Annotated in this window: 53 protein-coding genes and 2 pseudogenes (1 of these 55 cut by a window edge); 31 read left to right on the top strand and 24 right to left on the bottom strand. The window is 52.4% G+C overall.

Annotation, left to right across the window (positions count from 1 at the left end):
* From ADICEAN_RS00270 to ADICEAN_RS00260, 3 genes are all read left to right on the top strand, one after another.
* On the top strand, window positions 1-1,517 hold the 3' end of the coding sequence (locus tag ADICEAN_RS00270; protein WP_009193473.1) for a methylmalonyl-CoA mutase family protein. The gene continues 1,879 nt to the left of window position 1, outside the view; only the last 1,517 of its 3,396 coding nucleotides appear in the window; its start codon lies off the left edge, out of view; the stop codon is at window positions 1,515-1,517.
* A gap of 125 nt (window positions 1,518-1,642) precedes the next feature.
* On the top strand, window positions 1,643-2,305 hold the full coding sequence (locus ADICEAN_RS00265) for a hypothetical protein (RefSeq protein WP_009193472.1): 663 nt from the start codon (window positions 1,643-1,645) through the stop codon (window positions 2,303-2,305).
* 177 nt (window positions 2,306-2,482) lie between these two features.
* Window positions 2,483-2,665, top strand: a complete 183-nt coding sequence (locus ADICEAN_RS00260; RefSeq protein ID WP_009193471.1) for a hypothetical protein — start codon at window positions 2,483-2,485, stop codon at window positions 2,663-2,665.
* Window positions 2,666-2,702: 37 nt separating this feature from the next.
* Here ADICEAN_RS00260 and ADICEAN_RS00255 read toward each other — a convergent pair whose 3' ends face one another.
* Complete coding sequence (locus ADICEAN_RS00255) at window positions 2,703-4,523, bottom strand: serine hydrolase domain-containing protein (RefSeq protein ID WP_009193470.1); 1,821 nt, start codon at window positions 4,521-4,523, stop codon at window positions 2,703-2,705.
* Window positions 4,524-4,801: 278 nt separating this feature from the next.
* On the opposite strand from ADICEAN_RS00255, the gene ADICEAN_RS00250 reads away from it, so the two are divergent.
* Window positions 4,802-5,569 carry a hypothetical protein gene (locus ADICEAN_RS00250; protein ID WP_009193469.1) on the top strand — a complete coding sequence of 256 codons (768 nt, stop codon included), beginning with the start codon at window positions 4,802-4,804 and terminating at the stop codon, window positions 5,567-5,569.
* Between the two features lie 654 nt (window positions 5,570-6,223).
* Here ADICEAN_RS00250 and ADICEAN_RS00245 read toward each other — a convergent pair.
* Window positions 6,224-6,991, bottom strand: coding sequence for a TMEM175 family protein (locus ADICEAN_RS00245; protein ID WP_009193468.1), 768 nt, complete (start codon window positions 6,989-6,991; stop codon window positions 6,224-6,226).
* Window positions 6,992-7,289: 298 nt separating this feature from the next.
* On the opposite strand from ADICEAN_RS00245, the gene ADICEAN_RS00240 reads away from it, so the two are divergent.
* Window positions 7,290-7,664 (top strand): hypothetical protein, encoded by a 375-nt coding sequence (locus ADICEAN_RS00240; protein WP_009193467.1) that lies wholly within the window; start codon window positions 7,290-7,292, stop codon window positions 7,662-7,664.
* 82 nt (window positions 7,665-7,746) lie between these two features.
* Here the strand turns inward: ADICEAN_RS00240 and ADICEAN_RS00235 are convergent, their stop codons facing one another.
* Together ADICEAN_RS00235 and ADICEAN_RS00230 are read right to left on the bottom strand one after the other, a co-directional pair.
* Window positions 7,747-8,283 (bottom strand): pyridoxamine 5'-phosphate oxidase family protein, encoded by a 537-nt coding sequence (locus ADICEAN_RS00235; protein WP_009193466.1) that lies wholly within the window; start codon window positions 8,281-8,283, stop codon window positions 7,747-7,749.
* A 171-nt stretch (window positions 8,284-8,454) separates the two neighbouring features.
* A complete protein-coding gene (locus tag ADICEAN_RS00230; RefSeq protein WP_009193465.1) occupies window positions 8,455-9,255 on the bottom strand; it encodes a LuxR C-terminal-related transcriptional regulator in 801 nt (266 codons plus the stop codon).
* A gap of 322 nt (window positions 9,256-9,577) precedes the next feature.
* On the opposite strand from ADICEAN_RS00230, the gene ADICEAN_RS00225 reads away from it, so the two are divergent.
* Window positions 9,578-10,504 (top strand): hypothetical protein, encoded by a 927-nt coding sequence (locus tag ADICEAN_RS00225; RefSeq protein ID WP_009193464.1) that lies wholly within the window; start codon window positions 9,578-9,580, stop codon window positions 10,502-10,504.
* Between the two features lie 381 nt (window positions 10,505-10,885).
* Window positions 10,886-11,359 carry a thermonuclease family protein gene (locus ADICEAN_RS00220; protein ID WP_009193463.1) on the top strand — a complete coding sequence of 158 codons (474 nt, stop codon included), beginning with the start codon at window positions 10,886-10,888 and terminating at the stop codon, window positions 11,357-11,359.
* Between the two features lie 135 nt (window positions 11,360-11,494).
* Here the strand turns inward: ADICEAN_RS00220 and ADICEAN_RS00215 are convergent, their stop codons facing one another.
* Window positions 11,495-11,845, bottom strand: a complete 351-nt coding sequence (locus ADICEAN_RS00215; protein WP_009193462.1) for a hypothetical protein — start codon at window positions 11,843-11,845, stop codon at window positions 11,495-11,497.
* A 371-nt stretch (window positions 11,846-12,216) separates the two neighbouring features.
* Here ADICEAN_RS00215 and ADICEAN_RS00210 point away from each other — a divergent pair, with 371 nt between their 5' ends.
* From ADICEAN_RS00210 to ADICEAN_RS23650, 4 genes are all read left to right on the top strand, one after another.
* Window positions 12,217-13,851 (top strand): DUF7133 domain-containing protein, encoded by a 1,635-nt coding sequence (locus ADICEAN_RS00210; RefSeq protein WP_009193461.1) that lies wholly within the window; start codon window positions 12,217-12,219, stop codon window positions 13,849-13,851.
* Window positions 13,852-13,998: 147 nt separating this feature from the next.
* The gene (locus ADICEAN_RS00205) at window positions 13,999-14,571 is read left to right on the top strand and encodes a pentapeptide repeat-containing protein (protein WP_009193460.1); all 573 of its coding nucleotides are present in this window, start codon (window positions 13,999-14,001) and stop codon (window positions 14,569-14,571) included.
* A 156-nt stretch (window positions 14,572-14,727) separates the two neighbouring features.
* Window positions 14,728-14,871, top strand: coding sequence for a hypothetical protein (locus ADICEAN_RS22480; RefSeq protein WP_009193459.1), 144 nt, complete (start codon window positions 14,728-14,730; stop codon window positions 14,869-14,871).
* Between the two features lie 100 nt (window positions 14,872-14,971).
* Window positions 14,972-15,850 (top strand): SRPBCC family protein, encoded by an 879-nt coding sequence (locus tag ADICEAN_RS23650; RefSeq protein WP_009193458.1) that lies wholly within the window; start codon window positions 14,972-14,974, stop codon window positions 15,848-15,850.
* 131 nt (window positions 15,851-15,981) lie between these two features.
* Here ADICEAN_RS23650 and ADICEAN_RS00195 read toward each other — a convergent pair whose 3' ends face one another.
* On the bottom strand, window positions 15,982-16,542 hold the full coding sequence (locus ADICEAN_RS00195; RefSeq protein ID WP_009193457.1) for a hypothetical protein: 561 nt from the start codon (window positions 16,540-16,542) through the stop codon (window positions 15,982-15,984).
* 255 nt (window positions 16,543-16,797) lie between these two features.
* Between ADICEAN_RS00195 and ADICEAN_RS23070 the strand changes: the two genes are divergently transcribed.
* The 3 genes from ADICEAN_RS23070 (at window position 16,798) to ADICEAN_RS00185 (ending at window position 20,374) form a co-directional block, all read left to right on the top strand.
* A complete protein-coding gene (locus ADICEAN_RS23070; RefSeq protein WP_009193456.1) occupies window positions 16,798-17,613 on the top strand; it encodes a gluzincin family metallopeptidase in 816 nt (271 codons plus the stop codon).
* Window positions 17,598-18,995 (top strand): M3 family metallopeptidase, encoded by a 1,398-nt coding sequence (locus tag ADICEAN_RS23065; RefSeq protein WP_009193455.1) that lies wholly within the window; start codon window positions 17,598-17,600, stop codon window positions 18,993-18,995. The genes ADICEAN_RS23070 and ADICEAN_RS23065 overlap by 16 nt, the downstream gene beginning before the upstream one ends.
* A gap of 851 nt (window positions 18,996-19,846) precedes the next feature.
* The gene (locus ADICEAN_RS00185) at window positions 19,847-20,374 is read left to right on the top strand and encodes a hypothetical protein (RefSeq protein WP_009193454.1); all 528 of its coding nucleotides are present in this window, start codon (window positions 19,847-19,849) and stop codon (window positions 20,372-20,374) included.
* A gap of 376 nt (window positions 20,375-20,750) precedes the next feature.
* Here ADICEAN_RS00185 and ADICEAN_RS00180 read toward each other — a convergent pair whose 3' ends face one another.
* Complete coding sequence (locus tag ADICEAN_RS00180; RefSeq protein ID WP_009193452.1) at window positions 20,751-21,221, bottom strand: VOC family protein; 471 nt, start codon at window positions 21,219-21,221, stop codon at window positions 20,751-20,753.
* 41 nt (window positions 21,222-21,262) lie between these two features.
* Window positions 21,263-21,478, bottom strand: a complete 216-nt coding sequence (locus ADICEAN_RS00175; protein WP_009193451.1) for a hypothetical protein — start codon at window positions 21,476-21,478, stop codon at window positions 21,263-21,265.
* 146 nt (window positions 21,479-21,624) lie between these two features.
* Between ADICEAN_RS00175 and ADICEAN_RS00170 the strand changes: the two genes are divergently transcribed.
* Window positions 21,625-22,605 carry a GlxA family transcriptional regulator gene (locus tag ADICEAN_RS00170; RefSeq protein ID WP_009193450.1) on the top strand — a complete coding sequence of 327 codons (981 nt, stop codon included), beginning with the start codon at window positions 21,625-21,627 and terminating at the stop codon, window positions 22,603-22,605.
* 92 nt (window positions 22,606-22,697) lie between these two features.
* Here ADICEAN_RS00170 and ADICEAN_RS00165 read toward each other — a convergent pair whose 3' ends face one another.
* Window positions 22,698-23,171 (bottom strand): CHRD domain-containing protein, encoded by a 474-nt coding sequence (locus ADICEAN_RS00165; RefSeq protein WP_009193449.1) that lies wholly within the window; start codon window positions 23,169-23,171, stop codon window positions 22,698-22,700.
* 420 nt (window positions 23,172-23,591) lie between these two features.
* Between ADICEAN_RS00165 and ADICEAN_RS00160 the strand changes: the two genes are divergently transcribed.
* Entirely contained in the window at window positions 23,592-24,281 is a 690-nt protein-coding gene (locus ADICEAN_RS00160; RefSeq protein WP_009193448.1) for a hypothetical protein, read from the top strand.
* 48 nt (window positions 24,282-24,329) lie between these two features.
* On the opposite strand, the gene ADICEAN_RS00155 is transcribed toward ADICEAN_RS00160, so the two are convergent.
* Together ADICEAN_RS00155 and ADICEAN_RS00150 are read right to left on the bottom strand one after the other, a co-directional pair.
* The gene (locus ADICEAN_RS00155; protein ID WP_009193447.1) at window positions 24,330-24,968 is read right to left on the bottom strand and encodes a hypothetical protein; all 639 of its coding nucleotides are present in this window, start codon (window positions 24,966-24,968) and stop codon (window positions 24,330-24,332) included.
* Between the two features lie 264 nt (window positions 24,969-25,232).
* Window positions 25,233-26,246, bottom strand: coding sequence for a fasciclin domain-containing protein (locus ADICEAN_RS00150; RefSeq protein WP_009193446.1), 1,014 nt, complete (start codon window positions 26,244-26,246; stop codon window positions 25,233-25,235).
* Between the two features lie 444 nt (window positions 26,247-26,690).
* Between ADICEAN_RS00150 and cfa the strand changes: the two genes are divergently transcribed.
* The 4 genes from cfa (at window position 26,691) to ADICEAN_RS00130 (ending at window position 30,996) form a co-directional block, all read left to right on the top strand.
* The gene (gene cfa, locus ADICEAN_RS00145) at window positions 26,691-27,812 is read left to right on the top strand and encodes a cyclopropane fatty acyl phospholipid synthase (protein ID WP_009193445.1); all 1,122 of its coding nucleotides are present in this window, start codon (window positions 26,691-26,693) and stop codon (window positions 27,810-27,812) included.
* 99 nt (window positions 27,813-27,911) lie between these two features.
* Window positions 27,912-28,391, top strand: a complete 480-nt coding sequence (locus tag ADICEAN_RS00140; RefSeq protein WP_009193444.1) for a DUF4199 domain-containing protein — start codon at window positions 27,912-27,914, stop codon at window positions 28,389-28,391.
* 152 nt (window positions 28,392-28,543) lie between these two features.
* Window positions 28,544-29,464 carry a DUF6340 family protein gene (locus ADICEAN_RS00135; protein ID WP_009193443.1) on the top strand — a complete coding sequence of 307 codons (921 nt, stop codon included), beginning with the start codon at window positions 28,544-28,546 and terminating at the stop codon, window positions 29,462-29,464.
* Window positions 29,465-29,835: 371 nt separating this feature from the next.
* Complete coding sequence (locus ADICEAN_RS00130) at window positions 29,836-30,996, top strand: acyltransferase (RefSeq protein ID WP_009193441.1); 1,161 nt, start codon at window positions 29,836-29,838, stop codon at window positions 30,994-30,996.
* A gap of 270 nt (window positions 30,997-31,266) precedes the next feature.
* Here ADICEAN_RS00130 and ADICEAN_RS20740 read toward each other — a convergent pair whose 3' ends face one another.
* Window positions 31,267-32,058, bottom strand: coding sequence for a fasciclin domain-containing protein (locus ADICEAN_RS20740; RefSeq protein ID WP_009193440.1), 792 nt, complete (start codon window positions 32,056-32,058; stop codon window positions 31,267-31,269).
* A gap of 308 nt (window positions 32,059-32,366) precedes the next feature.
* Entirely contained in the window at window positions 32,367-32,639 is a 273-nt protein-coding gene (locus tag ADICEAN_RS00120) for a hypothetical protein (RefSeq protein WP_040395862.1), read from the bottom strand.
* Window positions 32,640-32,951: 312 nt separating this feature from the next.
* Between ADICEAN_RS00120 and ADICEAN_RS00115 the strand changes: the two genes are divergently transcribed.
* The 3 genes from ADICEAN_RS00115 (at window position 32,952) to ADICEAN_RS00105 (ending at window position 35,725) form a co-directional block, all read left to right on the top strand.
* Entirely contained in the window at window positions 32,952-33,848 is an 897-nt protein-coding gene (locus ADICEAN_RS00115) for an outer membrane protein assembly factor BamB family protein (protein WP_009193438.1), read from the top strand.
* Between the two features lie 202 nt (window positions 33,849-34,050).
* On the top strand, window positions 34,051-34,242 hold the full coding sequence (locus ADICEAN_RS00110; protein WP_009193437.1) for a CsbD family protein: 192 nt from the start codon (window positions 34,051-34,053) through the stop codon (window positions 34,240-34,242).
* A gap of 169 nt (window positions 34,243-34,411) precedes the next feature.
* On the top strand, window positions 34,412-35,725 hold the full coding sequence (locus ADICEAN_RS00105) for a peptidoglycan DD-metalloendopeptidase family protein (RefSeq protein ID WP_009193436.1): 1,314 nt from the start codon (window positions 34,412-34,414) through the stop codon (window positions 35,723-35,725).
* Window positions 35,726-35,827: 102 nt separating this feature from the next.
* Here ADICEAN_RS00105 and ADICEAN_RS00100 read toward each other — a convergent pair whose 3' ends face one another.
* Window positions 35,828-36,190: a hypothetical protein gene (locus ADICEAN_RS00100; RefSeq protein ID WP_009193435.1), complete on the bottom strand. Its 363-nt coding sequence runs from the start codon at window positions 36,188-36,190 to the stop codon at window positions 35,828-35,830.
* Window positions 36,191-36,200: 10 nt separating this feature from the next.
* Entirely contained in the window at window positions 36,201-36,410 is a 210-nt protein-coding gene (locus tag ADICEAN_RS00095; RefSeq protein WP_009193434.1) for a hypothetical protein, read from the bottom strand.
* A gap of 229 nt (window positions 36,411-36,639) precedes the next feature.
* Between ADICEAN_RS00095 and ADICEAN_RS00090 the strand changes: the two genes are divergently transcribed.
* Both ADICEAN_RS00090 and ADICEAN_RS00085 read left to right on the top strand, forming a co-directional pair.
* On the top strand, window positions 36,640-37,473 hold the full coding sequence (locus ADICEAN_RS00090; protein ID WP_236612837.1) for a ChaN family lipoprotein: 834 nt from the start codon (window positions 36,640-36,642) through the stop codon (window positions 37,471-37,473).
* Between the two features lie 119 nt (window positions 37,474-37,592).
* Window positions 37,593-38,831, top strand: coding sequence for an MFS transporter (locus ADICEAN_RS00085; protein WP_009193432.1), 1,239 nt, complete (start codon window positions 37,593-37,595; stop codon window positions 38,829-38,831).
* A 55-nt stretch (window positions 38,832-38,886) separates the two neighbouring features.
* Here ADICEAN_RS00085 and ADICEAN_RS00080 read toward each other — a convergent pair whose 3' ends face one another.
* From ADICEAN_RS00080 to ADICEAN_RS00070, 3 genes are all read right to left on the bottom strand, one after another.
* On the bottom strand, window positions 38,887-39,354 hold the full coding sequence (locus tag ADICEAN_RS00080; RefSeq protein ID WP_040395851.1) for an Hsp20/alpha crystallin family protein: 468 nt from the start codon (window positions 39,352-39,354) through the stop codon (window positions 38,887-38,889).
* A 275-nt stretch (window positions 39,355-39,629) separates the two neighbouring features.
* Window positions 39,630-40,022: a hypothetical protein gene (locus ADICEAN_RS00075; protein WP_009193430.1), complete on the bottom strand. Its 393-nt coding sequence runs from the start codon at window positions 40,020-40,022 to the stop codon at window positions 39,630-39,632.
* Between the two features lie 201 nt (window positions 40,023-40,223).
* The gene (locus tag ADICEAN_RS00070; RefSeq protein ID WP_009193429.1) at window positions 40,224-41,843 is read right to left on the bottom strand and encodes a hypothetical protein; all 1,620 of its coding nucleotides are present in this window, start codon (window positions 41,841-41,843) and stop codon (window positions 40,224-40,226) included.
* A 581-nt stretch (window positions 41,844-42,424) separates the two neighbouring features.
* Here ADICEAN_RS00070 and ADICEAN_RS00065 point away from each other — a divergent pair.
* Together ADICEAN_RS00065 and ADICEAN_RS00060 are read left to right on the top strand one after the other, a co-directional pair.
* Window positions 42,425-43,519 (top strand): GAF domain-containing protein, encoded by a 1,095-nt coding sequence (locus tag ADICEAN_RS00065; RefSeq protein ID WP_009193428.1) that lies wholly within the window; start codon window positions 42,425-42,427, stop codon window positions 43,517-43,519.
* The gene (locus ADICEAN_RS00060) at window positions 43,516-43,920 is read left to right on the top strand and encodes a hypothetical protein (RefSeq protein WP_009193427.1); all 405 of its coding nucleotides are present in this window, start codon (window positions 43,516-43,518) and stop codon (window positions 43,918-43,920) included. The genes ADICEAN_RS00065 and ADICEAN_RS00060 overlap by 4 nt, the downstream gene beginning before the upstream one ends.
* A gap of 76 nt (window positions 43,921-43,996) precedes the next feature.
* Here ADICEAN_RS00060 and ADICEAN_RS00055 read toward each other — a convergent pair whose 3' ends face one another.
* A complete protein-coding gene (locus ADICEAN_RS00055) occupies window positions 43,997-44,554 on the bottom strand; it encodes a PepSY-like domain-containing protein (RefSeq protein WP_009193426.1) in 558 nt (185 codons plus the stop codon).
* A gap of 95 nt (window positions 44,555-44,649) precedes the next feature.
* On the opposite strand from ADICEAN_RS00055, the pseudogene ADICEAN_RS00050 reads away from it, so the two are divergent.
* Window positions 44,650-45,101, top strand: a pseudogene (locus ADICEAN_RS00050) (peptidylprolyl isomerase).
* 109 nt (window positions 45,102-45,210) lie between these two features.
* Here the strand turns inward: ADICEAN_RS00050 and ADICEAN_RS00045 are convergent.
* A complete protein-coding gene (locus ADICEAN_RS00045; RefSeq protein ID WP_009193423.1) occupies window positions 45,211-46,929 on the bottom strand; it encodes a glycosyltransferase family 39 protein in 1,719 nt (572 codons plus the stop codon).
* A gap of 420 nt (window positions 46,930-47,349) precedes the next feature.
* On the opposite strand from ADICEAN_RS00045, the gene ADICEAN_RS00035 reads away from it, so the two are divergent.
* Window positions 47,350-47,847, top strand: coding sequence for an FKBP-type peptidyl-prolyl cis-trans isomerase (locus ADICEAN_RS00035; RefSeq protein ID WP_009193422.1), 498 nt, complete (start codon window positions 47,350-47,352; stop codon window positions 47,845-47,847).
* Window positions 47,848-47,951: 104 nt separating this feature from the next.
* Here the strand turns inward: ADICEAN_RS00035 and ADICEAN_RS00030 are convergent, their stop codons facing one another.
* Window positions 47,952-48,881, bottom strand: coding sequence for an AraC family transcriptional regulator (locus tag ADICEAN_RS00030; protein ID WP_009193421.1), 930 nt, complete (start codon window positions 48,879-48,881; stop codon window positions 47,952-47,954).
* Between the two features lie 129 nt (window positions 48,882-49,010).
* Between ADICEAN_RS00030 and ADICEAN_RS00025 the strand changes: the two are divergent.
* Together ADICEAN_RS00025 and ADICEAN_RS00020 are read left to right on the top strand one after the other, a co-directional pair.
* Window positions 49,011-50,537 (top strand): annotated as a pseudogene (locus ADICEAN_RS00025) (aldehyde dehydrogenase family protein).
* Window positions 50,538-50,609: 72 nt separating this feature from the next.
* The gene (locus ADICEAN_RS00020; RefSeq protein ID WP_009193418.1) at window positions 50,610-50,987 is read left to right on the top strand and encodes a DUF779 domain-containing protein; all 378 of its coding nucleotides are present in this window, start codon (window positions 50,610-50,612) and stop codon (window positions 50,985-50,987) included.
* Between the two features lie 273 nt (window positions 50,988-51,260).
* Here the strand turns inward: ADICEAN_RS00020 and ADICEAN_RS00015 are convergent, their stop codons facing one another.
* The 3 genes from ADICEAN_RS00015 to ADICEAN_RS00005 all read right to left on the bottom strand — a co-directional run bounded on the left by ADICEAN_RS00015 (window position 51,261) and on the right by ADICEAN_RS00005 (window position 54,951).
* Complete coding sequence (locus tag ADICEAN_RS00015; protein WP_009193417.1) at window positions 51,261-52,829, bottom strand: M16 family metallopeptidase; 1,569 nt, start codon at window positions 52,827-52,829, stop codon at window positions 51,261-51,263.
* A gap of 30 nt (window positions 52,830-52,859) precedes the next feature.
* A complete protein-coding gene (locus ADICEAN_RS00010) occupies window positions 52,860-54,215 on the bottom strand; it encodes a M16 family metallopeptidase (RefSeq protein WP_009193416.1) in 1,356 nt (451 codons plus the stop codon).
* Between the two features lie 202 nt (window positions 54,216-54,417).
* A complete protein-coding gene (locus ADICEAN_RS00005; protein ID WP_009193415.1) occupies window positions 54,418-54,951 on the bottom strand; it encodes a YceI family protein in 534 nt (177 codons plus the stop codon).
* Window positions 54,952-55,339 lie beyond the last annotated feature (388 nt).

Genomic DNA, 55,339 nt, shown 5'->3' with positions numbered 1-55,339 from the left:
ATGGCAACGACCCCGACCGCCGGCCCGACATCTGGGGCAAGATCGGCAACTCGGGCGTTAGCATCTGCTGCCTGGACGATGCCAAGAAGCTCTACAGCGGCTTTAACCTGGCCGACCCCACCACCTCGGTGTCCATGACCATCAACGGTCCGGCCGCCATGCTCACCGGCTTCTTCATGAATGCCGCCATTGACCAGCAATGCGAGCTCTACATCAAGGAAAACGGGCTGGAGGAAGAAGTGAACCGGAAGATCGAGGCGATCTATAAGGACAAGGGGGTAGCCCGCCCACAGTACCGTGGCGAGCTGCCTGAAGGCAACAACGGCCTGGGCCTGATGCTGCTGGGCGTAACCGGCGATATGGTGCTCCCTCAGGACGTGTACCAGCAGATCAAAGCCAGAACCGTAGCCGCCGTGCGGGGTACGGTGCAGGCCGATATCCTGAAGGAAGACCAGGCGCAGAATACCTGTATCTTCTCCACGGAGTTCTCGCTGCGCCTGATGGGCGACATGCAGCAGTACTTCATTGAGCATAACATTCGCAACTTCTACTCGGTCTCCATCAGCGGCTACCACATCGCCGAAGCGGGCGCCAACCCCATCTCACAGCTGGCCTTTACGCTGGCCAACGGCTTTACCTACATCGAGTACTACCTGAGCCGGGGCATGGACATCAACAAGTTTGCCCCCAACCTGAGCTTCTTCTTCAGCAACGGTACCGATGCCGAGTACTCGGTCATTGGCCGGGTGGCCCGTCGCCTCTGGGCCAAGGCGCTGCGCAACAAATACGGCGCCGACGAGCGCAGCCAGATGCTGAAGTACCACATCCAGACCAGCGGCCGTTCGTTGCACGCGCAGGAGATCGACTTTAACGATATCCGCACCACGCTGCAGGCCCTCTTTGCCATCTACGATAACTGCAACTCGCTGCACACCAACGCCTACGACGAGGCCATCACCACCCCTACCGAGGATTCGGTGCGCCGCGCCATGGCCATCCAGCTGATCATCAACCGGGAGCTGGGCCTGGCCCGGAACGAGAACCCCCTGCAGGGTGCCTTTATCATTGAAGAGCTCACCGAGCTGGTAGAAGAGGCCGTGCTTCAGGAGTTTGACCGCATTACCGAGCGGGGCGGCGTGCTGGGTGCCATGGAAACCATGTACCAGCGCAGCAAGATCCAGGAAGAAAGCCTTTACTACGAGACCCTGAAACATACGGGTGAGCTGCCGATCATTGGGGTAAACACCTTCCTGAGCTCAAAAGGCAGCCCCACCATCATCCCAAGTGAGGTGATCCGCGCTACCGAAGAAGAAAAGACCGCCCAGATCGAAACCGTCCAGAACCTGCAGCAGCGCAACGCCGAACAGGCAAAGGAGCAGCTTCGCAAGCTGCAGCTCCTGGCCATCCAGAACCGCAACGTCTTTGAAGGCATCATGGAAGCCGCCAAATACTGCAGCCTGGGCCAGATTACGAATGCCTTGTTTGAGGTGGGCGGGCAGTACCGGAGGAATATGTAGAAACAAAGCAATTGCTGATATTGACTTCCTGCTGATTAAGATTACATCCCCTCGTAACCTTAGAAAGAGTTTCATAATATTGCAGTCCCTACGGATTCCTAAGACTGTAAAAGCAGCGCTGCTCCATGAAGAAAATACTCCACCTATCCCTGCTCCTTCTGATCGCTCAGGGTGCCCAGGCTGGAAAAGCCCCAGGCTTTTTTGTTCGCCCTGAAGGCGATACCGTATGGGTAGAATTTCAGGTTCATGCGACTCGAAAAAAAGCCAGTTTTGTCAAAAATCAGGAGGCTCTGATCTATTTTGATCAGCTGGGGAAGAAGCATTTTCTGATGCCAGCACAGGCTACCGTAGCCTGTGTTGCTTTTGGCAGAGACACCATTGAAATGCACGCTTTTCCCAACACCGTTGGTATCCAGCCGCTTTCATTGGACGATGACGGCTACCAGTTTTTCAGCCTGGAAGAAAAGGGAAAGGTAAAGCTGTTTAGCTTTGTAGATCCTTCCAAGGCCTATGCAGGGGGTGGTGCAGTCGGGGGTGTTGCTGTGGCGCTGGTCCATACCCCAACCTCTTACTTTCTGCAATATGAGAACCAGTCGCTCCATCGGGTTAAACCCTTATCTTTTAGGGTAGACATGGCCGACTTTTTTCGGGAACACACCGAGCTGGCTGATAGAATCTATAGAGGAGACTATAGTATTGGTCAGCTATCGAAGATCGTTCAGGAATTCAATGCCTATCGGGCACAGGATAGCTATGAAGCACATGACCAAAGCCTGGAAGGATTTTGAATGAGAATAACATTTTAGCAAAAGAACTTACCATGTAGCAGACAAGTCAGAAGTACAGCTTTTGCGCTGCAGTTTGGCTGTACCTTTGGGGACACGTGCTGATTGCCCATGACTGCTGCCAGAATACACCCCCTCGCCCTGCTGCTCCTGCTTTTTGTTCTTTCCTCTCTTTCTGGCATGGGCCATCCAAGTACCCAGGTGCTAACCCCTCACTTTACCGAAACAACCATTCCCTGCTCCCTGCACCACCACAGCCAGCAAGACCCCATAAAAGAGAAAAAAACACAAAAGCCTAAAAAGCCGCAAGTGAGCAAGAAAACCTCCAAGCGGAAAGCCCAGAAGGCAAAAACCAACGGTTAAGTCCCCTTCCTCCCTCTACATTCAAAAGCAACTCCACTTAGGCCCACAGCCTAAGTGGCAACAAGCCATTCACCAGTAAAAGCAGCAGGCACTGCAGCAGACAGCAAAGGGCCACCACATCCGCTTTCTGGTAGAATGTGCTGCGCGGGTGGAGGATATACTGAAAGAGGGAAACGGACGATAACAGCAGCAGGAGCCCGCTGCCCAGGGCCAGCAGCAGGCTGCCAATGGTTTTATCACCCAGGGCCATGAAGGGCTGTGCCAGCAGGGCACCCAGCGCTGCCAACACCATGAGTAGAGCCCCTGACACCCAGACGATGGGCTGCGTTCTAAACCTGCCCCCGAAGCGGAATGCTTGATACAATGCCGAAAACAGTATGTACATTAAGCCGAGCGTTCCAAGCATCAGGCTGGCTGTTACCAGCAGAATTTTTATTCCACTTACTTTTTGAAGGGTTGAAATGCCATCGGTGATGAAATACTCCCCCGCTTCGCTTGTGTAAAACGCATGGGAAGGAGCCGTTCTGCCTTCGGCCACAAAAAGGTGAGCACCCGCATAGCGCAGCTCCCGTGCCTGCTTTTGAAAAGGTGCCAGCGAGGCGCCTGAATCGGTCAGCACAAGGCGGGCATGGGATAGCGCATAATCCAGTAGCCGGAATGGTTCTACTTTGGTAAGTTGGGGCAGGTAAAAGCCCTGCCAGGGCTCCAGCCCTGCTACCGGCTGGGCCTTTGCTACAAACGCTTTTTGGGAAATCTTCAGCTGGCGGATCATCAGGCTGTTAAACTGCTCATAATCGGCCGTTTCACTATCCATGTTGTGGGCGATGAAAAAAGCCTTCCCTTCATCGGGAAATAAGCACATAAAGGCCCGGTAGCCCAGCACATTTCCTGAGTGCGCAACGCCCACCACCCCATGCCGGTCCCTCCTGTAGGCGCCTAGTGAGTAACCATAGGCCACTCCTTTTTGAGCGGCCAGCGTAGCGGTGGCGCTGCCCATCTGCTTCAGCAGGCTTTCCTCTATGAATGGGACTCCCTCCAGCTGTCCATTGCCAAGCAAAAAGCGCATGAACAGGCCCATGTCGTGGGCGGTGGTGGTAAACTGCCCGGCCGGACGCAGGTAAATGGCTACGGCCGGATGCGGCACCGCCCCGTCGAGATGGCCCATGGCCAGGGCCGGATCGGCCCCCTCTCCTTCCTGGCTCACAAAGCGAAAGGTGCTCTGGTGCATGCCCAGGGGTTTCAGCAGATGTTCATCCAGATACGCCTCATAGGGCTGCTGCACAACGGCCTCTACCACCATGCCCAGGAGCGTATAGCCCATGTTGGAGTAGGAAAAAACAGTACCGGGTTGGGCCTGCACCCGCAAAAGTGCCGGATCGTTTTCATAAAAGGCCTTTAGGGGTTCGGTAGGGCTTGGCGTGGTGCTGAAAAAGTGCCAAAGGCGTAAATCGCTAAGGCCCGACGTATGGTCCAGCAGGTGCCGGATGCGCAGCGGATGCCGGGCTTCCCAGGGATTGATAATGGGTATATGGGGAAGATACATGCTGAGGGGATCTTCCAGGGAGAGCTTTCCTTCGCTGGCCAGGCGCAGAATGCCCGTTGCCAGCACCGTTTTGGTAATAGAGCCAATATGTACTTTATCGGTTGGCCGGAGGGCTTCTCCAGTGGCCGCATTTTTCACTCCCGCACTGCCTGTCTTAATAGAGCTATCGGCTTCCCGCACCGTCCAGACCGCTCCGGTGAGTTCCTGCTCCTGTAATAGGGCATGCATGGGTTGCTGTACCGGATCCGGTACCTGCGCTACAACTCCCGGCAAGGGGGTGCTGGTTAAGAGCAGGGCAATTAAACGATAGTTCATGGAAAAAAACCTGTGCATAGGCGCTGGAGAGCTGGGATAAGACAGGTTTTGCACCTTCGCCCAACCCTATCAGCAAGCTAGGCCTTTGCCAATACGATGGCAAGAACTTTCAGGGGAACGGCTTCAACCTTATGTATATGGCAAGCTCATACAGAGGTACATCTTAAAATATCTTTGACAAAGCTTCCCTCCACAAAATCAGCCTGCGCAGTGAATAGGCCCTGTTGTTATATAAGAAGTTCTTTGTACCTTTCGGATCGTGTAAGTTTCCCATCCGCATGCGAACACCCCTCCTCCCCCTATTCTTACTTCTGCTGAGCTATACTGTTCTTGGTCAGCATACCCCATTTGAACAGCAGTATGTGGTGCTGGCGGATGGCAGCGAAGCGCTGCTGTGGATCAGCCTGGATGAGCAGTCGGAGCTCTTGCATTATAAAGTAAATGAAAGGGATGCAGCAGCTGTTTATGCACCTGAAGCAGTCGTCAGCTTTCACTATGGGGGGCAGCCCTATTATTCCCTGCCCCTAAGGGATGGGTATTTTACCTTCTTTAAGGTGTACCATGAAGGAAGCGAGTTTGCCGTGCTGGAAAAAGCACCGAGTTATAAAGCGCTACAGGTAATTACCGATGAATCGGGAGGCCAGCTGTCTCTTTGCCAGGGAAGCAGAAGCAAAGCATTTACGCTCTGCTTTACAGATACGCGCCAAAGCACCCATGCTGTAATGGGCACTCCTGTCGTCTCCTCAGTTCGGAAATTCGTCGTACACAAGCTGATCTACCTTGCCATAGAAGGCCAATTAAAACTCTTCTACCTGGATTCTGATGAGGGTTTTAGCCTTTGGAATGATTGGGCACTGCTGAATGCAAATAAGCGAAGTGCCTTGAATACCCTGGAGGCCGGCCGAAAAAGTACCCTGCGCACCTTAAGTGACATGATCGATGATCCTCAAAAAATGAGTGTGATCGAACAGAAAGTGAAGCAGGACAAACTCGATGTTCGCAATCCGCAGCAGCTGATTCTGGCGCTGGAAGCAGTATATCGCTAAGGCCTGTCGATAAAGCTCTCCTACTCCCCGCCCGAAATGGAGCTAGACAGAAAGCTACTTTTCTCCCCGAGGCTTTGGGCCTGGTTCGCAAACGGTCCTGTCTACAGAGAGGCAGGCAGGCTTCGCAAGCAAGTATGTACTTCTGATCAGCCTGTGATGGCGACTGATGGGCTCCCCTTTGTAAGCTGTATACTTCCTTACCCTGAATGATGGAGTAAATTCTTAAGGAAACCACAAACCCACCCCTAGCCTCACTAGCCGTGCGCCTCCAGAGGGGACTATCGTACCATGCGTAAACCTGCCAGATTCGTTGAATGATAGTGAAGAGTGTGATCTGGTATGTCTGAAAATAGCACGGAATTCCCCTCTGGAGGCGCACGGCTAGTGGGGGTAGAGGTGGGTAGTTGAGTACATCTCGCTATCTTTCTAAGAAATGTAACCCATGATTCACGTTCCTTAAGGAGCTCCCCCGGCCAAGCGCTGTTCTATCGGGTTGGTACCCGCTCCCAGAGTCTGCTTAGGCCATGAGCGTTTTCTGAACAGCAGCCACAGCACCTGCAGCAGCAGTGCGGTAAACATCAGCCTTACCTATTCATGCAGGGGGGTATACTTTGCAAGTACCTCAGGCATTACCCTGTGCCTGCTCCAGCTTGTCTAGGCCAGCTCCTGCTGCACCGCTCCCTGGCCGGCATCCTCTGCCAGCAGCTGCCTGCGCTGTTTGCCCACCCGGTAGCCAAAATAAAACATCAGGGGGGTGTAAAGAAAATAGGCCAGCCCAGAAACCAGCCCGCTCCAGGGATACTGACGCAGGAGCAGTGCCAACACCACCGAAAAGACGGGCACTACCCCCATCAGCAGATTTTCTACAATGCTGCTACGGGTATCAAAGCGCTCCAGAGCAGTCAGCTGCAGCACCTTGGCCTGCCGGAGGGCATAGTAATACATCAGGGCAAAGAGAAAAAAGATCAGGGCAATGCCCGAGCCATAGATCACCATCAGCTGGGGAATTTCCGCATACTCGATCATTTGCCGGACAGCCTCTGAATCATTGGTGATAAACATTAGTTGCAGCAGCCGGCTCAAAAACCGCAGGGGGTAAACATAGATCAGCACCGTAGCCAGCAGTATGGTATTGAGAAAGACTATGTAAGTACTCCGAAAGCCGTAGCGCAGAAAGAACTTAAAGTGCTGATGCCAGATAAGGGTGATAAGGGCAATGCAGAACAGAAAAGAAACCAGTTCACCAAAAAATCCCATCAGCTCCTGAAACGTGCCGGGCGGCTGTGCCGAAATGATCACCAGCGTTAGGGCCAGGGCAAAAACAGCATCGCTAAAGGCCTCCAGCCGGCTGGACTGCTCCCCCCGGTTTCTGAATTCGGTGCTTAGCCCAATAGGATGTTTCTTCAGTGCCTGTCGCAGCATAGCGTATAGCAGCTTGGTGTATGGTAATATACCACTAAATAGTGTAGCAAATCAAGCCAGGCTGCCCGAAGTCCTCACCTCCCCCTGCCACAGCATCTCTTTAGGTAGCAATACCTTCTAGTATCAGGTCCAATAAGCTGCCCTCCAGCCAGTTTCAGGAGTTGGGGTGCCGCCAACAAGCAAATCAGCAGCTGATCCGAGCAGGGGGTGTAAGGTTCAGCAGAAGTATCGGTGGAGATTTGCCTTCCGGTAGTGTAGCTTTGTCAGCTGCACTTCTTTATCTACGGTGCACCCCCTCATGAAAGCAATCATTCTTCTACTGCTGCTCTTCTGTGCCACCCTGCTATCAGCCCAGGGGCAAACAGCACTTGAATTTACGCAAACCGATTGCAAGGAAGATGTGGTAGAACCCTTTGGTTATCCTGAAAAGATCATCAAGCGGGAAGTAAAAAACGGACGCCTTACCCTGGTAGTGACCATGGCCGATAATTGCTGCGCCAGCCTAAGCGGAGGGTATACGTTTAGTGAAAACACCCTAAAGCTTACCTATACGGCAAGTGAAGAAGCAGACCCATGCTTTTGCGCCTGTGCTTTTCAGCTACGCTATAGCCTGCCCGCACCGCCAGGCAAGGAGTACCAGGTTACCCTGAATGGCCGCCCTCTAAAGCCCTGAATCTATAAACCCCAGCCATGCCAGCCTACCTACTACTGCGGCAGCGTACTACCCCCCACACCTGATTGGACGTGTGTGCGTACTAAGGCTTCACTTCTCCCTCTATTGAATCATCCAGCGTTTTGCCAATGGTGGCCCCTACGGCCATTTTCAGAAAGGCAATGGTGCTGCCATGTTTGTTATCCCAGTAATACCCCTCCTGCGGAGTTACCTTAATCACCGTAATGCGGGGATCATCTTTTCCTTCGGTAAACCAGGTTTTCAGGAGCGGATTCCAGAGTTCGCTGATGCGCTCCTTATCCCGGCTAATGGTGGCTACCCCATGCAGGCTCAGATAATCCGAGTGGGAGGAGCCCTGAAACAGCAGGTGCACCCGCGGGTTTACCTCCAGCTCCTGGTTTTTATGGCTGTCATGCGCACTGAGAAACCAGAAATTGCCGGCATCGTCGGTTTTCAGCACATTCATGGGGCGAACGTGCAACCGGCTGTCCGTCAGCTGGTAGGTTCCAAAAAAGCAGGTATCGCTTTTTTCTGCCAGTTCGGTGATCTTGTTAATAGCGCTGGCGCCCTGCAGGTCTTCGTGGTTTTTTTCGGCTTGCTGCCGGTTAATGCTGTTCATGGGAATGGCGGGTTAAGGTAGGGTATACGCTCTTTTATGGCAACAGCTCCGGCGGAGCACCCTGATAAAAGAATATACTGATGAAGCCCCTGAATGTTTGCCGCACAGGAGGCTCCGCCACAGCATCTTCCTACACAGCAGAGTGCCTGCACTCCTGCTCCCTGCTATCCCTTACGACAAAAGGCCGGCATGAAAGGCCCAGCTGATCAGTTCGCTGGTATTTTTGAGCCCCAGCTTCTGCAACATATTGCGCCGATGGGTCATGATGGTAGTTTCGCTGATATGCAGGCTGGCCGCAATGGCACTGCTGGTCTTGCCGGCTGCCAGCAGCGTTAAGATCTCCAGCTCCCGGCGGGTGAGCGATTCTGCCCTTGGTTTTCTGGGGAGGTAGATCTGCGAGAAACAGGGAGTATACGCACCGCTGCTGGTGCGGTACGATATTAACAGCTTAATGGGGTAGGCCTCCCGCCCGGCGCACTCCCCTACCTGGGTACAGAAATTTTGTTCCAGCAGTATTCTGCCCTCGGCATCTACCTGAAGGGGGCTGGTCTGCTGCTCAATGGTAATATACGTACCCGCAGCACCTTTCAGCCGGTAATTGTAGTGAATGCTGTAGCGGGAAATTGCCTCTTTGGGTTGTTGGGTAATGAAGTGTACCACAGCCGGAAAGAGCCGGGTGGCAACAATCTCAAGGTCATCGGGATGCGCATAACGTGCCAGAAACGCCTGTTGCCCCATTGCCAGCACATCCTGGGGGCGTATGCCCAAAAGGGGTTCAATGTTGGCGCTGATAAATTCATAATTCCCGCTCAGGTGGCTGTAAATCGCCACCACCACCGGTCCTGTACCCAGCAGGGCATTGAGCTGGGTTGCACTTTGCCTGATGAGTGTACTGGTTTCCTCCCGCCTTTTGGTGGCCGATAATTTACGGATCTCTTCGGTTAGGGCTGCCAGGCTGCTACGGGTGCTCATAAATGGCCGCTATATACGGTACTATCTAAACATTTAATTGAAATATACTTAAAAATAGGGATGTTTTGCAAATGAATGCTGCATTACCTTTAAGCTGTTCGCAAATCGGTCAGTCGGCACTCTTCAGCCAGGGGATGCTGTTGAAATTTTCCCGGACGTTAAAATCGCCAGTTGCCTGCTGCTCGCCCATTTTTTGCTGCCGGTTTGTGAATGCTCTTCGCTGCTATTGGGCACGGGCCGCCTAAAAGGCCCAGGCGAGGGAGGGACTACACGTACAGGCTGCATCATTACCAATTTTTTATATCAACACAACCCCAGTATCATGAAACGAGTTAGCCTTTCTATTTTTATGAGCCTGCTGCTCGCCTGCATGCTCCAGCCTGCCTTTGCGCAAATGGCCTCCAAGAAACCCGTAGGCGATGCGGTATATGCCGTGTACAAGGAAAAAGGGATCGACAAGGCCCTGGAGGAGTACCAAACCCTGAAAAAGAAAAAAGCAGCGGACTATACCTTTGACGAGCAGCAGCTCAATGCTATCGGCTACAAGCTGATGAATACCGATAACGATATGGCTGCTGCCAAAAAGGTCTTCTGGCTGAACATGCAGGAATACCCCTCAGCAGTCAATCCCAAAGACTCCTATGCCGATGTGCTGGTGCGGATGGGCGAGAAGGATGAGGCCCGCACCTATTATAAAGCCGCCATAGAGGAGTTTGAAAAGAAGAACGACTTTGAGCGCAACGTAAGCCGCAATGCAAAATCAAAGCTGGCGCTGCTGGATAAAAAACACCAAACCTTTACCTTTCTGACCGGCAGCTGGGCCATGGAGGGCATTTACTGGAATGAGCAGAACAAGGAGCAAAAAGACAGCGGCGATGTTACCTTCTCCTTTGCCAATGACATGGTGATGATTGTGGAAATGAAGCAGCATGCCCGTGCCAACAGCGATATACCAGGCTCGGTGTGGGTGATCACCTACAATGCCCAGCGGGATGTATATGAAACGGCCTGGGTAGATCCCAGCCAGCGCGGCCTGCAGCCCTCCGTGCTTACCCCACAGGCGGCTGAAGGCAACAAACAGATCTACCTGGAAGAATTCACCGAAGATGATACCCGCTATGTACTGCGGCACGAGATCATTCCCCAGGGAAATACCGTACAGTGGACCATGTTTGAGTCTAAAAACGGCCAGGATTTCCGGAAAATGTACCAGATGGACATGTCCCGGCAGGAGCTGAGCAAAAACTAAGGGTTGTAAACAAGCGGGAAAAAGGCCGGGTACCCAGAGCAAGCAGCAAGCAGTGCTGAAACGCCGGTGCCCGGTCTTCCCGCTTCTGCTTAAAGCTGCCAAAGGAGTATCTGCAGTGTTACACGATGGGTAGACAGCCCCCGGTCATCAGGCTCTGGCAAGGGGGTCTTCTACAGACCGCCCCCTGCTCCTACTCACCCTGGCACTCAGCTGTACAACATTATATGCCAGCATAAATAGCACTATTTTGGTAAATAGTATTCAGTGCATATCTCAAAATAAAGAGCCATTCTACTCCTGTGTAAGGTTTTTCAAGGAATAGGACTGCTGCCTGCTGGTAATAAACCTAGCTTTGCACTATACCAATTCCAGAACACCCTTATGTCTCTTGTACGAAACAGTTTCTATCTCTCCCTCTTTTTTCTTTTGCTTTCACTGGAAGGATTTGCGCAGGTAAAGGGCACCCTTGGCCTGGTGATCGATGGCGATTCATTTTATATGGTGCAGGACAACGGACGCCGTATCCGCATTCGCCTGTCGGGGATCGATAGCCCGGAAGATGATCAGGCCTATAGCCAGGAAGCCAAGGCGTACCTGATCAGCCTGCTGGAGGGCAAGGAAATTCTGATGACTCCCAATGGATCTGACAAGTTGGGCCGCCCGGTAGCCGTCATATCCGTTGAGGGTAAAAACATTGCCGAAGAGATGGTGCGCAGCGGCTTTGCCTGGCACTATAAAAAATACTCAAACGACCCGGTTCTGGACCAGCTGGAGGCCGAGGCCAGGGCCGAAAAAAGAGGGCTCTGGAAAGATCCCGCCCCAATTGCACCCTGGATCTATAAAAAAGCAAAATAGCAGCTGCTTGCGGTAGCAGACAACCAGCGTGTGCTGCGACCCTCTTGCTGCCAGGCAGAGCTTTAACGAGCAAAAAAGGCCCGGGAATCATCATCCCGGGCCTTTTTGATTCAATTCTGTTCTGGTGTAAAGGGGTTATAATAGTAAGATCAGTAGAAGAATTATAATCAGGGCCCCACCGCCGATATAGATACCAAAACCCCCACGGCCATTGCGCTGCTCTTCCAGCTCTTTCGCTTCTTTTTTAACTTCCCTGATCTCCTTTTTTACCAGTTTCTTTTCTTCCTGGGATTGGGCGTTCTTTTTGGCCTCCACCAGTTGCTCTACCCGCTCCTGCAGCACCGCTACCGCTTCGTTATATTCCTGCTCGCTCATTTGCTGCACCTTGTTTTCTTCGCCATTGCCGTTGGTGGCAGCCGCAGCCGGCTGAACGGCAAAAGACACAAAGGTGAATACGGCTGCCAGAAAAAGTGATGTGATCTTCATGATACTATAGCGTTTGGTGAAAAATAGTAAACAATCCTATCAGACTCATTATCAGCACATAGACCAGCATTATACCCTGCTTTGGCTAACAAATCTGTAACCTGCCTGTAATGGTTTTTGTTGCTGCAGCCCCCCTGTTGCCGGCCCGGCCATCCCTTATTAGCAGACAGGAGATGAGAAGAAGCATCCCCTTTATATCCTACCTGACGCAGGTTGCTCTATCTTTTTACTACACTACTTGTAACAGGCTGTATATCAGATCTATAAAACCAAACATCGCCCTACAGATACAAGGGGCAGTTTTAAACTATTTTTAGCAGACTTATATTTTTTATTCATATATTTATATATAATCTTCCACCCCTTCTGCCATGGATGCTTCCCGAGCCCTCAGCTTTTTTAATCATATCTTAATAACTGCCGGGCTGCTGCTGAGCGCATGCGTAGTGCTCAGTAGCTGCAACACCCGGGACGCTCGCCAGGAAAATGCCCATGGCGAGCAGCCTGCACCCGATTCTACCGTTACTGTCTACGGTCCCTACCGGGCCGTGCGCCTGCCCATTCAAAAGGGGGTAAAGATTGCTAATCCCATTCAGCTGGCACTTGGCCCGCAAGGGGTACTCTATGCCACAAACAGAACCGGTGAGGTCTACAGCCTGCAGGATAGCGATGGCGACGGTCTGGAAGATACCGCCCAGCTCTACTGTAATGTAGCCGACTGGGGGCTGCGCTCACCGGCCGGCTTTGCACACCGGGGCGATACCATCTTCATTGGCACGGCCCAGCAGATCCGCGCCTTTGTAGACCTTAACCGCGACGGGCAGGCCGACAGCAGCTGGGTATTTTTTCAGGACATTCCCAACAGCGAGCACCCCTATGAGTGGACCAGCGGCCTGGCGTTTGGGCCGGATGGCTGGCTATATGCCGCCCTCACAACCGATTCCTGGAATGCAGCCCCATCGCCTGATCCAAAGGGGTACCGTGGGGCCATTTTGCGTATTTCTCCGAATGGCCGCACTGCCGAGCGGGTGGCTACCGGCATTCGCTCGGTCTATGGCATGGGCTTTGATGTACAGGGCAGGCTGTTTTTTGCCGACAATGAAGGGGGTGGCAATGCGCGGGAGGAGTTAAACCTGCTGGTGCACAACAGCTTTTATGGCCATAACCCTTCCAAGTACGGCCCCCAAACCACCACAGAGCCGGTACTGGCGCTGGAAACAGAAATGGCCCCCTCTGGCATTGAGTTTAACCGGCCGGAGAATGACTTTGGTGGCACCGGGGGCCAGCTCTTTGTGGCTTTTTATGGGCCGGGCGAGCGCTGGACCCGCGGCGGTGTAGGCCGGGTACACATACAGCAGCTGGCCGATGGCAGCTACTCCTTTACCGAACATGCGGTGGCCGATATCCCCAAGCTTTCCGACCTGGCTTTTGGGCAGGATGGTGCCCTTTACCTGGCCCAGCATGGCAAGTCAGATTACTGGTACAATGCCATTTATGAAAACGAAGGTGCCTTTTACAAACTGGTCTTTGACCCCAGCATTACACCCAAACCCCTTACCGCCCGCCTGAATGTGGGCCGACCGCTCTCCTCCAATGCCATTGAAGCAGGCCGCCAGCTCTATGCCGAACGGGCCTGCCTGGGCTGCCACTCTCTGGATGAGAACACCGAGCTGCTGGGCCCTAACCTAAAGGATGTAGGCAGGCTGCTGAGCCGGGAAGAGATTCTGGAAGAGATCATGAAGCCCTCTGAGCGCATCAAACCCAGCATGATGGGCCTGCGGATCACAAAAAAAGAGGGAGATGTATTGCTGGGCCGCCTGGTAAATGCCAGCGAAGACAGCCTGTCACTAATGCTTATTGGCAATTCCATTGTAAGCGTGCCCCGCTCCGAGATCCTGCATACCGAAGATGTGCAAAAATCACTGATGTATGAAGGCCTGCTCAATGGCCTGTCGGATGCCGAAAAACAGGCCCTGATAGATTATATCGTTAGCCTTGGCAACTAGTATGCGCTTTATGTCAAGGCGGCCTGGATGGGGAATCCCGCCTGCACCCCTCTCCCATGGTGGTGGAGGCTGCCGGCAGAGGGGTACCTCAGGGGGTTGGCATTTGCCCGGCCATCCGGTATCTTTGGCTGCCGTACCCCCACCCCTATGGAAATCAAGAGTCATCAGAAAAAGCTGTTCGAAGGGCTGAGCTATGCCGGCAAGCAGGTGCAGCACCGGGAGTTTGAACAGTGTCAGTTTAAGGGATGTGACTTTTCCAACAGCGATTTTTCCTACAACCGTTTTACCGACTGCACCTTTAGCGGCTGCAATCTGGGGCTGATGAAGCTCAACAGCACCACCCTGAACGGCTGCAGTTTTAAGGAATGCAAGCTCATCGGCATCAACTTCAGCCACTGCACCGACCTGCTGTTCTCCCTGAGCTTTGATACCTGCCTGCTGGACTATGCTTCATTTGTAGGGAAAAAGATGCCCCGGACCCCTTTCAAACACTGCTCGCTCAAAAGCACCGATTTCTCAGATGCTACCCTTATCAAAGCCCTGTTTGAAGAGTGTGATCTATCTGGAGCCGTCTTCTCCAAAACCAACCTGCAGGAAGCCAACTTGGTAAGTGCCCACCACTTTGCCATCGATCCGGAGCAGAATTTTATCAAAGGAGCCCTCTTTTCAGCACAGGGACTGCCCGGCCTGCTGGTCCGCCACAAGATACGGGTAGAGTAGGCGCACAGCAGCATTGGCATCGGGGCTCTTTTATCTCTGGAAAAACTTTTGTTTCTTCCCTGTATGAAGGCTCTCCTGCTGCTGCTGTAAGCCTTTCCGTGGCAGCATCACTATTAGCCAGTACATTCATCAGAACCCAAGACCTCTTTCAATGGTATGTCGATTATCTTGCTCATACTGGCTGGCACCGCTGCCGGCGGCGTAGTACGGGCCCTCTTTGAGATGCGCCAGCAGGCCCGGGAGCACCGGCAGAAAAAAGAAGCCCTGAAAAAGTTTGAGCAGGAGCATCCCGGCCGCTAAAGGCTGTCGCAATCTACCCCCCTGAATGCCGTTTTTACACCGGCTCTTTCAGGGCTACACCCCCTATTTTTGTACAGAACCTTCACCAACCCCTAGTACCATGGAAACCACTCAAAAAAAGCTCATTACCGTAGAAGCGCTCATCAATGCCCCTGTAGAACATGTATGGACCTGCTGGACTGCGCCCACCCACATCATGCGCTGGAACCAGGCCTCGGCCGACTGGCATACCACCCGGGCTGAGAACGACCTGCGGCCTGGCGGCAAATTTCTATCCCGCATGGAAGCCCGGGATGGCAGCTTCGGCTTTGATTTTGAAGGCACCTACCAGGAGGTGATTCCCCATGAGCAGATCACCTATGTACTGGATGACGGCAGGCAGGTATCCATTTCCTTTAAGGGTGAAGCGGGAAACACCCGGGTGGTTGAACGTTTTGAGGCAGAGAGCACCCATTCTGTGGAGATGCAGCAACAGGGCTGGCAGGCCATCCTGGATAATTTTAAACAGCATGTGGAGAACCCCTCTACGCTCGATTCACTTCATTTTGAGATTGAGATCCAGGCACCGGCCGAACGGGTGTACCGCTGCATGCTGGAGGATGAAACCTACCGGCTATGGACCGAGGCTTTTTCAGCAGGCTCGCACTATAAAGGCCGTTGGGAGAAGGGCGCCAAACTACTCTTCCTTGGCCCCGATCAGGAAGGAAACCTGGGCGGTATGGTAAGCCGCATCAAAGAATTGGTCCCCAACCGTTTTGTCTCCATCGAACACCTGGGCCTGTACCAGAACGGCCAGGAAATCACCAGCGGCCCGGAGGTGGAGAAATGGGCAGGCGCCCTTGAAAACTACACCTTTCGCCAAACCGGAGGCAGCACCCTGCTGCTGATCGACACCGACACCAATGCCGAGTACAAAGAGATGTTCTCCGGTATCTGGCCCAGGGCCCTGCAGAAGCTCAAAAGCCTGTGTGAGGCTTAAGGGTTCTTACCGTTTTTAACGCCCCCCCTCCTGGCAAAGAACGCTAGCCCCAGCTCTGCACATGATACTTTCCTGAACATCCGTTTGTAGCAGACCTTCATTCCCTAGCTGGCAGCTGTACCTGTCTGCTGTTAATAATTTCTGGTATACAGCAGCACCCCATTCAGCAGGGGGCGCTCATAGGCGTATGAGAGGCTTTTGCCCACATAGGAGCGCTGCGGATCGGTAATAAAGAAAGATGCAGAGTTGGGTACCCGAAAACCCCAGGTGCCGGAAAGCTTCAATTCGCCGGGCACAATGTAGGAGACATGGCCGATACCCTCGGCATTGAGGTAGATGGCAATCACCGCCTTGCCGGCATTGGCAAGCTCCTGCGCCTGGCTAAGGGCTTTCTGGTCATAGCCCCTGCCCAACATCCGCCAGCTGCTGGTGCTGTTGAGGTAGGCCGCTATTTCGCTCACCAGCATGTGGCGCCCCAGCGCTGCAGAATAAAAATCATTGATGTTGTAGATAGCCGGTAAAGCGCCCCCGATAAATCTATTGCAGGGATTGATGCCCGGGGCAGAGCCCTGCTCGCAGGCCATGAACTGCTCCAGATGCTTGTTGAGGTCCTGCTGCCAGTTCTTATTGGCCTGCTGGGCCTGTGCACCATAAAAACAAAACAGAAGTAGAAGAATAAAGCCTGCTTTCATAATCCAGATTAGTTGTTTTTACCGGCTAAAATCCAGCTCTCAGCCGCTACAAACCTCCAGAAATAGGGGTAGTTTAAATATCGGATGTAGAAGTATATGGTACATACGTGTGGTATGGCCTACTTTTCAGCCAAGCCCCCTCAGGCTACCGCAAAGCCGCTTCCTCATCCCCCTTATCAGCGCTATTTCGTATCTTTGCGTATGAATAATTAGCAAAACATTCTTTTGAGAGGATATTTATCTACTTTTTACCCTATGCTACCAACTCGACTACCAAGCGGCACGCTGCAGGCAGCCGTTGCGGCCCTGCTGCTGGCAGGCTGCTCCACCACCGCTCCCCAGCAAACAAACCCACAGGCAAAAGCCCCCACCGAACAAATGGAAACGCAAACGAACCCCCTGCTGGCCGAATGGACCGGCCCTTATGGCGGCGTACCAGCCTTCGATAAAATGGAGCTGGCCCACATAAAACCCGCCCTGGAACGGGGAATGGCCCTGCACCTGGCCGAGATAGAGGCCATTGCCAATAACCCTGCTCCGCCCACCTTTGCCAATACCATTGAGGCCATGGAGGCGGCCGGCGAACCCCTTAACCGTGCCTTTGTGTACTATGGCATCTGGAGCAGCAACCGCTCCACCCCCGAGTTTCGGGCCATACAAGCCGAAATGGCACCCAAGATCTCAGAGCATAACTCCCGCATTATCCAGAATGAACGCCTCTTTCAGCGGGTAAAAGCGGTCTGGGAGCAGGCGCAGCAAAACCCTCTGTCCGATGATCAGCAACGGGTGGCGCAGCTGGTATACGAAAACTTTGCCATGGAAGGCGCCGATCTGGATGCAGCCGCCAAAGAGCGCTATGCCGCCATTAACAAAGAGCTGTCGTCGCTCTACACAGCCTTCTCAAACAACATCCTGGCCGATGAAGAAAAATACGTGGTCTACCTCAGCAAGGAGCAGCTGGGCGGCCTGCCCGACTCCTTTGTAAAAGCAGCGGCCAAAGCGGCGGCAGACCGGGGCAGGAAGGGCGCTATGCCGTTACCAACACCCGCTCATCCATGGACCAGTTCCTGACCTACTCCAACGAGCGCGCCCTGCGGGAGCAGGTATGGAAAAACTATTACTCCCGTGGTGACAACGGCGATGCCAATGACAACAATGCCAACATCGCCCGCATTCTGAAGCTGAGGCGGGAACGCGTGCAACTGATGGGCTACGACAATTTTGCCGAGTGGCGCCTGCAGAACCGCATGGCCAAAACTCCCGAGCGGGCTCTAGCGCTCATGAATGCCGTATGGCCGGCTGCCATAGCCCGGGTAAAGGAAGAAGTGGCCGACATGCAGCAGGTGGCCAATGCCAGCGGCAAGACCCCCATTACCATAGAACCCTGGGATTACCGCTACTATGCCGAAAAAGTGCGCCAGCAAAAATATGATCTGGACTCTGATGAGGTAAAGCAGTACCTGGAGCTGGGCAACCTTACCCAGGCCATGTTCTATGTGGCCGGCGAACTTTTCAACTACCAGTTCAGCCCCATAACCGATGGGTCGGTACCGGTCTTTCATGAAGATGTAAAGGTATGGGAGGTAACCGATAAGACCAGCGGTGAGCACATTGGCCTCTGGTACCTGGACCCCTTTGCCCGCCAGGGCAAGCGCTCCGGCGCCTGGGCCTCGCCCTACCGCAGCCATACCACCTTCAAGGGCAAAAAAACCGTACTGGCCTCCAACAACTCCAACTTTGTAAAGCCAGCCCCCGGTGAGCCGGTGTTGGTCTCTTGGGATGATGCCACCACCTTCTTCCACGAGTTTGGCCATGCGCTGCACTTTTTGTCTTCGAACGTAAAATACCCTACCCTCAATGGGGGTGTACGGGATTATACCGAGTTTCAGTCGCAGCTGCTGGAGCGCTGGCTCTCCACCGACCAGGTGATTCAGCAGTACCTGAAGCACCACAAGACCGGTGAGGTGATCCCCGCAGAACTGGTGGCCAAGATCAAAAAGGCCGCTACCTTTAACCAGGGCTTTGCCACTACCGAATACCTGGCCTCTGCCCTTATGGACATGCACTTTCACCTGGCCGATCCCGAAGGCCTGGACCCCGACCAGTTTGAGCGCGAAACCCTGGCGAAATTAAACATGCCCCGGGAAGTGGTAATGCGCCACCGTTCGCCCCATTTCGGGCACGTATTTTCCGGTGAGGGCTACGCCACGGCCTATTACGGCTATATGTGGGCCGATGTGCTCACCGCTGATGCAGCCGAAGCCTTTGAGGAAGCCCCGGGAGGGTTCTATGACAAACCCATGGCCGCCCGTCTGGTAGAGTTTCTCTTTGCGCCCCGCAACTCCATGGATCCGGCCGAGGCTTACCGCAAGTTCCGGGGGCGTGATGCCAGCATCGATGCCCTGATGCGCGACCGTGGCTTTCCCGTACCGGAGCAGGCAAAAAAGCCCTGATCTAACCTGCAGAATCCTTTAACAAGAGGGCATTAGCCGTTCGCCAATGCCCTCTTTTTTTGCTTCGCACTAAAGGAGGGCGATGCCTGGAGCCTGACGGGGATGTTTACCTTGCCCTCAAGGATACCACACAGGCCATGGATGCTTTGGAAAATCGCTCCGGCACATGCCTGATCCGGATGTAGACGGTAAAGGGGGCATGCTCCTGCTGCATCAGAAAGAATATGCCAAAGCAGTGGAAGATTTTACTAGGCCAGGTCGTATACTAGACCAGGTCATATGATAAGAATCACCTGACTGCACAGCCTAACAAGGCGAGCTGCCAGCTTTTGCCAAAGCTTTCTGCAGATGTTTACACCGTGTTGAATACCGATACCAGAATATACCCCAAAAAAGCCTGTTGCCTACATGCTAAAAGGTTTCTGCTATTAGGGAGAATACAAGGCCCCGGATGCCCGAAAATGCTTTCTACCTGCTAAAAAGCTGGGGCAAATTGCCATGAATCCTTTTGTGACCGACTAGCTTAGAGAAGATCATTGTTGAAATTATCAGATTTTCTTACATCACAAGCTGAGAGTTAACCCCCCATCCCTCTTCTGGACTCCCAATCAACTGGCCTGCCATGCCATAAAAACATCATCACATTCCGTGCAGAGGGGGTAGCTGAAATTTTGCGCTCAAACTTACAGCCATGTTGTTGAAAGTTTCCCCACAAAAACAAGAGTCAACATTACACGGCTACAAACCTGCTTAGTCCATATTTCATGGAACATAACAAATCTAATAAGGCCTGCTGACGTATTAGAGCTATATCCTTACGGTTAGGTGTTCGTACGTTAACGGCTTTTTTTATGCGGATCTTACTATTTACCCAGGCGCTCAATGGACTTAGCCAGCGAGCTTATTCCGAACTTGTAGAGCGGGGCCATACGGTCCACATCCAAACAGCCGACTCCAATACCGCCATGGAACTGGCCGCAGCTCACTACCAGCCTCAGCTGATCATAGCTTCTTTTTTGCATGCACCCCTGCCCGATAGTCTCTTAAAAAAATATACCGTTCTGGCAGTAAGGCCCGGCAGCGGTACGGACAGAGGCCCGGCCAGACTGGATGGCACCCCTGCCCAGCGCTGGCAAAACTGGCGCATTACCGTACTGCAGGCCCCCACAGAGGCGGATGCTGGTGGGATATGGTCCTCCAAAAAATTCGGCATGAATCCTTCCCGCCAAACGCCTTATTACCAGCACCATTTCACACACCTGGCTGTACAAAGCATACTGGAATCGGTAGAAAAACTTGAAAATAAGTCCTTTAGCCCTCTGCCGCTGCTGGCCGCCCATCCCCTGCTGGCCGGACGCCTGCACCGCATGAAGCTGTAGCTCCCTGCCCCAGGCCACAAACTGGCGCTATTTGCCCTTAAAAGAATCTTTATTGTGGAAGATTTGGTTTATCTTCCTGAAGAATTGAATCTGAATCTAAACCTGCTACGGCCATGTCTAAAGAAAAATCGACCATAAAGGAAAAGAAAAAGGAGCCTGCCAAGAGCCTGAAGGAAAAAAGAGCCGAAAAACAGGCTAAGAAAAGCGCCAAAAGAGACTAAGCCCCTTACGGCACTCCTTCCCTCCGGAAGAATTTGAGTAGAGACAACGCCAGCTTTCTTTCCGGCCCAGCGGCTGATTGAGAAGGCTGGCGTTGTTTTGTTGGTGAACCCCTGCCGAAGCGGATAGAGTAAAAGAATGGGGTATAGGCTGCCTGCTAAACCACTGTACCGGCCTGTTGATCGGAAGCGGTTTGCCCGACCGCCACCGGGTATGTATAGCTGATCATCCACTGAATGCCAAATCGATCCTGCAACATTCCAAAGTAATCTCCCCAAAACGTGCTTTGCAGCGGCATATTTACCTTTCCACCCTCGGCAAGGGCAGCAAATAGCGCATCGGCCTCCTGCTCACTTTCTACCTGCAGGGAGAGATGGAAATTAGTCCCCTCCTGTACCTGATGACCTGCCGATTCCAGTGCATCTGTTGCCATTAATACGGTGTTTTTGCCTATTGCCAGCGCCGCATGCATGATCTTGTCCTGCTCATGGGCCGGCAGGCGGGCCCCTTCAGGCGTATCCTTAAAGCGCTGCATGGCTATAAATTCGCCGCCAAATACCGATTTATAAAAGGTAAAGGCTGCCTCGGTAGTGCCTTTGAAATTGAGATAAGGCTGTACTGTTACCATAGGTGTTGTGGTTAGTGAATGAAATGTACACGTACTTTTTATCAGGCCTCGTCAAGAGGCCGGCAATAGACCCCTTCTGCCTGCAACAGGTCTATTATCGTTTCAGGATGGATGGGCACCCCCTCTACCCGCAAAATCCGGTCGCAATCCTCCAGATCAAAATTTATCCTGTTTTGGGGAAAATACCGCAGCAATAGCCCTATGATCTTTTGGGCTTTTTTTCGCTGCCGGACATCTGTTTTAAAAACTTCGATCATAGCTCACCTTATCTGGGGTTACACAAACACCCTTTTTGGCCCACTGGCCATACCCAAAGGTAGAATACCGCAACCAATTAAAAGGGGTGTACATACGGCAAGCTGTGGGGTTGATTGCGACAAAGGGATTGCCTAGCTTAGGTAGCATGAAACACATTACCATACTCGTTCCCAAGGGGGCTATTCTGGGCAGTATAGAGGGACCCCGGCAGGTATTTACCGAAGTAAACAATCAGCTGAAACGCATGGGGCAGCCACCGCTCTTTAGTATACAACTGGCCGGGCTGAGCCGCGCGCTAGCCGCTGCCGGCGGCCGCTATACGGTGAATACCGATACGGTAATCGGCCAGCTGGCCAAAACAGACCTGGTCATCATTCCGGCACTGGATGGGGACATGCGCTTATTAGTGGAGCAGAACCAGGAATTTATTCCCTGGCTTGTACAGCAGCATCACCAGGGGGCCGAACTGGCCTCGCTCTGTGTAGGCGCTTTCCTGCTGGCCTCCACTGGCCTGATCGATGGCCGCAAATGCGCTACGCACTGGATGGCCGCACATGAGTTCCGCAAAATGTATCCGCAGGTGCAGCTGGTAGAAGACCGGATCATTACCGATGAACAGGGTATATACTCCAGCGGGGGCGCTTTTTCCTACCTGAACCTGATCCTTTACCTGATTGAGAAATATGCAGGGAGGGAGATGGCTGTTTTTCTTTCAAAGGCCTTTCAGATTGATCTGGAGCGCAAAAGCCAGTCGCCCTTTATGATCTTTCAGGGACAAAAAGAGCATGCGGATGAGGCCATCCGAAAAGCCCAGCTCTACATAGAAGCCAATTTTGAAGAACGTATTACGGTAGATGAACTTGCAGCTATGCTGGCCCTGAGCCGTCGCAACCTTGAGCGCCGTTTTAAAAAGGCTACCGCCAACTCTGTGGTGGAATATATGCAGCGCGTAAAAATAGAAGCGGCCAAGATGTGCCTGGAAACGGGCAGCGATACGGTAAATGAGGTCATGTACAAAGTGGGCTACACTGATACCAAGGCTTTCCGATCTACCTTTAAAAAAATAACCGGGCTTACCCCCATTGCCTACCGAAACCGCTACAAACGAGAGCAACTGGTGGCCTGAAAAGAGACCTGCCAGCAGACCGCATAAAAAAAGGGGATATTCGGACCATTTGCCAAATACCCCCTTGTAAAAAATCCCTGGCCGGCAAATGGCTACCAGGCGTTATGCGGGCTATTTCCCCAGATCTGCCCCCGGATCTCCCCGCCGGGATACTGCTGGGTATGCACATTTACATAGGTGTTGCCATTGAGCATAAGCGCAACCAGATCTGACAGATCCATGCCCGCCAGGCTGCCGACCAGATTGGCACTGGTTATGGTGCCCTGGGCCAGAATACCGTTGGTAGTGCCTGGAATAAGGTTAGGGGGTGGACCAGCAGGATACAACCAGGCCACCACGCCACCATTATCGCCTGCAGGGGCTACATGGATGTGGGCCATCAGCACATTGTCAAGGTTGGCAACAATAAGCTTGTAGTGCAGTTCTGTACCATCTTTGCTGAGCTGAAAAATGGCTTGCCCGGTGGCCTTTGACGCATTGGCCGGCACTTCCTGATCACCACTGAGGTGCGTCCGGAAATTGAGAACCTGTTGCCCGCCCTTAGCGCCGACGGCATCGTCCAGCACCGGCTCGACCTGCTGCTGCTCGCATCCGCCAAACAGGAAGCAAAGGCAGCCAGTAACAGTAAAAAGTTGTTTTTCATGTGAATTTGGGATAAAAGGTTATAAAAAAATATAAAAGTACCTGCACGACCATTTGCCTTTACTACTTCTGCCCTGTCAGGGACCCGCCATTCCTACCCTGGGGACCATTCCTACCCTGGGGAAACCGTAGTACCCCGCAGTGGGGACGCTTACCTGGTGCAGAGGGGTTGCGTGCTCTGCCCCATTTTTCTTTCCCAACCCCTGCAGGCCAGCCCGGCGGGAAAACCCCCACCCTGCCTGCTGCCTTAAGATACCGTTCACCCTGCGGCAGGCCCGGGGGAATTCCTTAAACTTTCCGGGAGCTTTTTATTTATACATACTAGTGAAGCACCAGATGAACCTATGGGAAGTCTACTCCCCTATGCGCTACTGTCTATGGGCAAGGGCATCACGCTAAGCGAACTGCCCGACCTGCTTGCCAGGCCACTGAACCTGCAGCTGGCCGACCAGCACATCAGCCTGTGGATCAAACTGGCGTACACCCTCTTTGTGCTGATCCTGATCCCCATTTACTGGAAGTACTGGGGTCCGGCTAATTTTCTGTGGTTTTCGGATGTGGCCCTGTTTGTAAGTGTGGCCGCTCTTTGGCTGGAGAGCAGCTACCTGGCCAGCATGATGGCCATAGGGGTGTTGCTGCCCGAACTCTACTGGAATCTGGAGCTGGTGGTGCGCCTGCTTACCGGCTATAAGCTTGCCGGGCTTACTGACTATATGTGGAATCCCAGGCACCCCCTTCTGTTGCGGCTGCTGTCGCTTTTTCATGTGGTATTGCCGGTCTTGCTGATCCTGATGCTGCTGAAGTGGGGCTACACGCCGGAGGCGCTCTATGCGCAGACGCTGCTGGCCTGGGGAATTCTGTTCTTGTGCTACAAGCTTACCCAGCCTTCTGCCAACATCAACTGGGTATTTGGGCCGGGCAATACCCCCCAATACCATATTCCCTCTAAGTATTACCTGATGCTGATGATGGCCGCCTACCCCCTGCTGATCTTTATCCCAACCCACTATTTACTGAACTGGTTCTTTGCCTAAACAGTGTATGCTGCACGTCTAGGGGGGCCTGACCGTCTATCTATGCTGCTACTGCAGCTGCGCCAGGAGCATCAGCAGCTTTTCCTGTGTAAAGCGCTCCAGCCTATGTTCCCGGGCATAGTGCTGGATGTGTTGCCTGTGATCGGGAAAAACCTTTTGAAGCAGCTTGGGCGTACTCACTTCTACCAGCCGATGATCTTGCCAGATCCAGAAGCGGCTGGCATCTTTCAGCTCTGCACCCGCATACACCGAGAGTGGCACCACATTCTCTTCAAACTCATAACTATTAAGGGTACTGATGGCTGCCGTTTCGGAATAGCCCCCATAGCCGGCCGGCTTTCCTTTTTTGGTTACAAGCGTCTTATGCCGCACATACACAAGCCCGGAAGGGGTAGTAAGCACTTCAAAATAAGCATTATCGACAGGGACAAACTTGCGGTGCTGAATAAAAATGGTATCCACATCGGGCATATCAAGCGCCAGCAGTTTTCCCTCCCGCACAAACACCATTTCTTCTGAAATGCAATTGTAGTTAAAGGCTATCCTGGCTGTGGTGCCGGACTTAAACAGCACGCTGGCAGGCAAAAAGTCCTCAAACAGAAATGCAGGCAGCTGCCCCCTCTGCTGCCGGGCTGCGGGCTCATACTGCCCATAGGCCTGCTGTGTTGCCAGCAAACAACCAACCATACAGGCAAAAAGGGGTACAGGAAAACGCATAATTTAAGATACACGTTTTCAGTCATTTACACAATTCGGCACCCTATTTACTTTTTGTACCCACCTGCTGCGCATTAGTTACTTCACAGCCCTTCTTGAAAGGCGCCAATATGGGCCAGCACCTGCATAACAAATGCCTAAGCAGCCCTGGAGGCATCCCTGGGGGCAGAAGCTGTGCTACAAAAAAAGGGGACCGTTTGCACGGCCCCCTCTCCACCAGTCAACAAAACACCATTACATGCTGAGATCGGGGAGTATTACTTTATCCAGTACATGAACCACCCCATTCGTAGCCTGCACATCCAGTAGGGGTGCCACAAGGCCAGCTTCCCGTCCATTGGCATCGGTGATGGTCAGGGTTTCGGTATTCACCCGAAAGGTCTGGTCGGCCAGGGTAGGCACATCGCCGCTGCTCAGATCACTGGAGTACACGCGTCCTTCTACCACATGGTAGAGCAGTACTTTTGTAAGCACGGGCAGGGGGATATCATCCAGACTGGAGGCACCCAGCTCAGCCAGCAGATCGGCAAAAGCAGCATTGGTGGGAGCAAATACGGTATAGGGGCCTCCGCTTGCCAGCACATTCACCAGACCCGCTTTCTGAACGGCTTCTACCAGAATGGAGAATTCCGGATCAAAGCTAAGGGCCAGTTCTACCAGGTTCATATCCGGGGGCAGCAGCACCTGGTCTATGGCATGCAGCACACCATTGCGTGCTTTGATATCCGCTAAAACTACTGTAGCACTGTTTACCATTACGCTGCTTCCCAGTGTTATTTCTACTGCTGCACCATTGAGTGTAGGCACAAAACCATTGCTCAGATCAGCCGCATATACCTTGCCGGCAACCGCATGGTAGAGCAGGATCTCCCGCAGATTGGGAACCGAGCCAATGTTTTGCTTATTCAGACCCAGGGCAGCAAAGGCCTCGTCGGTCGGGGCAAAAAGGGTTAGTTGCTGGCTGGCCACTGTACCCATCAGGCCACTTTTGGCCAGAGCTACAGTAAGGGTACTAAAACTGGGCTTTTTGGCCTTAGCGGCGTTTGCATGGCGCTCCTGCTCCCCACTAGCCTGCTGGTTATACCGCTCCAGCAGGGCATAGAGATCAAGATTTACCTCCTGCGCCTCATCGGCGGGAAGCACCTCCTCGTCTGGGGTACAGGCAACTGCCAGTAGTCCAAGGAACAGGCCCAGCATCCCTTTCAGTAGGGTGCGATAGGGGCTTGGGGTGTTAAGTTGTTTTTGCATGATGGAAAATAGATTGGATAAAGATTTAACGCATGATAACCTTAACAGAGCACATGCGATATTGTTTTAGAATATTTAATAAATTATAAACAAATATGGATTATCTGGTTTCTTAATTCTGTTTATCTCAGCAAGATTTTACTTGCTAATATTTGTTTTTTAGATTGTTTATTGATTTCATAAACAAACTTCCTGCATTATACTATTTGAAAGGGTAGTGCAAAATTGTTTATCATTTAAATATAAGATTAAACGTTATCGCTCAGGCAATTTTATCACATCCCTTTTGGTCTTCCTTTTGTGGCCAGCCGACCATTTAGTCCTCAGCATGCAGCTGACAGCCGGCACGCCAGCAGCAGTACAGCAACTGCCAAAAAAATTTGTATATTAAAGTGGGCACTGCCTGATAGCCAACCGTGTGCATTTACCTCCCAATCTACCCGCATGAGCACCGCACGTTTACGCCAGCATGTGGCTGACATTTTATCCCTTGCTGATATTGAGATCAATGGGCCGGACCCCTGGGACCTTCAGATCCACAATCCAGCCTTTTACAAGCGCGTGCTCCAGCAGGGCACGCTGGGTCTGGGTGAGTCGTATATGGAGGGCTGGTGGGACTGCCAGCAGCTGGACGAATTCTTTTACCGGGCGTTGAGGGCTGATCTTTACAAACGGGCCCGCCTCAGCTGGCGGGGCAAGCTGGATGTGCTGCTTGCCCGGATCAGCAACCGGCAAACAAAACAAAAAGCGGTAGAGAACATTCACCGGCATTATGACATTGGCAACCGGCTGTACCAGCGCATGCTGGACAGGCGCATGACCTACACCTGCGGCTACTGGAAAGAAGCCACTAGCCTGGACCAGGCCCAGGAGGACAAAATGGATTTGATCTGCCGCAAAATAGGCCTTCAGCCGGGTCAGCGTGTACTGGATATTGGCTGCGGATGGGGCAGTTTTGCCAAATTTGCCGCAGAGCGCTATGGGGCTGAAGTGGTAGGCATCACCATCTCACACGAACAGCTGGCCTTGGGCAGACAGCTGTGCGAGGGACTGCCAATAGAATTACGCTTTCAGGACTATCGGGACATTCATGAACCTTTTGACCATATTGTATCCATTGGCATGGCCGAGGCTGTGGGGCATCGCAACATGCGCACTTATATGCAGGTAGCCGCCCGCTGCCTGCACAATGAAGGTTTCTTTTTGCTCCATACCATAGGACACCCCTTCTCTAAGACCGCACCCGATCCCTTTATCGACACCTATATCTTTCCCAACTGCCTGATACCCTCCCTCAAACAACTGAGCCGGGCTATGGAGCACCTTTTCATTGTAGAAGACCTGCATAACTTTGGCCCCCATTATGACCCTACCCTGATGGCCTGGCACCGGAATTTTACCAGCCACTGGCAGGAGCTAAAGCAGGAGTATGACGAACGCTTCTACCGCATGTGGACCTATTATTTGCTATCAAGCGCCGGCTCCTTCAGAGCACGCAACAACCAGCTCTGGCAGCTGGTCCTTTCTAAAAAAGGCGTGCTGGGCGGCTATACGAGCATCCGGTAGGAATACAGCCGAAGGAGACAAGGCTTTCATTCCCAGCCTTTTTGCTTTTTTAGCAACAGTTAAGGCAATGCTGAGTTCTTTAGAAAAAAAGGAGGACCCATGGAAGCCACAGATAAAAAACGCATTACCATTGAGCAGATCGGTATCCGGTATGGCCTTATCCTGGCCGGCGCCAACATTGGTTTCTTTTTGCTGATGTCACTTTTGGGGCTGGAAGAAAGATCCTGGCTCAGATTTTTCAACCTGGTGTTCATCTTTTTTGTCGTCTACAAAGGCCTGCAGTATTTCAAACATCACACACGCTCTTACTGGACCTATTTTAAAGGCCTGGGCGTAGGCATGGTAATTTTACTGGTGGGCGCCCTTATCTTCAGCATATTCATAGGTGCCTACAGCTGGCTGAATCCTGGCTTTATAGAGGCCGTTCAGGGCAACCTGCCCCTCAATGTCACCTTCGGCCCTCTTGTACTGGCCATGCTGGTGTTTCTGGAAACCATGATCTACGGCTTTATCCTCACCTTTGCCTGCATGCAGCGGCTCAAAACCAGCCATATGCAGGATTCAGTTCACAATTACTAACTCCTTTTGGCAAAGAAGCTGGCTCCGCTTCAGCTTATGTATAGCAGCAGCCAAGCCTGCGGACGGCTTTGTGCGCAATTCCCCTATTCTAATAATTCAAATAAATGGTAGAATATTGACGTATTGAACAGGCTTGTGTAACTTGCCGTTCTATGAAAAAACCTGCCTTCCTGTTGTGTATTGGCGTGCTTCTGGCCTGCAGCCTGAGCAGCTGCACCTCGCAGCTGTATATTAACACCCTTCGCCCGGCAGAGGTAGCCATTACCAACGAGCAATGGAAAGTAGTGGTACTGAACCGCTTTAATCCCGCGCTCCTGCCCTATGACCGGGAGCGGAAAATTGAAGCAATCACCCAGGGGGCGCACGAGGCTTTTTTAGGGACCCTTGCCGCCATAGCTCTGGATAGTACCTACCAGCTGGTGCATGCCGATACGGCACAGCACCTGCAGCAGGCTGCTGACGAACCCCTGAGCATAGCGCAGATCGGAGAGGTGTATCGCCAGCACCCCTACCACCTCCTGCTAGCCCTGGAGGGCTTTGAGGTTGCCATGCACCAGGAAACTGAGCGGATTAAAAATGAGGATGGCAGTGTTTCTAAAACAGCCTATTATACCCTGCAAACGAAAACCAAGTGGGCCCTTTATGACAGTACCGGCCGCCAGCTGGACCGCATCGCCCTTACAGAAGAAAAGCCTTACCAGTCCAGGCCTGTGATCAGCGGACTGCTGGCCGTAGGCCCCTCTATCGGCAAAGCAGGACCCACCATAAACGAGCTGGCCTGGCACACGGGCAATGAATACTGGAAACGCCTTTATCCCCAGCCTGTCAGCTACATCCGTCCCTACTATTCTATGAAAAAGCTGGAAGTAGCCGCTGCCCTGATGGCAAATGAAAACTGGCCGGCCGCCATCAGCCTGCTCACTCCCATAGCCCAGGGCACTTCCAAAGATGCTGCAAAGGCTGCCTATAATCTGGCAGTGATTTATGAAGCAATGGGCCGACTGGAGGAAGCCCGCCAATGGGCCTTGCAAGCCAAACGCCAGAACAACCGCCTGGCCCTGCTGGTCTACTAAAGAGTAAGCCGGGATAAAAAAGGCTTTCGATCTGGCCGCACCGATAGCGCAGGTTTTGAAACCTTAGTATCAACCTGCCGTTCAAGGCTAGTAATTCTCTTTCCTTCTACGGAAAAGATCGCTATGATTTTTTTAGCTAACCATACCACCCCTACTCCACCCTGATGGCACCCCTGTTTTGAGCCTTCGTTCTGCTCAATGGGGTACATCTAACTTTTTTAGCCTGGCTGCTACTACACAGCTTCCTTTTTTCTGCTCCTGAGGGCAGAGCCTTTCCCCAAGGAACATTACCAGAAAGGGCACCGTAGCCTCAGGCTGCTGGTACCGCAGGTTGGGCATACATTCTTTTCCTACACCAAGTGTTACGATTTATGAAATTTCTGACTACTACTCCGGTAAGCAGAGAGTCAAATATAGAGTTACTGAGAATTGTACTAATGCTGATGATCATTGGATTTCATCTGCTGGTGCATGGAGCTGGCGTAGGGTCGGGCGAAACCTTTACCCTCACTACGTCCACCGACCTTATCTACATTCTGCTCAAAAGCTTTCTGGTTTTGGCAGTAAATTGCTTTGTGTTCATTTCAGGCTACTATCGGATACGACTCAAGATCCGAACGGCGCTGAGCCTGATCCTGCAAACCACCTTTTACTCCCTGCTTTTTCTGGTAGCTCTGGAAAGCACACCCCTCCACCAGTTAGGAGTAGTAAAGCTACTGGAAAGCCTGATGCCTATCTTTGCCGGCACCTGGTGGTTCATTACAGCTTATTTTGCACTGTACTTACTAAGCCCGCTCCTCAACCGAGCGGTTGATTCCTTCTCAAAAAAGCAGTTTCTCTTTGTAGTTCTCAGCCTAACGTTCCTGAATTGTGTAGGTGGGTTGCTCTTTGAAGACTCGGCCATGGGCTTTAACAGGGGTTTTTCACTTGTTAGCTTTATCCACATCTACCTGCTGGGCCAGTACATCCGCAGGCATTACAGTACCGCCAAACTCGCCAAGTGGTCGCCTGCCGTTTACATGGGTTGTTCGCTCCTACTCTTTTTGCTTGCCTATGCCAGCATAGAACACCTCACTGGCAAGGGAATTAGCCTTGTTTTTGCCTACAACAACCCCATTGTGCTGCTTTCCGCTATTGCCTTTTTTTTTATGTTCAAACGGTTCAGTCTGCATAGCGGCCTAATCAACAGCATATCGCCTTATGTGCTGGGAGTTTATCTTTTTCATGACCACCCCCTAATGCGCCAGCACCTTATAGAGCAAGTATTCACAACAAGCCTGCAAGGCAGCGCTATGCTTCACTTTGGATACCTGCTTCTGATTACCTTTGGAATATTCATGGCCGGATACTTGGTCGACCGATTGCGGGAATATCTTCTGGCACCCCTTGTACACTTGCTCATGCAAAAAAGCGATCTCATCCGCTTGCAACATATTTTCCCACCAAGACCTTCCTCTCACCCCCCGGCTGGGGCCACCACTAGCGGATCAACCACACAACCACAGGAACCGCCCCGCACAGAAGCCCGCTGAGGCTTTGCCTTTACTTTACAAATAACACCTATCAGGACAGTAGCACTGGATGGACATCCGAGCCAAAGGCTCCAACCAGCCTACACGACCCGACTGTGCAGGTAAGCTAAATGCCTGGAACAAATGTTCTGGCTACTACGCTACAGTATAGCACAGCAGTTCACAGCATGTAATTTCAGGAAGGCTCCTTTATTGTCCGGAACAGAAAAAAGAGGCCACCCCTATGGGATGGCCTCTTGTTGAATAGTTACCCTCCGGAGAGGGAAAAGCTTAGTCCATAATGGTATTGCCACGATCATCTTCCGGAATAATGATTCCGTCGATCACATGGATCACACCATTAGAGGCGTCAATATCCTGCTGAATAATGGAGGCACCCCCAATGGTAATGCTGGTGATGCCACCGGCAGCTGTGCCGCCTTCTGTATATACGGGTATCTGGTTACCCTGAGAAGTTTCGATCACCTGACGACCTGTAAACTGGATAGAGGTTACCTCTGAGGCCAGTACATGGGCTTGCAGAATGCGCACCAGTTCAGCATTGTTCTCAGTATTGGTCAGGTAGTCATACCGCTCCTTAGGCAGCTCCTCAAAGGCAGCATTGGTAGGCAGAAAAACAGTGATTGGACCGTCCATCTGCTCAAGAGAGGCGGTTAGCCCGGCCTGATCTACCAGACGTACAAAGGTAGAGAAGTTGGGGTCCATACGCGCCAGGTCCATAACGCTGTACTGCTCGGTATTATCAATTTCACTAAACAGGTCGGTATCGCGCATGCCTACTTCCGTATTTGACATCCGGTCCGTTTCCATCCCCTGCGTCTGGGTTTCAGTTCCATAGGTAGTACCTGTTTGGGTATCGCTTACCGGCTGCGTCTCGGTGGTACCATAGTCTGTAGCGGTTGTGCCTTGTGTTTCAGTAGTGGCATCGTCATCATACACAGTAGTATTCTGAGGGGTGCCATAGGCGGTTGCTTCACGGGTATCATTTGAGCTTGCACAGCCAAATACCGTTAGGCTGGCAACTGCTACTGCTGCTATAGGTGTAAGAAATCTCTTTTTCATAATCTCAAAAATTTAATATTGTACTTTAGGTATTTAAAAAATTGATGGTTGCATCCTTTGTTTCTAACGCAGCACTCTCTAAATTGTTGACCTTTTTTATCTTATCCCTTAGCAAAACCAGCCAACGAGCTGATTATGGCCTCTTACTCAGCATGCAGAAGTTGTACTATTTATATTAGCACTTCTCTACCGCAGGTTTAAACAGTACTGTTCACCAGCAAGATTAACCATTGGCCTGTAAAAAAAGGGAAGCCGGTGGGCTTCCCTTTTTACTCAACAAAATACGTTTAATCGTTAACGCCTTAGGATCAGTCGTGGCCTTCCAGCTTAACAATCTTATTGTAAGTACCCAAAAGCAGGAAGGGAGCAGCCCACTGGCCCACAAACAGGGCCGTCTCATCTTTCCCCAGTACTTTAAGGGTGAGAGAAGCAGCCATTGAACCAAGAGCAGCCCACAGAAACACATCTGAAGGGATTTTGGCGGTTTGCTCTTCAATAGCAGTGGCTACTGGCCCTTCTTTGTGCTCGGGATTATTGTTGGCAGCTGGTCTGTTTTTAAACTCTGTTGTTCTGGTTTCCATAATGTTAGAATTAGTTTGAAAAATTAGTTCGTACTTCATTTTGAACGCGCACCTGTAGGGAATGTTCAAAAAATAAGGCTCCGATTTACCAAAAAAAATACCGGGCAGGCACTGGTTGCAATGCCCAGCAGCTAGGGGGCCTATACCCTTCTGCTGCCTGACGATAGCTGGCCAAACATGCCCTGCATCTGGTTTTGCTCCATCCTGCTGTCCAGATCCGGCTGCCTCTCCCCCCTCACTCCCAACCGCAAACAAAAGGGGTAAAAACTGCTTTTTAAATAAAAAATCCATCATCAACCAATTCCTTATCCCATGAAAAAGATAGGCATGCTGCTGGTAGGCAGCTCCCTTTTATTTGGCGCCTGCGACAGTCGCAGAGAAGCCGACACCACCAGCCAGGCCCCTGCGGCTGATACCACCGCCAGCCAGGCCGATGCCAGCACCCGGGCTCCGCGGCTGGAACAGGCCTGGGCTACAGAAGCTGAGCTGGACGTTCCTGAATCGGTCTTCTACAATCCGGACGAAAACATGCTCTATGTCAGCAACATTGTGGGCAACCCAACTGACAAAGATGGTAAAGGGTTTATCTCCAAGCTGTCACTGGATGGCAAGCTGGTGCAAAAGGAATGGGTAAGTGGCCTGCATGCCCCAAAAGGCATGGCGATGCAGGGAGGCACCCTGTATGTAACCGATATTGATGCGCTGGTGGCCATTGATGCCAATGGCAAGATCAGCAAGCGCTATCCTGTAAAAGGAGCCAAATTTCTGAACGATCCCGTAGCGGCCAATGGCATGATCCTCTTTACCGACATGCAGGACAACAAGATCTATGCCCTGGAAAATGACAAGGTACGGGTATGGAAGGAAAACGGCCTGAGCTCGCCCAACGGGCTGGCCTACCACAATGGAGCTGTTTACCTGGCATCTTCAGATTTTCAGCAGATAACAGCCGAGGGCGAAGGGGACGTGCTGGCCAGCGGTATTGGCAGTGGCGATGGCATTGGCATTGTGGACGAAAACACCTTTTTGGTCTCCAACTGGCAGGGTGAAGTCTATTATGTAGAGCGGGGCAAGGAGAAGGTAAAACTGCTGGACACCAAGGCCGACAAGATCAATTCGGCCGACATTACCTACGTGCCGGAGCAAAACCTGCTGCTGGTGCCTACCTTTAGCGACAACCGGGTGGTGGCCTACCGCCTGCAGCGATAGGAGATTCGCTACAATACCTTCAAACAGCTGCGGCTAGTGCAGAATCACCTAAAGGGTATACCCCATAACCAGCCCTTCGGCCAGCATGAATGGCAACAGCCTGTGGCTATTGGAGCTGCACCTGAAATAACAGGGCCTGCTGAGTCCAAAAACCTTATTTTATGTTCTTCCGTACCTATAAACAAACCAATTTCATAGAATTATGCATTCAAAAGAATATAGAGCCCGAGGTAACTGGAACGAGATCAAAGGAAGCCTGAAGCAAAAGTATGGTAACCTGACCGACGACGATGTTACCTATCAGGAGGGCAAGGAAGATGAATGGTTAGGCAGACTTCAGCAGAAGACTGGCGAAACCAAAGACAAGATCAAAAGCTGGATAGACCGCATCTAAGCAGGGCTACCCTGCCTGATCTTAGCCTTCATAAGCACCCGCCAGAACGGGTGCTTATTTTTTTACCCCCTTCCCTACCGCTTTGACCGGCCTCCAGACCCCCTGCCAGACAAAAACCAGATTACGCTGGCCCCGTAAAAATAAGCTGACAATGAGGCAATTACCACACATGAAACTACTACACTCCCTGATTGTGCTGCTGGCCCTGGTACTGGTCGGCTGCAACGGATCAATCAAACAAGCCCTTACCAGCATACCCCCTTATGAGCAATACATCCGTTCGCTGGAAAAAGCCGGCCTGGACCAAACCCCCATGGCGCAACGCTGGCTGGCTGCCGGGCAGCGGGTCTTTACCGACTCGGTACAAATACGCCTGCCCTTAAGCGAAGCGGGCTACTTTGCCGCCGCTACGCCTGATGCCCGCTCCTATCGCTTTGACGGCCGGGAGGGGCAGGTCCTTACCGTAGATGGCGCCCTTACCGCTGAGCCTACTACCACACTCTATCTGGATCTTTTTGTCTGGCAAAACAATCGCTGGGACCGACAGGCATCTGAAGTGGTGCAGGCCGACTCCAGCCTGCAGTTCAACTATGAGTTTCGGCAGGACCAGCACTGCCTGTTGCGCCTGCAGCCACAACTGCTCACAGATGTCTACTACACCCTTTCCCTTAACCTTACCCCTGTGCTGATCAACCCTGTATCAGGCGCCTCAAACCGCTCCATAGGCAGTTTTTATGGAGCCGATCGGGATGGCGGGCAGCGCAGCCACGAGGGCGTGGATATTTTTGCGGCGCGCGGCACGCCGGTAGTAGCCCCCACCTCCGGTGTAGTTTCGCGGGTAGGCACCAACCGGCTGGGCGGTAAAGTGATCTGGATGCAGGATATCAAGCGGGGCCACACCTACTATTTTGCCCACCTCGATTCGCAGCTGGTAGCCTCCGGCAGACGGGTTGCGCAGGGGGATACCCTTGGGCTGGTAGGCAATACCGGAAATGCCCGCAGCACACCGCCCCACCTGCATTTTGGCATTTATCAGCGCGGCAGCAAAGACCCCATCAACTACATCCGTACACTGGAAGCAGCCGTAGAAGCCAGCCCGCTGGACACCAGCTACCAGGCCCAGGCCTACAAGATCACCGCTACTCAGCTGAACCTGCGCTCGGGGCCCGGCACTGCAGAGGCGGTACTGGACCAGCTGCCACGCGATACCTTTGTGCAGATCATAGCCCAGGCAGGCGACTGGTACCGCATCTCGCTGCCCGACCAGCGCCAGGGATTTGTGCCCAAGCGCTATGTAAGCGCTGCCACCAGCGGCCAGCCGCTGCAGGTAGCAGCCCCCAGCCTGCTGCGCAGCCAGGCCACACCACAGGCTGTGCCCGTACGGGAACTGGAGGAGAACAGCTCAGTTGAAGTATTGGCCCATTTTGGAGAATTTGCCTTTGTACGTACCGCCCAGGGAGTAGTGGGGTGGCTGGCCCGGTAAGCAACACCGACTGAGCCCGGACCAGGCCATCGTGCAGTAAAGCGAGGGGGGGGGTAGTATCCATAATCCTCTCAACTCCGGTGCACGCGGCAGGTTCCCCCATCAGACCACACCAAATCGGTTGGTTGTGAGCATAAAAAGCAGTGCTCCTGCAGAATAGGCCACTACATCCCGCCAGTCGGCCGTAAAGCGACTGGAGAAGGCCGGAAACACCAGCTCTGAGATGAGAATGATAAAACTGGTAGCCACTACTGCCTCCAGGGCTGTAAGGCGGTAATGATTGCCCCGCTTAAAGAGCAGGCGCCGCTCTACCACCAGAAGGGTCAGCAGAATGGGCATGGCCAGAAAACTGTCCAGGTAAGCATCCAGGAACGGCATGGAAACACCCATGCCTTTTTGCAACAGCTGATGCAGCACAAACAGCAGGCAGCAGGCAATAAATACAGGAGAGCGTAGAATAAGCATGCTGTGTTTCTTAAAATCCCCCAACAAAAGAAATGATCAGAAAGAGGAGCACCACCGGCGACAGGGCCGTTAGCAGCAACACCACTACACTTTTGTACATAAGCTTGAGCACCTGCAGCAGCAGGGAATCTGCCGGATCTGGCTTTACCCATTCGCCCAGCTCCCTGATCTTGGTGGTGATGTAGGTGCGAAGTGCCTGCCCTAAAGGTTCTTCTTCCATTTGTAGTAGTTCTGGCTAGTAGTAGGTGATGTACTGATAAACTACATACAGCCCGGCTATTGTTCAACACACCAGGACGATTGGCTTTTTGGGACATAACCGCTATCTTGATAGGCAGACCGCAGGCGGCCACTTTTTTCATTCCCATGCCTCATGCGGCTATTATGCATCTACCATTTTTCGTAGTTCAGCCCCTATGCGTTGCCTTTACCCCTGCCTGCTTGTGCTTATGATCTTTTCTACCCCCCTGCAAGGTTTTGCTCAGGATTTGGCCGCCTACCGGATCTTTCACAGCACAGGCAGGCCCGCCGATTTTAGCCGGCTGGTAGAAGAAGTGCAGCAGGCCGATGTGGTCTTTTTTGGCGAACTCCATGGCAACCCCATTGCCCACCGCCTACAGCTCGCCCTTGCCCGGGCCCTGCATGCCAAAAACCCGCAGCTGCAGCTGGCCATGGAAATGTTTGAGGCCGACAACCAGCTGGTGCTGGATGAATACCTGCAGGGCCTGATCCCCGAAAAGCACCTGCTGAGCGAGGCCAAGGTCTGGCCCGGCTATCCTACCGACTATAAACCGCTGCTGGATTTTGCCCGGGAGCAGGGGCTGCCCGTCATTGCCTCCAACATCCCCCGCCGCTATGCCAACCTGGTGTACCGGCAGGGCCTGGAAGCCCTTGACTCGCTCTCGGCAGAAGCCAGGCGCTGGATAGCCCCCCTGCCCATAGTGGTAGATCTGCAGTTGCCGGGCTATCAGGCCATGCTGCACAGCATGGGCGGCCATGGCAACCCAGCCAGCAGCGAAAACCTGGTGAAGGCGCAAGCCATTAAAGATGCCACCATGGCCCACTTTATTTTACAGCATCTGGAAAAGGGAAAAATCCTGCACCTGAATGGCGCCTACCATAGCAAGAACCGGGAGGGCATTGTCTGGTACCTGCTACAGCAGCAACCAGAGCTGCGCATTGCCACTATCACCACCCTGGAGCAGCAGGGGGTTAAAAAACTGGAGAAGGCAAACCGAAATACCGCAGATTTTATTCTGGTGGTACAGGAAAAGGTGCAGTAGCCCCCTGCCGGCCAGTGTACGGCCCCGCACCGCCACTCCTTCCAGGCACTTAATTTTCTGGCAGCAATCTCCCTACAATTTGCCCCCAATGCCATAGCTTTGCCTTTTTGCGAAGGCTTATGGCGCCACTACTACAGGAAGCTCCGGACAAGGTGAGACAGGCAGCAGAGGGCACCGTTTTTCCGGTGCTCTTTGCACTCAGCATTTCACATTTGCTGAATGACACGCTGCAATCGCTTATCCCCTCCATTTACCCCCTTGTAAAAGACACCCTCCAGCTGAGCTTTTCGCAGGTGGGACTGATTACCCTGTCCTTTCAGCTTACAGCCTCGCTGCTGCAGCCTCTGGTAGGCTGGTATACCGATCGCAAACCAATGCCCTACTCGCTGGCCATCGGTATGGGCTTTTCACTGCTTGGCCTGGTGCTGCTGTCCCAGGCGGCCACCTTCCCGCTGGTGCTGATTTCAGTGGCCCTTATTGGCATGGGATCAGCCATATTCCATCCAGAAGCTTCGCGCATGGCCCGCATGGCGTCCGGGGGCAGGCATGGCATGGCGCAGTCGCTCTTTCAGGTAGGGGGCAATGCAGGCAGCTCCTTTGGCCCGCTGCTGGCGGCCCTTATCATTGTTCCCTTTGGGCAGGGCAATGTGCTCTGGTTTTCCCTGGGCGCCCTGCTGGCCATTGTGATCCTGTACCGCCTGGGAGGATGGTATAGCCTACACCTGCCCCATCATAAAAGAAAAAGCACCGCTGCTACAGGGCAGATGCAGCAGGAGGTGCTTTCTAAAAAGAAGGTAGTGTATGCGTTGGCAATTCTGTTGGTACTGATCTTCTCCAAGTATTTTTACATGACCAGCATGCACAGCTACTTTACCTTTTTTCTGATCCAGAAATTTGGCGTATCGGTGCAGAGCTCGCAGGTTTACCTGTTCTTATTTCTGTTTGCCGTAGCAGCGGGCACCTTTATCGGGGGGCCTGTGGGCGACCGTATTGGCCGCAAATGGGTGATCTGGATCTCAATTGTGGGCGCCACCCCCTTTACCCTGCTTCTCCCCTATGTAGACCTGTTCTGGACCGCCGTGCTGAGCATGTGCATTGGGGTAATCATCTCCTCTGCCTTTTCGGCCATTCTGGTCTATGCCCAGGAGCTGGTGCCGGGTAGGATCGGTACCATATCGGGCCTGTTCTTTGGTTTTGCTTTTGGCATGGCCGGCATAGGCTCTGCCGTGCTGGGCGAGCTGGCCGACCGTACCAGCATCCAGTATGTGTTTGAGCTGTGCGCCTTTTTGCCCCTCTTGGGCATGGTTACCTGGCTACTGCCCGATGTTGAAAGGCGCAGGATCCTGAAGGGCCGCTAAGCAGTCCAGTCACAAAAAAAGCGGGCCTTTCACTGAGACCCGCTCTTTTTATGCATTAGCGAATGGAAATTTGCTTGGGTGGACGAGGTTTTGCTTCTTCCCGTTTTGGGATCAGCAGGCGTAGCACCCCATCTTCATACCTGGCGGCAATCTTTTCTTCATCTACCACATTCTTGGGCAGGGTAAAGGACCTGCTGAAGGAGAAGTAGCTAAACTCCCGCTTGGTGTAGCGGCCCTCATTTTGCTGCTCCTGCTCCTGGTTGCGTTCTGCAGAAATGGTTAGCAGCCCATTGTCCAGCTCAATTCTGAAGTCTTTCTTTGCCATGCCGGGCGCCGCCATTTCCACTTCAAAGTTTTCCTGCGTTTCCCGGATGTTTACAGCCGGAATGCTGCTGCCGGATGCAGCATAGTTGCTATTGTTCCAATCCATCCATTCCCGGGTAAGATCAAAAAAGCTGGGAAATAGCGTACCGTTGGTTTTGCTTAGCTGATTCATACTACCTCCTTTTTTTATCAGTAACATATGTGCTAGGGTTTACAGTGTTAAATGCTATACACCCTAAGTGCTACAAAGCCTATACCAAGCCCAAAAAATAGCCTGATCAGCCTCCTGCCTGCCCCTAAATCTGAAATTTTGTCAGCAAATCCCTCTACTCATTCTCCATATAATGCCATTATGACACCTGATTGTCACATCCCTCCCCCCCTGTCCATCCCCTCGGGGCGCAAAAAGAATAATGCCGGACCTCTGCCCTGGGGCAGGATCCGGCATCTGGGTTTATATAGGGTAATGAGCGTTTATGACCTGTTTTTAGGCTGTTGATTTACTTTATCATACCTGTACTCCAGCAGACGGCTCAGACTATCCCGATGGGCATCTTCCGAGAGACGCTGGACTTTTTTCTCTACATGGGTATCATGCCCCACCAGCATCTGGCGCTGGATCATGTCCGGATCACTCTTACCTGCATGGTACAGGGCTACATAATCTTTTGTGCCAATGTCTACCCGGTTCAGGATGGTATTCAGCTTATCAACAGCGGCAGGCTCGGCCCGTTCGGCAAAGCCAAAATAACGCACATTACCCGTTTGCTCTGTGGTGTGGCGGGAAAAGCGATCTGCGATCTCCTTTTCAAAAACCTGCTCGGCCTTTTTATCCTCAAAGTGGTACAGCAAAACAAAATTATCCATACGTACTATATGTTAAATGTCAAAAAATTCTCCTTAGTATCTACGCACCCCACCTACCATGGTTCATGCCCCTACACAGGAAAATCTTCTGCTCCTGACAAAGCAGGCTAACCGGCCGGATACCCCTTTCTATACCCCTATTTCCACAAAAAGGGGGCTGCATTGCTGCACCCCCGCTCTTTCTATGCCGGCGCCTGCCCCCTATTTCGTTGATACTTCCTCCAGAGGACGATCGGCTGCTGTAAAGGTTATTTTGGCAAAACGGTGGTTGCGTTTGCGCTGCCCAAATACCACCAGCTGGTTGTGAGCAATTTGCTCGCATACTTTGGGGCGAATGATCACCTCGGCATCGGCCGACATAAAGAGGGGCGTTTTGGTTTGCTGTCCCTGGCTATCCACCTCCACCAGTACCACCAGTGCTTCTTTGCTGGCTGTATTCATGGAGTAGAACTTGTTCTTTTTAGGGGCCAGGTTGCGGGGGTGATCATTGAAGATAAAGTAAAGCTTATCCGCTACTACCGCCATGGTATAGGAGGAGTAGAATCCCCCATCATCTACCGTTCGCTGACTTTTGCGGATCTGATGTGCCCAGGCAATATCCCCCCGGGGGTCAATATTCACCACAATGATGTTGTTGTAATAATAAAGGGTGCGGGTAGTGGTGGTGCGCCCATTGGTATAGGTAACCCGCCGCACAAAGTACTGCTCCCCCACCAGAATGGCGCCGCCATCTTCGCGCAGAATCAGGTTGTCCAGATCAAACTGGTAAAGCTCTATGTTCTTTCCCTTCTCTATCCTGGACTTGGTCTTTCGGGCCTTGCTGTCTGAGAGGGTTTCGGTAAGAAAATCGGCCCCAAACTCCTTTACACTCTGGCGGGTCACCTGCTTGCTCTTGCTATCAAGGGTCAGGTAATAACTGCCTTTGATGCTGGTAGTACCTTCGTTGGAGTAAAAACCGGCACACACCAGGTTCTGATTGGGCAGGATGGCCAGCTGCATATCCGTCAGGAATCTGCCGGGCATCTCTACCGGGTATTCTGTCAGCAGAGTACCCTCATTCCGGTAGGCCAGGATCTGGTACTTATAGTTCGGCTCCCCCCGTCTGCGCAGCTTGCGTTTTTGGTTAAAGATACGGCCCAGCAGATAGATATTGCCCTGGTCATCAACCTTATAGCGCTCTACCTCAAAAAGGTCTTCTTTATAGGGCAGCTCGATCTGCTGCTCCCACAGGGGGTTCATTTCCCAGTCCAGCACATGAAAACCGAAGCGTTCCTGCTCCCGGGAGTCGTGGGGCAGGTTGTAGAAGATCAGAAACTTGGTAGAGTCCCGGGATGCTTCAAAGCCAAACGATCCGCTGTTGTTTTTGGAATGACCGCTATAATCAATGCGGGCCACCTGCCGGGGCTCCCCTTCGGGCAACAGGCTGGTTTTATTAATGGGCTGAATGTACAGGCTATTGACCTTGCTCTTCTGATCGGCCTGTGAGGTGAACATAAACAGGCGATTGTTGTAGTGCACAATCCGCTCCAGGCTTCGTTTGGCATTATTGTGTTCCAGGTCGATCTCTACGGTACGGGCCTGGTCCATGTTGATATCATAATGCTCCAGAGTAAACCTGGAGTTCAGGCCGTAAAACATTCCAGCCTTAAAACTAAGCGTATAGATGCCGGAGGCGTCATGTCCGATCACATCGGCCAGGGTAGATCGCCGGGATTCTTCATAGGGCCTTCCCCATAGAATGGTGGTTTGCTCATTTCTGGGCTGCGCAACTAGCAGGGAGCTGCAGCAAAGTGCCAGCAGCAGGGATAGGATATACTTCATGCAGAATTTGGGAAAATAGCCCCTTATCAACGGACAAGTTAAACAATATGTATGCTAAGCTCTATTTTTACGCCCTAAATACGGCGACAATTTTGAAGTTTTTGCCAACTCCCCTTTTTCTGCCAGGCTCCCCTGGGCGGCGGGTCAGCTTTGCCGCCCCAGCCCCCTGCTGCCGGCACCTGTTACTCCTATGCTAGTTTCTGTCGGCGCTGGCACGTAACCGCCACAGGCCATGTAAGGGATTTGCCGGAAGAAGAAATTTTCATTCATTTTCTACCTAAACTGCTTAATCTGCAGCTATTCACACAGATTGCCCGTCGCAAGAGAGAGAAGAGCAGCTAAGGGAAAACCCTTATGGCAAGATAGTACTTCACCCGAATGCAATGGTATTAAAAAGTCAAAACCTGCTTAAATCCAACAGCAGGCTAGCATCCTCACATTCAGCACACTAGGGATTTAACAGCATTGGTTCGCTTCCTGATCCATGTAATATGCCCAAAAACAGTATGTCCCAATTTCATAACTTATCACCGTAAACTTGCAAAGGAATACCCCCCTTACTTGCCCCCAATGCCGCGCCTATGAACGTGCCTTTTAAACTGGTAAAAACTGAAACTTTTGAGGCCTTACAAAGAGCCTATCAGCAACTGATGGCTTCTACAAAAGCGGCCACTGTTTTCATTAAAGAAATTGAGACCGGCAATCTGGGAGCCACCTTTCAGGGGGAGAGTGCCGACTCCGAGGGCCTGCGGGAAGCGCTGCTCTCCATGCAGCTGCAGCTGCAGAAAATTTCAGAAGAAGAAAAGGAAAGAGGCTGGGCTACCCATGGCATGGCCATGTTTGCCGAGTTGCTGCGCTCCAGCAGCACCTCTACGGCCCACTTCTACCAGAAGATCATCTCTACCCTGGTCAACTACCTGGAGGTAAACCAGGGGGGGCTTTTTCTGCTGGATGAACAAGAGGGGGGCAGCGTAACCATAGAACTGGCCGCCTGCTATGCCTACAACCGGCAAAAGCACCTCAAAAAACAGATAACCCCTGGCGAAGGCCTCATCGGGCAGTGCTACCTGGAGAAGGATACCATTTACATGACCGATATCCCCCAGAATTATGTGAACATCACCTCGGGCCTGGGCACTGCCAACCCCTCCTGTCTGGTAATTGTACCCCTGCTGCTAAACAAAGAGGTACATGGCTTTCTGGAGATTGCCAGCTTTAGCACCATCAAGCCCCATAAAGTTGCCTTCCTGGAGAGGCTGGGCGAAAGCATTGCCTCTACCATTGCCAATGTAAAGGTAAATGAGCGCACCCGGCGCCTGCTGCAGGACTCCCAGCAGCAGGCCGAGGAGCTGCGGGCGCAGGAAGAAGAAATGCGCCAGAACATGGAGGAGCTGAGCGCCACCCAGGAAAACCAGAACCGTCTGCAGCGGGAGCTTATCGCCAATGAAGAGGAGCTCAAAAAACAGCTCAATGCCCTGCAGGAAGCCCGGGCCGAAACAGAACAGGTCCGCCAGCTGGAACAGGAGCGGGCCAACAAACGCATAGAAACCCAGACCAAAGCCACCGAAAAGCTGGTGGCCAAATTTCGCCAGAGTGAAGCCGCCCTCAAAGCCGAGCTTCAGCAACTAAAAGAAGAATTAAACCAACTGAAAGCACATAACTTACAATCCGCATGAAAATTGAAGTAAAAAATAAGCTGGGCCAGACCTATTATACCGGCTTTATGAATACAGCCAGGGGCTGGTACGAAGGCGAGTGGAATGGCTATGTTAACTCTGATGAGGTGATTGAAGCCGTAAAAATTGTGATGGCCAACACCGACCAGAGCACCTTTACCAAATCGCTGAACGACAGCAGCAAGGGCGAAGGCTCCTGGGATGAAGCCAACGACTGGCTGGGCCAGAACTGGATTCCGTATGCGGTTGCCGGTGGTCTGCAAAAATTTGCCTTTGTGGTATCGCCCGATATCTTTTCGGCCATGTCGTCTGAAGATCTGCAAACCAAAATTCCCGGAACGGGCTTTGAGATGAGAACATTTCAGCACCGGAGCGAGGCCGAAGCCTGGCTAAGTGCCTGATGCTTTGCCGTTGTAAACGGCTGTAAACAAAAAAGGGAGCTGGCGGCTCCCTTTTTTCATTTATCCTGAATGGCGCTTATTCCTTGATGATCTCGCCATTCTCTTTGATCTCCACATCATGGTTTTTACCATCCTTTTTGAATTCTATGTCATAGAATACGCCTTTTGAGGGGTGTTGCACGCGCTCTACCTCCGTGATCTCTTCCTTGTTGTACTTGGCCTCGATCACTTCCTGCACGGCCATGGGCAGCACGTCATACTTCAGGCTGCTTTCGGTTTCTACCCACTCGCCTTCTTTGGTATAATCGGCGCGGTATTTCTCACCATCCATCTCAAAGCTTGCCTCATCATAGCCGTTGTCATCCTCAGACCACCTGATCTTTTGAGCGCCCGGGTATTGCTTGGCAAACGCTTCCTTTGGCGTAAGCACTATGGCTTCTTCTTCGGCTATGATCTCTTCCTCCTCCTCAGCCTCTTCTACAGGGGCTGAGGTATTGATACGCTCCAGCCGGTCATCTACAGGCTCGGCTTCCGTGGCTGCGTAGGGAATCTCTTCGTTTTGCTGATCTGATGATTGTGAACATGCCCCCAGAAACAGGAAGGAGGCCACTAGAACACTATAATACTTGAACATGGTACTTTCTGTGTTTAATGATAAAAAAATGGTTTTACGGAACCGATATCCTTATTTTTGCATGTTACTTTATAAAACAACCGGATATCAGCATTATGAAAACCGCAGAAATTCATACGAATAAAGGAGTGATGAAGGTGCAATTTTTTGAAAAAGATGCCCCTAAAACTGTAAAAAAACTTCCTGGACCTCTCAAAAAAAGGGCTATTACGACGGCCTTAAATTTCACCGGGTGATCCCAAATTTTGTGGTGCAGGGCGGCTGCCCCGATGGCACCGGCGCCGGCGGCCCGGGCTATACCATTCCCTGTGAACTAACCGGCGACAACCAGTACCACGACCGCGGCGTGCTCTCCATGGCACACCGGGGCCGCAACACCGGGGGCTCTCAGTTCTTTATCTGTCACAACCGCCAGAATACCCAGCACCTGGACCGCAACCATACCGTATTTGGCAAGGTGGTAGAGGGCCTGGATATAATTGACGACATTCGCCAGGGCGATGTAATTGAGAAAGTGGTGGTACATGAAGAAGGCAGCGAGGCCTGATCTTGTGTTGAGCACACACTAAAACGTCCCGGCAACTACTTTTTGCCGGGACGTTTTTTTTTGCCGGCCACCAGTACTGCCACCTGGCGCAGGTGGCCGAGCCCGCTGTTTACAGGGCCGGAGCAGCCGCTCCGGACGCTGGTGCTGGCGGCTGCTGCAGATCAAAGAGGCTAACACCCGCATTGGGGTAAAGGTGGCTCTCCAGCTCCCGGCCCATGCTTCTGAACTTCTGCAGGGGGGCCTGTCCTCCTTTTACATCTTCGGCATGGTACCAGGCAGGGTCATTGTCATAGTCCCCAATATTCAGCATCAGAAAACGCTCATAAATAAACCAGACGCGCTGCTTGCCCTGGGCTGCTGCAAACTGAGGCGCGTAGGAGGCCATGTACTCTTCCTTGTTGCTTACGGTATGCTTGCGGTCGGTCAGTTCTACCATCTCATAGGTGAGCCCATAGGCTTTTTTATAGTAGTGGTAGGCATGCTCAATATTCCAGTACACATACACAATGTCTCCTTCCTGATAATGCTCATGTACATACAGCAGGGCTTCCCGGTAGTTGGAGTACTTATAATCCCCAAACAGCTTGGGGTTGACCAGTTGCTTGGCCGAGCTCCACATGGGCCAGAACAGCACGATCAGCGGAAAAATGTACCGCCATTTGGCTCCCTTAGCGAAAAAGCTGGTAAAACGCTCGCACCCCTTGGCAATGAGCAAAATAGGCAGCGGTGCCAGAAACACCAGCAGGCGCTCGTAATAGGGGTAAAACTCCAGCAGGGTAGCCGCCAGCGTAAGCAGCAGCGGAAACAATAAAATAAAGAAGACCTTCAGGTTTCTGCGCATAAAGTACAGCAAGCCAAGCGCCCAGAACCCAAACATAAAGAGCGGCATCTTTAGCATAACCCGTATGGGGCCATTCTCTATGGTATTAAAAGGCTCGGCATTCCACATAACCCCCAGGGGGTACTCCAGGGTACGGTACAGCGACTGAAATATCCATTTTATCCCGGCCAGGGAGTAGAATGGGATGGGAAAGAAGCCCTCCCGCACCCGAAACCAGGCCACCAGCCACTCCTGCTCGGCATGTTTGTGGGTAAATAGAAAATAATTCAGCAAAAAGCTTACCGCCCAAAGTGAGAAGGGGATCATGGAGCGCAGCAGGGGTGTCCACTGCTTTTTGATAAGGAAATAAAGGCTTACCCCCCCGGCTATGCCGACCAGCACAAAAATAGACGCATACGAAAACCACAGGATTAGTGCACCCCAGAAACCCCACATCAGCAGCGAACGGTAATCAAAGCGCTTATGATAAACAGTGTACAGGTACAGACTCAGGATGGTGGTAAACATCTCCATGCCGTACTGCTTGGCCTCAACGGCATGGTAAACCAGCGGTGGCGCAAAGGCCAGCACCCCCATGGCCACCAGCACACCCAGGGGCTTCAGAAAAAAGCGGGCTACCGGTAAGAATACGATTAAGGACGCCAAACCCGCCAGCAGCGGTACCAGCCGCAGCGATTTCTCACCTATGCCAAACAGCAGAGCGGAGGCCTTTACCAGCCAGAGAAAGCCAATGGGGGCTTTTTGCTGATAATCGAGCGCTGGGGTGGTCAGTTCCAGAAACCCCATTTTCAGAACACTGGTCATCAGATAGATCTCATCTACCCAGAGGGAGCGGTTATCAAAATAGTGAAAGAGGCGCAGAAACACCCCTGCTCCCAGTACTGCCCATACCAGCGTCCAGAGTAGTGCATCCTGCCGGGTGCTAAGTGTATCCTCAGGTAGCGCCTGATCGGCCACCGGCTTGGCTACATTAAAAGAGTACAGCATTCGATCTAATTAAAAAGTAAGGTACCAGCGCTAAGTTCCTATGAAATGCAATCTGCAGCAGGCTGGAGTAGCTGCCAGAAAAAGGCAAGGGGGCCCGGCCAGGGCGCCTGGTCAATTCAATCCGCTGCCTGCTGACGCTCCCCCCCTCGGCAAGAGGAATACAGGAGGAGGGCAACCTGCATATTGCAAACATTTGTTATACTCGCTTTACGCAATTAAGGTTTTGCTCTGGCCGGCAAATTTTAAGAAGCAGGTAATAGCTACCCCCTTGCCCATTCTTTTTGATCGCCCTGCCAAACAAGCCTGTAGGCTTTTTACTTATGAAGATAGCGGCTTGGGCGTCAGGAGGGCTAACCCCCTGCCCTGTTTGTTCAGCTGGGAGTATTTCCGTTCTTTTGCACACTCACTTAATATTGTTTCATGAAAATTGACAAACACACCGTAGCATCCGTTACCTACACCCTGGAGGTAGATGGGGATCTGGTGGAAAAAACCGATCAAAGCAACCCGCTTACCTTTCTGGTAGGGGTGGGTATGATGATACCAGGTTTTGAGCAACAGTTGCTGGGCAAGCAGGCCGGCGACACCTACACCATTACTGTACAACCCGAAGAAGGCTATGGTGATCCTGATCCGCAAGCCATTGTGGATCTGCCTAAAGATGTATTCAAGATAGAAGGCGAGTTGCAGGAAGATATGCTGGTAGAAGGCAATATCATTCCCATGCAGGACCAGAACGGCAACCCCCTGCAGGGTGTGATCCTGGAGGTAAAGGAAGATACCGTTAAGCTAGATTTTAACCATATGCTGGCCGGCAAAACCCTGAATTTCAGCGGCGAAGTACTGGAGGTGCGCAAGGCCACCCAGGAGGAGATCAGCCACGGCCATGTGCATGGCCCGGGCGGACACCATCACTAAGCGTATCTATGTACCATTGCCGGGGCAGTCCGCCACGGCACAAAAGACCTGCCCCGCGGCTGGTCTTTTTTTTCCCCTGCCTGCCACCCCCTTGCAGCTATGCATTAGTGACTGCTCTTCTTCAGGCGATGCCGCCACTGGGTGGGGGTAAACGCCAGCTGCTTTTTAAACTGGCTGATGAAATAGCTCATGTTATTATAGCCACAGGCAAAACTTATCTCGGTTACCGACAGGTGCTTCTCGTTTAGCAACTGCTTGGCCAGGGTAATACGCTCCTGGTTAATGTATTCAATGGGGGTTAGGCCAAACTGGTGTTTGAAACTTCTAAAAAAAGCAGGCTCGCTCATGCAGGCCTGGCTGGCCAGCTCCCCTACACTGATGCTCCTGTACAGATTTTCCCGGATGTAGGCCGCCACATGTGCCATGCGGTGCGAGTTTCGGTACTGTGCATATTGCTGCACCAGCAAGTTGCGGGCACGGGTTTGCATCAGGCGAATGAGCAGCTCCTGCAGGCAGAGGTCCACAAAAATATCCCGGGCCGTATTGCCCTCCAGAAACACCCCTATCAGGCGATTCAGCAGGCTGCTGACCGAGGCATCGTTTAACAGGTGGTAATTATCCTCCATAAACCCCCACTCCCCTTCTTCTGCCACACGGGGCATGCGGTCGTTGACATAGGCCACAGTATCGCGAATCAGGTCTGGGGAAATGGCAAGCGCCAGGCACTTGGTGGGCGTAGTAGCCGATGCTTCCGGAAAATCGATCTGCATGGGCTCATTCCCAGGCAGGATCAGGGATTCGCCCGGCATATAGTCAAAGGCCTTAATGCCCTGCAGGTGCATCACTTTCTTGCCCATGATCATGCTGGTAAGCACCGGCTCCCGAAACTGCAGGCTTACGGCCCGGGCAGTGGCATGGGTCTCATAGATGTGCAACTCGGAGTGTGAGCCCTGAAAGCTGGTGCGGTTCTCCACCAGTTGCTCAAGGGTCCGTTTCTGAAAGGCTGGTCCTAATACAATACCATGCTGGGTCATAGGCTAAAAATGATAGGATAGTGGCACCGCCTGATAGAATACTGATAGTTTTCCGCAATCGATTTCAGGAACTTACCATCAGTGCATCAGCCATTTAATATACACTTTTTTTACTAAAAACGAGCAGCCATGAAAACTACAGTTACTGAAGAGACCCGCACGTTTAGCCCGCCTACTTTTAAAGTAAAGTATGACAATTTTATAGGAGGCAAATGGGTAGCCCCTGTTGATGGTGAGTATTTTGATAATGTATCGCCGGTAGACGGACGGCCCTTTACCAAAGTGGCCCGCTCCAATGCCAAGGATGTAGAGCTTGCACTGGATGCCGCCCACCATGCCGCCAAAAGCTGGAACCACAGCTCGGCCACTGAGCGCAGCAACATGCTGCTGAAGATTGCCGACATTACCTAGCAAAACCTGGACTACCTGGCCCGGGTAGAAACCTGGGACAACGGCAAAGCCCTGCGGGAAACCCTGGCTGCCGACCTGCCGCTGGTGGTTGACCATTTCCGCTATTATGCCGGAGTGATCCGCGCCGAAGAGGGCAGTGTTTCCGAACTGGATAGCAATACCGTTTCGCTCAACCTGAAAGAGCCCCTTGGCGTAGTAGCCCAGATCATACCCTGGAACTTTCCGCTGCTAATGGCCGCCTGGAAGATAGCTCCTGCGCTGGCTGCCGGCAATTGTACCATTGTGAAACCTGCCGAACAAACCCCTGCCAGCATTATGGTCTGGCTGGAGCTGATTCAGGATGTGCTGCCTCCCGGCGTACTCAATGTGGTGAATGGCTTTGGCATTGAGGCTGGCAAACCCCTGGCCTCCTCGCCCCGCGTGGCTAAAGTGGCCTTTACCGGCGAAACCACCACCGGCCGTCTCATAATGCAGTATGCTTCCCAAAACCTGATACCAGTTACCCTGGAGCTGGGCGGCAAATCTCCCAACATCTTCTTCAGCAATGTAATGAACGAGGATGATGACTTCTTTGATAAGTGCCTGGAAGGCGCAGTGCTTTTTGCCCTTAACCAGGGAGAAGTATGCACCTGCCCCTCCCGCATTCTGGTACAGGAAGATATCTACGACCGTTTTATAGAGCGGCTGGTAGCACGCACCAAACAAATAAAAATGGGACACCCCCTGGACCCCGATACCATGATGGGCGCCCAGGCCAGCAACGATCAGTACGAAAAGATCAAAAGCTACCTGGAGATAGGCCGGGAAGAAGGAGCCGAGGTACTCACCGGCGGCAGTGCCTACCTGCAAAATGGCGGTCTGGAACATGGCTATTACATCCAGCCCACCATCTTTAAGGGACACAACAAAATGCGGGTATTTCAGGAAGAGATCTTTGGACCGGTTACCTGCATCACCTCCTTCAAGGACGAGCAGGAAGCGCTGGAAATTGCCAACGACACGCTCTATGGACTGGGCGCAGGGGTATGGACCCGCGATACCCATCAGGCCTACCGTGTTGCCAGGGGCATTCAGGCCGGCAGGGTGTGGGTAAACTGCTACCACCTCTACCCTGCCCACGCCCCCTTTGGTGGCTACAAAAAATCGGGCTTTGGACGGGAAACGCATAAGATGATGCTGGATCATTACCGCCAGACCAAAAACATGCTCATCTCGTACGACAAAAAAGCCATAGGCTTCTTCTAAGCAGTGACTGATGGAGCAAAAGGGGCAGGCAGTACCACAGTCTGCTCCTTTTCTCATTACCCCCTTCCACCCATGAAAACAGCCCGTGTAACCCTTACTCCAGCTGCCGAAGCCATTATAGCCCAGCTTAAGGAGCAGCATGGCCCGCTTATGTTTCATCAAAGCGGTGGCTGCTGCGATGGCTCCTCCCCCATGTGCTTTGCCGAGGGAGAATTTCTGATAGGCCCGGAAGATGTACTGCTGGGCCGCATTGCCGGCTGCGACTTCTGGATGGCCAAAGACCAGTTTGCTTACTGGCAGCATACCCAGCTTACCGTAGATGTAACCCCGGGCCGGGGCGCCAGCTTTTCGCTTGAAATACCCCTTGGCGTACGGTTTTTGCTAAAATCCCGGCTCTTTCGGGAAGAGGAGCTGCCCGAACTTGAAGCCCTTCGCTTTGGCCAGATGTAAGTCCCTGAAGGCCCCAAAACAGTTAGCCAGGTAACTGGTTGTTAGGGTAGTTGCCAGTAAATACACCCTATGTTCAGGCCTCCGCAAACACCCCGGCCCCGGCGCCGCAATTCCACCCTGTCGCTCATAATCCTGCTCATAGGGCTGGTGCTGCTGCTCTGGTGGATGATGGGATAAAAGAAAAGCCCCCGGAAAGGATCTTTCTCCAGGGGCTTTTGTCATGAACTGCTGTACCTACCCGTTTGTATGGGCAGGAAACAAAGGCCGCTACGCCTATTTATCCCGGCCGGCCACAAAGGTCTGCTCTGGCTTAATGATGGTAACTTCCTTCACATTCAGCTTTTTGCCCTCTATGCGCTTGTCGTGCTGCAGCACTTCCTGCGGCAGGCTCTCCTGTACGGCCTGCGAGTAGGTCATGGGCGATGGGCTGTTCTTCAGCAGGCTTTCTTTCAGAGCCTCAGCCTCATCGGCATCTACAATCATCGATACCCACATATTCTCGGTCTGCAGGTGCTTTTTAGCAGCGGCATTTACCTCCTGCAGGCTTAGGCGCTCCAGGGCTTTGTCCATTTCGGCGATGTAATCATTGAGGCCGTAGAATTTAGAATCAAGCATAAAGCCCAGGCGACGCTCAGGGGTCTGCGTATAGAGCTTCATGTAGCTGCGCAGAAACTGCTTGGTAAGCTCAAACTCTTCTTTGGTCAGGCCCTGATTCTTCACCCGCTCAATCTCATCCAGCGCCAGGCGCAGGGCAAAATGGGCATGGCCTACCTTTAGCTCCTTCATCTCGGGGTACTGCGACTGCAGGCTGTAGGCCGACTGCACCGGGCGGATCCAGATGCTGAAGTAGTTGGATGAGCGCGGAAAGCCCGTGGTGGGCAGCATGTTACTACCGCCGGATTCATACCACTCAATGTAGGTATAGTCGCCATAGTTCATGGAGCGCTGCTCCCGGATCAGCTGGTACAGGCGGGAATAGGACTTGCGGTGCTCGCCCAGGTAGGAGTTTACAATGAGCATGGCCGGCCAGTCTTTGGAGGCCCGGTTGATGCTCAGGGGGTAGCCGGTGTAAATGGCTGTGCCCAGCGACTGCGGCTTGGCCACCATCTGTACCCGGATGCCATCAGGCGTGGCAGGTGCTGCCGGCTTGGGTAGTACGGGCTTGGTATTGGGCAGCTGGTTAATATCGGCCTTCAGGCGCGCCAGAAATTGCTTGGGATAATTGCCGGTGATGCCAATCTTCACATTGTTGCGGGTAAAGAAGCTGCGGTAGTGGTTCTTCACATCCTCCAGGGTAATGGCGGCCAGTCCCTGTGAGCTGCCCCACTTCATGTGCTGGTAATTGGTGCCCTTATAAAGCATGGCCTCCAGGGTCATTTTGCTGTAGTCCTCATCAGACGACGACTTGATCACCTGCTCTACAAAGTTGGTCACATTGCTTTTTACCCGGGTAAAATCGGCCTCGGCAAAGGAGGGGTTCAGCAGCACGCCCCGGAAGATCTCATAGAACTGGTCCAGGTGATCCCGGTGCACCTCAAAGGTAAGGGTGGACATTTCTTTATCGGTAAACGACCAGTAGGCCGCCGCCCAAGGGTACAGAATATCATCGATCTGGCTTTTGGTAAGGGTGCTGTTGCCGGTTTGGGTCAGCAGCTGGGCGGTAAGGTTGGTAAGCCCCTCCTTGCCTACCGGATCGGTGATGGAACCATTGCGAAAGGCCAGCTTTACCACCACCGAGGGCGATTCCGGCATGGGCAGTTCAATAACTTCCTGCGCCTGGGCCTGCCGGCCAAAGCCAATCAGGAGCAGCAGGCCTGCTAGGTATATAGTGATGTTTTTCATGTGTCCTGTATAATGAGATTGGAGCATTGCTTAGCTTTTAAAGGGAGAGTCAGCAGCCGGCGCTATCGTGCCAATGGTAAGCTTCTGAGATACCAGGTACTTGCGCACGGCATTCTGGATATCCTGCGGGCCTACCTGCTCATAGAGCTGAAAAAGCCTGTTGATATCGGCCGGGTTGCCGGTAAGCCAGGTCACCTGCGAGAGGGCATTGGCAATATTGTCCGGGCTGTCCAGGTCCATGGCAAAGCTGTAGCGCATGCGCGATTTTGCTTCCTGTAGCAATTTTGCATCGGCAGGCTGGTTCTTGTACTGCTCGATCACCCGCTCGATCTCCCCTTTTACATAGTCCATATCCTCTGCCTTCAGCAGCGAAGTAGAGATGCTGAACAGGCCCGGATCCCGGGTATCAAGCCCGTAGGCACCTATGTTGCGCACCTTTTGCTCCTCTACCACCAGCTTTTTGTAGATGGGTGATTTTTGAGAGAAGGCAATGGCCGCAAACAGGTCAAGGGCTGCCTTATCTTTCTGATCGATGCTAAAGGCAGGACCTTTAAAGTTGAGGCTAAGCGAGGGGGGAAAGTTTGGGTTCTGCACATGGGCATAGCGGGTCTGGGTCTGCTCCGGCTCGGCCGGGATCTGGGGCTGGTAATCGCCCCGCTCCCACTGACCAAAGTATTGTTTGGCCAGGGCATTTACCCGCTCTGGTGTTACATCTCCCACCACAATGATGGTAGAATACTCCGGCCGGTAAAAGCGCTTGTAAAACTCCAGCGAATATTCATATTGGTTGGGCATATCCACCACATCATCCCAAAAGCCAATGGTGGTATGCTTGTAGGTATGGTTCTCAAAAGCAGTGTCGTAGGTTTTTTCGTAAAGCTGCATGGCCGGGCTGGCGTAGTTCTTGGTGTACTCGCCCTTTACAGCGCCGGCCTCCACTTTAAAATCGGCCTGAGAGTACTTCAGGTTCATGAAGCGGTCGGCCTCCAGCTCAAACATTTTGTCGAGCATACCGGCATTGCCCGTCATGTGGTACACGGTGCGGTCCCACCAGGTGTTGGCGTTGGCCGAGGCACCAATACCCTTCAGCGCATTGCTGTAGGCTTCCTTGGAGTACTGGTCGGTACCGCGGAACATCATGTGCTCAAAGAAGTGCGCAAAGCCGGATTTGCCCGCTTCTACTTCTTCGCGGGAGCCTACCCGCACCACAATGTAAAAAGCGGCCAGCCCCGGACTGTTATAGGGAACTGTAACTACATTGAGGCCATTGGGCAGCTGGGTCTGGTTAATCTTGTACGGAAAAACCTCTCCCTTTGCCTGGCCTACGGCTGTCTGCTGGCCTACTACCAGCAGCAGAAGCAGTGATAAAAAGGTATAGTTGAACATCTTGTTGAAAAATAATTGATGATACTGCCAAAATAAGCAATTATGGCCAAATAGATCCCCTTTTTAAGATGAAAGGCGCAAAGGGCCCATGAATGGACGCCCACTGCTGGTAAGGGGTAGCGGCTTGCTGCTGATGCCCCAGGCATCCACAAAAAAACCGGCTACTGCTGTAGCCGGTCTGTTTTATTTTTTCTGAGAGCGCTTAGGCCTGCTTTACCAGCTGCACCTCGCAGTTCAGGCGAATTTCGTCGCTTACCACTACGCTGCCGGCCTCGGTAACGGCATTCCAGCTCAGGCCAAACTCTTTGCGGTTGATTTTGCCGGTTACTGTAAAGCCCGCCTTGGTCTGGCCATAGGGGTCTACTACTATTCCGCCAAAGTCTACATTAACCGTTACCGGCTTGGTAGTGCCGCGGATGGTGAGGTCGCCATGCAGCTTGTACTCATTGCCGGATACTTTTTCATACCTATTGCCTTCAAAGCGGATCTGGCCGTGGTTGGCCGCATCAAAGAAGTCGGGCGACTTCAGGTGGGTATCGCGCTGCTCGTTGTTGGTGCTGATTGAATTTACATCGGCTGTAAATACTACCCGCCTGGCGCTTGTGAACGAATCGTCTTCTGTTTCAGCTTCAATATCGAAGCTGCTAAAATATCCCGTTACGGTAGTGATCATCAGGTGTTTTACCTTAAACTGGATCTCACTGTGCATGGGATCTACTTTCCATGTAATAGCCATTGGTGTTGAATTTAGTGGTTATAAAATGCGATTAACTACGTTTTCTCCTGAGCCTGCTCCTGCCTGTATGTGGGCGGGAACTGAGCGCCGGTTCAAATGTACAGAAAATCTGATATTCAATGTTTAAACATCAATTAAAAATTTTAGTTCCCCCTTCCTGTACGTTGTCCATCCTTTGCTCACCCCCTCCCTGCAGCCCCGCTTAGCTGTAATGAGTAAAGTAGCCACCGGGCTGGAATGTTTTTAACCAGCAGGGGCTAATTTGTGTTTGCTAAGCAAGAAGCCTATTTTGCGGTATGCACAACTAGTGTCTGCTAACAGTTTCACTTTTTTGATACTGCGCTATTTCTATACTCCTACTGCTGGCTTACTTTTANCCTCCCTTTCA

The organism is Cesiribacter andamanensis AMV16, from assembly GCF_000348925.1.
In the GTDB taxonomy this organism is placed as follows: Bacteria; Bacteroidota; Bacteroidia; order Cytophagales; family Cyclobacteriaceae; genus Cesiribacter; species Cesiribacter andamanensis.
This window is presented reverse-complemented; position numbering and strand designations above follow the sequence as displayed.

Excerpts from the sequence above, each read along its gene's own strand:
- ADICEAN_RS00150 (WP_009193446.1), bottom strand. The coding sequence starts at position 26,246 with ATGCAAAAACAACTTAACACCCCAAGCCCCTATCGCACCCTACTGAAA.
- ADICEAN_RS00205 (WP_009193460.1), top strand. The coding sequence starts at position 13,999 with ATGGAAATCAAGAGTCATCAGAAAAAGCTGTTCGAAGGGCTGAGCTAT.
- ADICEAN_RS00160 (WP_009193448.1), top strand. The coding sequence starts at position 23,592 with ATGGGAAGTCTACTCCCCTATGCGCTACTGTCTATGGGCAAGGGCATC.
- ADICEAN_RS00140 (WP_009193444.1), top strand. The coding sequence starts at position 27,912 with ATGGAAGCCACAGATAAAAAACGCATTACCATTGAGCAGATCGGTATC.
- ADICEAN_RS00045 (WP_009193423.1), bottom strand. The coding sequence starts at position 46,929 with ATGCTGTACTCTTTTAATGTAGCCAAGCCGGTGGCCGATCAGGCGCTA.
- ADICEAN_RS00180 (WP_009193452.1), bottom strand. The coding sequence starts at position 21,221 with ATGGTAACAGTACAGCCTTATCTCAATTTCAAAGGCACTACCGAGGCA.
- ADICEAN_RS00030 (WP_009193421.1), bottom strand. The coding sequence starts at position 48,881 with ATGACCCAGCATGGTATTGTATTAGGACCAGCCTTTCAGAAACGGACC.
- ADICEAN_RS00080 (WP_040395851.1), bottom strand. The coding sequence starts at position 39,354 with ATGTTACTGATAAAAAAAGGAGGTAGTATGAATCAGCTAAGCAAAACC.
- ADICEAN_RS22480 (WP_009193459.1), top strand. The coding sequence starts at position 14,728 with ATGTCGATTATCTTGCTCATACTGGCTGGCACCGCTGCCGGCGGCGTA.
- ADICEAN_RS00265 (WP_009193472.1), top strand. The coding sequence starts at position 1,643 with ATGAAGAAAATACTCCACCTATCCCTGCTCCTTCTGATCGCTCAGGGT.
- ADICEAN_RS00250 (WP_009193469.1), top strand. The coding sequence starts at position 4,802 with ATGCGAACACCCCTCCTCCCCCTATTCTTACTTCTGCTGAGCTATACT.
- ADICEAN_RS00220 (WP_009193463.1), top strand. The coding sequence starts at position 10,886 with ATGTCTCTTGTACGAAACAGTTTCTATCTCTCCCTCTTTTTTCTTTTG.
- ADICEAN_RS00240 (WP_009193467.1), top strand. The coding sequence starts at position 7,290 with ATGAAAGCAATCATTCTTCTACTGCTGCTCTTCTGTGCCACCCTGCTA.
- ADICEAN_RS00060 (WP_009193427.1), top strand. The coding sequence starts at position 43,516 with ATGAAAATTGAAGTAAAAAATAAGCTGGGCCAGACCTATTATACCGGC.
- ADICEAN_RS00075 (WP_009193430.1), bottom strand. The coding sequence starts at position 40,022 with ATGGATAATTTTGTTTTGCTGTACCACTTTGAGGATAAAAAGGCCGAG.
- ADICEAN_RS00260 (WP_009193471.1), top strand. The coding sequence starts at position 2,483 with ATGGGCCATCCAAGTACCCAGGTGCTAACCCCTCACTTTACCGAAACA.
- ADICEAN_RS00130 (WP_009193441.1), top strand. The coding sequence starts at position 29,836 with ATGAAATTTCTGACTACTACTCCGGTAAGCAGAGAGTCAAATATAGAG.
- ADICEAN_RS00105 (WP_009193436.1), top strand. The coding sequence starts at position 34,412 with ATGAAACTACTACACTCCCTGATTGTGCTGCTGGCCCTGGTACTGGTC.
- ADICEAN_RS00255 (WP_009193470.1), bottom strand. The coding sequence starts at position 4,523 with ATGAACTATCGTTTAATTGCCCTGCTCTTAACCAGCACCCCCTTGCCG.
- ADICEAN_RS00020 (WP_009193418.1), top strand. The coding sequence starts at position 50,610 with ATGAAAACAGCCCGTGTAACCCTTACTCCAGCTGCCGAAGCCATTATA.
- ADICEAN_RS23650 (WP_009193458.1), top strand. The coding sequence starts at position 14,972 with ATGGAAACCACTCAAAAAAAGCTCATTACCGTAGAAGCGCTCATCAAT.
- ADICEAN_RS00010 (WP_009193416.1), bottom strand. The coding sequence starts at position 54,215 with ATGTTCAACTATACCTTTTTATCACTGCTTCTGCTGCTGGTAGTAGGC.
- ADICEAN_RS00185 (WP_009193454.1), top strand. The coding sequence starts at position 19,847 with ATGCGGATCTTACTATTTACCCAGGCGCTCAATGGACTTAGCCAGCGA.
- ADICEAN_RS23065 (WP_009193455.1), top strand. The coding sequence starts at position 17,598 with ATGGACCAGTTCCTGACCTACTCCAACGAGCGCGCCCTGCGGGAGCAG.
- ADICEAN_RS00120 (WP_040395862.1), bottom strand. The coding sequence starts at position 32,639 with ATGGAAACCAGAACAACAGAGTTTAAAAACAGACCAGCTGCCAACAAT.
- ADICEAN_RS00015 (WP_009193417.1), bottom strand. The coding sequence starts at position 52,829 with ATGAAAAACATCACTATATACCTAGCAGGCCTGCTGCTCCTGATTGGC.
- ADICEAN_RS00245 (WP_009193468.1), bottom strand. The coding sequence starts at position 6,991 with ATGCTGCGACAGGCACTGAAGAAACATCCTATTGGGCTAAGCACCGAA.
- cfa (WP_009193445.1), top strand. The coding sequence starts at position 26,691 with ATGAGCACCGCACGTTTACGCCAGCATGTGGCTGACATTTTATCCCTT.
- ADICEAN_RS00135 (WP_009193443.1), top strand. The coding sequence starts at position 28,544 with ATGAAAAAACCTGCCTTCCTGTTGTGTATTGGCGTGCTTCTGGCCTGC.
- ADICEAN_RS00090 (WP_236612837.1), top strand. The coding sequence starts at position 36,640 with ATGATCTTTTCTACCCCCCTGCAAGGTTTTGCTCAGGATTTGGCCGCC.
- ADICEAN_RS00065 (WP_009193428.1), top strand. The coding sequence starts at position 42,425 with ATGAACGTGCCTTTTAAACTGGTAAAAACTGAAACTTTTGAGGCCTTA.
- ADICEAN_RS00095 (WP_009193434.1), bottom strand. The coding sequence starts at position 36,410 with ATGGAAGAAGAACCTTTAGGGCAGGCACTTCGCACCTACATCACCACC.
- ADICEAN_RS00155 (WP_009193447.1), bottom strand. The coding sequence starts at position 24,968 with ATGGTTGGTTGTTTGCTGGCAACACAGCAGGCCTATGGGCAGTATGAG.
- ADICEAN_RS00110 (WP_009193437.1), top strand. The coding sequence starts at position 34,051 with ATGCATTCAAAAGAATATAGAGCCCGAGGTAACTGGAACGAGATCAAA.
- ADICEAN_RS00085 (WP_009193432.1), top strand. The coding sequence starts at position 37,593 with ATGGCGCCACTACTACAGGAAGCTCCGGACAAGGTGAGACAGGCAGCA.
- ADICEAN_RS00005 (WP_009193415.1), bottom strand. The coding sequence starts at position 54,951 with ATGGCTATTACATGGAAAGTAGATCCCATGCACAGTGAGATCCAGTTT.
- ADICEAN_RS00225 (WP_009193464.1), top strand. The coding sequence starts at position 9,578 with ATGAAACGAGTTAGCCTTTCTATTTTTATGAGCCTGCTGCTCGCCTGC.
- ADICEAN_RS23070 (WP_009193456.1), top strand. The coding sequence starts at position 16,798 with ATGCTACCAACTCGACTACCAAGCGGCACGCTGCAGGCAGCCGTTGCG.
- ADICEAN_RS00175 (WP_009193451.1), bottom strand. The coding sequence starts at position 21,478 with ATGATCGAAGTTTTTAAAACAGATGTCCGGCAGCGAAAAAAAGCCCAA.
- ADICEAN_RS00210 (WP_009193461.1), top strand. The coding sequence starts at position 12,217 with ATGGATGCTTCCCGAGCCCTCAGCTTTTTTAATCATATCTTAATAACT.
- ADICEAN_RS00230 (WP_009193465.1), bottom strand. The coding sequence starts at position 9,255 with ATGAGCACCCGTAGCAGCCTGGCAGCCCTAACCGAAGAGATCCGTAAA.
- ADICEAN_RS00195 (WP_009193457.1), bottom strand. The coding sequence starts at position 16,542 with ATGAAAGCAGGCTTTATTCTTCTACTTCTGTTTTGTTTTTATGGTGCA.
- ADICEAN_RS00215 (WP_009193462.1), bottom strand. The coding sequence starts at position 11,845 with ATGAAGATCACATCACTTTTTCTGGCAGCCGTATTCACCTTTGTGTCT.
- ADICEAN_RS00170 (WP_009193450.1), top strand. The coding sequence starts at position 21,625 with ATGAAACACATTACCATACTCGTTCCCAAGGGGGCTATTCTGGGCAGT.
- ADICEAN_RS00115 (WP_009193438.1), top strand. The coding sequence starts at position 32,952 with ATGAAAAAGATAGGCATGCTGCTGGTAGGCAGCTCCCTTTTATTTGGC.
- ADICEAN_RS00070 (WP_009193429.1), bottom strand. The coding sequence starts at position 41,843 with ATGAAGTATATCCTATCCCTGCTGCTGGCACTTTGCTGCAGCTCCCTG.
- ADICEAN_RS20740 (WP_009193440.1), bottom strand. The coding sequence starts at position 32,058 with ATGAAAAAGAGATTTCTTACACCTATAGCAGCAGTAGCAGTTGCCAGC.
- ADICEAN_RS00035 (WP_009193422.1), top strand. The coding sequence starts at position 47,350 with ATGAAAATTGACAAACACACCGTAGCATCCGTTACCTACACCCTGGAG.
- ADICEAN_RS00055 (WP_009193426.1), bottom strand. The coding sequence starts at position 44,554 with ATGTTCAAGTATTATAGTGTTCTAGTGGCCTCCTTCCTGTTTCTGGGG.
- ADICEAN_RS00100 (WP_009193435.1), bottom strand. The coding sequence starts at position 36,190 with ATGCTTATTCTACGCTCTCCTGTATTTATTGCCTGCTGCCTGCTGTTT.
- ADICEAN_RS00235 (WP_009193466.1), bottom strand. The coding sequence starts at position 8,283 with ATGAACAGCATTAACCGGCAGCAAGCCGAAAAAAACCACGAAGACCTG.